The 57,671-nt window shown below is 30.6% G+C and carries 50 protein-coding genes and 1 pseudogene; 31 read left to right on the forward strand and 20 right to left on the reverse strand.

Annotated elements, in window-relative coordinates; all coding sequences use genetic code 11:
• Positions 1–177 precede the first annotated feature (177 nt).
• The gene (locus UXY25_RS00810) at positions 178–885 is read right to left on the reverse strand and encodes a DUF4294 domain-containing protein (RefSeq protein WP_320814095.1); all 708 of its coding nucleotides are present in this window, start codon (positions 883–885) and stop codon (positions 178–180) included.
• Positions 886–978: 93 nt separating this feature from the next.
• Here UXY25_RS00810 and UXY25_RS00815 point away from each other — a divergent pair, with 93 nt between their 5' ends.
• A complete protein-coding gene (locus UXY25_RS00815) occupies positions 979–2,067 on the forward strand; it encodes a M42 family metallopeptidase (RefSeq protein WP_320814096.1) in 1,089 nt (362 codons plus the stop codon).
• A gap of 58 nt (positions 2,068–2,125) precedes the next feature.
• Here UXY25_RS00815 and UXY25_RS00820 read toward each other — a convergent pair whose 3' ends face one another.
• On the reverse strand, positions 2,126–4,144 hold the full coding sequence (locus tag UXY25_RS00820; RefSeq protein WP_320814097.1) for an endonuclease: 2,019 nt from the start codon (positions 4,142–4,144) through the stop codon (positions 2,126–2,128).
• Positions 4,145–4,314: 170 nt separating this feature from the next.
• On the opposite strand from UXY25_RS00820, the gene UXY25_RS00825 reads away from it, so the two are divergent.
• Positions 4,315–7,137, forward strand: a complete 2,823-nt coding sequence (locus UXY25_RS00825; RefSeq protein ID WP_320814098.1) for an aminopeptidase — start codon at positions 4,315–4,317, stop codon at positions 7,135–7,137.
• Positions 7,138–7,316: 179 nt separating this feature from the next.
• Positions 7,317–9,722: a thiamine pyrophosphate-dependent enzyme gene (locus UXY25_RS00830; RefSeq protein WP_320814099.1), complete on the forward strand. Its 2,406-nt coding sequence runs from the start codon at positions 7,317–7,319 to the stop codon at positions 9,720–9,722.
• 57 nt (positions 9,723–9,779) lie between these two features.
• Here the strand turns inward: UXY25_RS00830 and UXY25_RS00835 are convergent, their stop codons facing one another.
• Complete coding sequence (locus UXY25_RS00835; protein ID WP_320814100.1) at positions 9,780–10,901, reverse strand: cysteine desulfurase family protein; 1,122 nt, start codon at positions 10,899–10,901, stop codon at positions 9,780–9,782.
• Between the two features lie 189 nt (positions 10,902–11,090).
• On the opposite strand from UXY25_RS00835, the gene UXY25_RS00840 reads away from it, so the two are divergent.
• The gene (locus UXY25_RS00840; protein ID WP_320814101.1) at positions 11,091–11,594 is read left to right on the forward strand and encodes a hypothetical protein; all 504 of its coding nucleotides are present in this window, start codon (positions 11,091–11,093) and stop codon (positions 11,592–11,594) included.
• 49 nt (positions 11,595–11,643) lie between these two features.
• Here UXY25_RS00840 and UXY25_RS00845 read toward each other — a convergent pair whose 3' ends face one another.
• Positions 11,644–13,434: an MFS transporter gene (locus UXY25_RS00845; protein WP_414601354.1), complete on the reverse strand. Its 1,791-nt coding sequence runs from the start codon at positions 13,432–13,434 to the stop codon at positions 11,644–11,646.
• A 106-nt stretch (positions 13,435–13,540) separates the two neighbouring features.
• Between UXY25_RS00845 and UXY25_RS00850 the strand changes: the two genes are divergently transcribed.
• Positions 13,541–14,044, forward strand: a complete 504-nt coding sequence (locus UXY25_RS00850) for a hypothetical protein (RefSeq protein ID WP_320814102.1) — start codon at positions 13,541–13,543, stop codon at positions 14,042–14,044.
• A 49-nt stretch (positions 14,045–14,093) separates the two neighbouring features.
• Here the strand turns inward: UXY25_RS00850 and UXY25_RS00855 are convergent, their stop codons facing one another.
• Positions 14,094–14,654: a Smr/MutS family protein gene (locus tag UXY25_RS00855; RefSeq protein WP_320814103.1), complete on the reverse strand. Its 561-nt coding sequence runs from the start codon at positions 14,652–14,654 to the stop codon at positions 14,094–14,096.
• Positions 14,655–14,928: 274 nt separating this feature from the next.
• Between UXY25_RS00855 and UXY25_RS00860 the strand changes: the two genes are divergently transcribed.
• Positions 14,929–15,615, forward strand: a complete 687-nt coding sequence (locus UXY25_RS00860; protein ID WP_320814104.1) for a hypothetical protein — start codon at positions 14,929–14,931, stop codon at positions 15,613–15,615.
• Between the two features lie 73 nt (positions 15,616–15,688).
• On the opposite strand, the gene UXY25_RS00865 is transcribed toward UXY25_RS00860, so the two are convergent.
• From UXY25_RS00865 to UXY25_RS00875, 3 genes are all read right to left on the reverse strand, one after another.
• Positions 15,689–16,984 (reverse strand): glycosyltransferase family 4 protein, encoded by a 1,296-nt coding sequence (locus UXY25_RS00865; RefSeq protein ID WP_320814218.1) that lies wholly within the window; start codon positions 16,982–16,984, stop codon positions 15,689–15,691.
• Between the two features lie 2 nt (positions 16,985–16,986).
• Positions 16,987–19,395: a YfhO family protein gene (locus UXY25_RS00870; RefSeq protein ID WP_320814105.1), complete on the reverse strand. Its 2,409-nt coding sequence runs from the start codon at positions 19,393–19,395 to the stop codon at positions 16,987–16,989.
• An 86-nt stretch (positions 19,396–19,481) separates the two neighbouring features.
• Positions 19,482–19,736 carry a DUF4834 domain-containing protein gene (locus tag UXY25_RS00875; protein WP_320814106.1) on the reverse strand — a complete coding sequence of 85 codons (255 nt, stop codon included), beginning with the start codon at positions 19,734–19,736 and terminating at the stop codon, positions 19,482–19,484.
• Positions 19,737–19,845: 109 nt separating this feature from the next.
• Here UXY25_RS00875 and UXY25_RS00880 point away from each other — a divergent pair, with 109 nt between their 5' ends.
• A complete protein-coding gene (locus UXY25_RS00880) occupies positions 19,846–20,814 on the forward strand; it encodes a transporter (RefSeq protein WP_320814107.1) in 969 nt (322 codons plus the stop codon).
• A gap of 1 nt (position 20,815) precedes the next feature.
• On the forward strand, positions 20,816–21,934 hold the full coding sequence (locus tag UXY25_RS00885; protein WP_320814108.1) for a GNAT family N-acetyltransferase: 1,119 nt from the start codon (positions 20,816–20,818) through the stop codon (positions 21,932–21,934).
• Positions 21,935–22,024: 90 nt separating this feature from the next.
• Here the strand turns inward: UXY25_RS00885 and UXY25_RS00890 are convergent, their stop codons facing one another.
• Complete coding sequence (locus tag UXY25_RS00890; RefSeq protein WP_320814109.1) at positions 22,025–23,290, reverse strand: aminotransferase class I/II-fold pyridoxal phosphate-dependent enzyme; 1,266 nt, start codon at positions 23,288–23,290, stop codon at positions 22,025–22,027.
• Positions 23,291–23,617: 327 nt separating this feature from the next.
• On the opposite strand from UXY25_RS00890, the gene UXY25_RS00895 reads away from it, so the two are divergent.
• A complete protein-coding gene (locus tag UXY25_RS00895) occupies positions 23,618–24,193 on the forward strand; it encodes a non-canonical purine NTP diphosphatase (RefSeq protein ID WP_320814110.1) in 576 nt (191 codons plus the stop codon).
• Here UXY25_RS00895 and UXY25_RS00900 read toward each other — a convergent pair.
• Positions 24,194–24,796: pseudogene (locus tag UXY25_RS00900) on the reverse strand (trimeric intracellular cation channel family protein). It lies immediately after the preceding gene.
• A gap of 167 nt (positions 24,797–24,963) precedes the next feature.
• Between UXY25_RS00900 and UXY25_RS00905 the strand changes: the two are divergent.
• The 3 genes from UXY25_RS00905 (at position 24,964) to UXY25_RS00915 (ending at position 28,166) form a co-directional block, all read left to right on the forward strand.
• Positions 24,964–26,943, forward strand: coding sequence for a DEAD/DEAH box helicase (locus UXY25_RS00905; protein ID WP_320814111.1), 1,980 nt, complete (start codon positions 24,964–24,966; stop codon positions 26,941–26,943).
• Between the two features lie 86 nt (positions 26,944–27,029).
• On the forward strand, positions 27,030–27,803 hold the full coding sequence (locus tag UXY25_RS00910; protein WP_320814112.1) for a carboxypeptidase-like regulatory domain-containing protein: 774 nt from the start codon (positions 27,030–27,032) through the stop codon (positions 27,801–27,803).
• 42 nt (positions 27,804–27,845) lie between these two features.
• Positions 27,846–28,166 carry a hypothetical protein gene (locus UXY25_RS00915; protein WP_320814113.1) on the forward strand — a complete coding sequence of 107 codons (321 nt, stop codon included), beginning with the start codon at positions 27,846–27,848 and terminating at the stop codon, positions 28,164–28,166.
• A 60-nt stretch (positions 28,167–28,226) separates the two neighbouring features.
• On the opposite strand, the gene UXY25_RS00920 is transcribed toward UXY25_RS00915, so the two are convergent.
• From UXY25_RS00920 to UXY25_RS00940, 5 genes are all read right to left on the reverse strand, one after another.
• Positions 28,227–28,886 (reverse strand): RNA methyltransferase, encoded by a 660-nt coding sequence (locus UXY25_RS00920; protein WP_320814114.1) that lies wholly within the window; start codon positions 28,884–28,886, stop codon positions 28,227–28,229.
• Between the two features lie 30 nt (positions 28,887–28,916).
• Positions 28,917–31,136: a TonB-dependent receptor gene (locus tag UXY25_RS00925; RefSeq protein ID WP_320814115.1), complete on the reverse strand. Its 2,220-nt coding sequence runs from the start codon at positions 31,134–31,136 to the stop codon at positions 28,917–28,919.
• Between the two features lie 4 nt (positions 31,137–31,140).
• On the reverse strand, positions 31,141–32,442 hold the full coding sequence (locus tag UXY25_RS00930) for a hypothetical protein (protein ID WP_320814116.1): 1,302 nt from the start codon (positions 32,440–32,442) through the stop codon (positions 31,141–31,143).
• A 75-nt stretch (positions 32,443–32,517) separates the two neighbouring features.
• Positions 32,518–33,066 (reverse strand): DUF4331 family protein, encoded by a 549-nt coding sequence (locus UXY25_RS00935; protein ID WP_320814117.1) that lies wholly within the window; start codon positions 33,064–33,066, stop codon positions 32,518–32,520.
• A 23-nt stretch (positions 33,067–33,089) separates the two neighbouring features.
• On the reverse strand, positions 33,090–33,737 hold the full coding sequence (locus UXY25_RS00940) for a DUF4331 family protein (RefSeq protein ID WP_320814118.1): 648 nt from the start codon (positions 33,735–33,737) through the stop codon (positions 33,090–33,092).
• 113 nt (positions 33,738–33,850) lie between these two features.
• Between UXY25_RS00940 and UXY25_RS00945 the strand changes: the two genes are divergently transcribed.
• Together UXY25_RS00945 and UXY25_RS00950 are read left to right on the forward strand one after the other, a co-directional pair.
• Entirely contained in the window at positions 33,851–34,381 is a 531-nt protein-coding gene (locus UXY25_RS00945) for an RNA polymerase sigma factor (protein ID WP_320814119.1), read from the forward strand.
• On the forward strand, positions 34,374–35,156 hold the full coding sequence (locus UXY25_RS00950; RefSeq protein WP_320814120.1) for an anti-sigma factor: 783 nt from the start codon (positions 34,374–34,376) through the stop codon (positions 35,154–35,156). Before UXY25_RS00945 ends, UXY25_RS00950 begins: the two co-directional genes overlap by 8 nt.
• Positions 35,157–35,572: 416 nt before the next feature.
• On the opposite strand, the gene UXY25_RS00955 is transcribed toward UXY25_RS00950, so the two are convergent.
• The gene (locus UXY25_RS00955) at positions 35,573–37,048 is read right to left on the reverse strand and encodes a hypothetical protein (protein ID WP_320814121.1); all 1,476 of its coding nucleotides are present in this window, start codon (positions 37,046–37,048) and stop codon (positions 35,573–35,575) included.
• Positions 37,049–37,110: 62 nt separating this feature from the next.
• Between UXY25_RS00955 and UXY25_RS00960 the strand changes: the two genes are divergently transcribed.
• The 6 genes from UXY25_RS00960 (at position 37,111) to UXY25_RS00985 (ending at position 44,324) form a co-directional block, all read left to right on the forward strand.
• The gene (locus UXY25_RS00960) at positions 37,111–37,803 is read left to right on the forward strand and encodes an NAD-dependent deacylase (protein ID WP_320814122.1); all 693 of its coding nucleotides are present in this window, start codon (positions 37,111–37,113) and stop codon (positions 37,801–37,803) included.
• Between the two features lie 53 nt (positions 37,804–37,856).
• Entirely contained in the window at positions 37,857–39,203 is a 1,347-nt protein-coding gene (gene purB / locus UXY25_RS00965; RefSeq protein ID WP_320814123.1) for an adenylosuccinate lyase, read from the forward strand.
• 9 nt (positions 39,204–39,212) lie between these two features.
• Positions 39,213–40,820: a tetratricopeptide repeat protein gene (locus UXY25_RS00970; RefSeq protein WP_320814124.1), complete on the forward strand. Its 1,608-nt coding sequence runs from the start codon at positions 39,213–39,215 to the stop codon at positions 40,818–40,820.
• Positions 40,821–40,941: 121 nt separating this feature from the next.
• Positions 40,942–42,366: a T9SS type A sorting domain-containing protein gene (locus tag UXY25_RS00975; RefSeq protein ID WP_320814125.1), complete on the forward strand. Its 1,425-nt coding sequence runs from the start codon at positions 40,942–40,944 to the stop codon at positions 42,364–42,366.
• 110 nt (positions 42,367–42,476) lie between these two features.
• Positions 42,477–43,598: a hypothetical protein gene (locus UXY25_RS00980; RefSeq protein WP_320814126.1), complete on the forward strand. Its 1,122-nt coding sequence runs from the start codon at positions 42,477–42,479 to the stop codon at positions 43,596–43,598.
• A gap of 48 nt (positions 43,599–43,646) precedes the next feature.
• Positions 43,647–44,324, forward strand: coding sequence for a M24 family metallopeptidase (locus UXY25_RS00985; RefSeq protein ID WP_320814127.1), 678 nt, complete (start codon positions 43,647–43,649; stop codon positions 44,322–44,324).
• 10 nt (positions 44,325–44,334) lie between these two features.
• On the opposite strand, the gene UXY25_RS00990 is transcribed toward UXY25_RS00985, so the two are convergent.
• Positions 44,335–44,817: a MarR family winged helix-turn-helix transcriptional regulator gene (locus tag UXY25_RS00990; protein ID WP_320814128.1), complete on the reverse strand. Its 483-nt coding sequence runs from the start codon at positions 44,815–44,817 to the stop codon at positions 44,335–44,337.
• Between the two features lie 135 nt (positions 44,818–44,952).
• Complete coding sequence (locus tag UXY25_RS00995) at positions 44,953–46,833, reverse strand: hypothetical protein (protein ID WP_320814129.1); 1,881 nt, start codon at positions 46,831–46,833, stop codon at positions 44,953–44,955.
• A gap of 254 nt (positions 46,834–47,087) precedes the next feature.
• On the opposite strand from UXY25_RS00995, the gene UXY25_RS01000 reads away from it, so the two are divergent.
• From UXY25_RS01000 to UXY25_RS01050, 11 genes are all read left to right on the forward strand, one after another.
• On the forward strand, positions 47,088–47,741 hold the full coding sequence (locus UXY25_RS01000; RefSeq protein WP_320814130.1) for a TetR family transcriptional regulator C-terminal domain-containing protein: 654 nt from the start codon (positions 47,088–47,090) through the stop codon (positions 47,739–47,741).
• Positions 47,742–47,743: 2 nt separating this feature from the next.
• Complete coding sequence (locus UXY25_RS01005) at positions 47,744–49,054, forward strand: ABC1 kinase family protein (protein ID WP_320814131.1); 1,311 nt, start codon at positions 47,744–47,746, stop codon at positions 49,052–49,054.
• Positions 49,054–49,473, forward strand: a complete 420-nt coding sequence (locus UXY25_RS01010) for a hypothetical protein (RefSeq protein WP_320814132.1) — start codon at positions 49,054–49,056, stop codon at positions 49,471–49,473. Before UXY25_RS01005 ends, UXY25_RS01010 begins: the two co-directional genes overlap by 1 nt.
• Positions 49,460–49,744, forward strand: coding sequence for a TIGR03643 family protein (locus UXY25_RS01015; RefSeq protein ID WP_320814133.1), 285 nt, complete (start codon positions 49,460–49,462; stop codon positions 49,742–49,744). The genes UXY25_RS01010 and UXY25_RS01015 overlap by 14 nt, the downstream gene beginning before the upstream one ends.
• A 116-nt stretch (positions 49,745–49,860) precedes the next feature.
• Complete coding sequence (locus UXY25_RS01020; RefSeq protein WP_320814134.1) at positions 49,861–50,637, forward strand: NYN domain-containing protein; 777 nt, start codon at positions 49,861–49,863, stop codon at positions 50,635–50,637.
• 106 nt (positions 50,638–50,743) lie between these two features.
• Positions 50,744–52,192: an FAD-dependent monooxygenase gene (locus UXY25_RS01025; protein WP_320814135.1), complete on the forward strand. Its 1,449-nt coding sequence runs from the start codon at positions 50,744–50,746 to the stop codon at positions 52,190–52,192.
• A gap of 64 nt (positions 52,193–52,256) precedes the next feature.
• Positions 52,257–53,306, forward strand: a complete 1,050-nt coding sequence (gene xerA / locus UXY25_RS01030; protein WP_320814136.1) for a site-specific tyrosine recombinase/integron integrase — start codon at positions 52,257–52,259, stop codon at positions 53,304–53,306.
• Between the two features lie 118 nt (positions 53,307–53,424).
• Positions 53,425–53,703 (forward strand): hypothetical protein, encoded by a 279-nt coding sequence (locus UXY25_RS01035; protein WP_320814137.1) that lies wholly within the window; start codon positions 53,425–53,427, stop codon positions 53,701–53,703.
• 9 nt (positions 53,704–53,712) lie between these two features.
• Positions 53,713–54,006: a CPCC family cysteine-rich protein gene (locus tag UXY25_RS01040; RefSeq protein ID WP_320814138.1), complete on the forward strand. Its 294-nt coding sequence runs from the start codon at positions 53,713–53,715 to the stop codon at positions 54,004–54,006.
• Positions 54,007–54,168: 162 nt separating this feature from the next.
• Positions 54,169–54,744: a hypothetical protein gene (locus UXY25_RS01045; RefSeq protein ID WP_320814139.1), complete on the forward strand. Its 576-nt coding sequence runs from the start codon at positions 54,169–54,171 to the stop codon at positions 54,742–54,744.
• Between the two features lie 168 nt (positions 54,745–54,912).
• Positions 54,913–55,728 carry a hypothetical protein gene (locus UXY25_RS01050; RefSeq protein WP_320814140.1) on the forward strand — a complete coding sequence of 272 codons (816 nt, stop codon included), beginning with the start codon at positions 54,913–54,915 and terminating at the stop codon, positions 55,726–55,728.
• Positions 55,729–55,953: 225 nt separating this feature from the next.
• On the opposite strand, the gene UXY25_RS01055 is transcribed toward UXY25_RS01050, so the two are convergent.
• A complete protein-coding gene (locus UXY25_RS01055) occupies positions 55,954–57,072 on the reverse strand; it encodes a hypothetical protein (RefSeq protein ID WP_320814141.1) in 1,119 nt (372 codons plus the stop codon).
• Positions 57,073–57,076: 4 nt separating this feature from the next.
• Positions 57,077–57,550, reverse strand: coding sequence for a T9SS type A sorting domain-containing protein (locus UXY25_RS01060; protein ID WP_320814142.1), 474 nt, complete (start codon positions 57,548–57,550; stop codon positions 57,077–57,079).
• Between the last annotated feature and the right edge of the window lie 121 nt (positions 57,551–57,671).

Genomic DNA, 57,671 nt, shown 5'->3' on the forward strand with positions numbered 1-57,671 from the left:
AAGTAACTTACACGTGAAAAAAAATACTCATTTGTTTAAACCTTGTATCGAGTATTTGTGAATTTAACCACTTACTCTTCAAATACAGGACTCATAGCCCGGAGTGAAGCGGCATCCTTTTATTGTTTTTTATAAAAAAAAACAATAAAAGATATAGCGGAAAGTGGGAATAAGCTGCTAGTTGTTATTTTTCACTTCTTCTAATTCTTCTTTTTCAAGACGTGCTTCTTTCATTTTTTGGATTTTCTCTCTCCAATTGGCAGCTAATTTTTTTAAGTCGATATCTTTTGCCGAAGGTTGTTGAACAAGATACCTCTCTTTGAAAGCGGTTACCAATATAGATTCTATATGAAAATCTTCTAAAACATCGAAAGGTTCGTATTTTGTTTTTAAATCAATACTGAACAGTTTTGCAGTATTACTTGACCAAAATGCTTTCCAACCACTTTTGTAATCTTTAATTAAGTCAAATGTTGTTGAACCAGTTTGTCTATAAATTAGTTTAACTAAAATTTGTCCATCTTTTCGTGACAATTTCTTCAGCTTAGGCTCAAATTCTTCTTGTAGATATTTTTCTACTAATTTAAAGTATTTCTTTTTTTCCTTGTTTGTTTTAAGCTTAGCCATTGTTTCATTAATCTGCAATAATTTTTCTGCAGTTAATTTTGCATATGGATACACCTTATATACACGCCTTTTTAAAATTAATATTTTTTTTCTTTGTTCATCTAATCCTTTTACACCATTTCTAGTAACAACTATCTCTTCAAGTTCTATTGAATACAAAACAGAAGAATCTTGAACAGTAACTTTTAAAGTGTCCTGAACCTGAGCATTTATTGTCAATGAAAAAAATAATACTATATATAAAATGTAATTTCTCATTTAAATCTGTATTCAATTAATTATTACTCAAAAATACTTAATTATTACATAAGTATAAATGCATTTTCATAATTTAGCAAAAATTTAAATTTTATGAGTTCAAAATCAATACTAAAGAAAAGTTCATTAACTTTTTTAGAAAAATACCTAAACAATGCTTCTCCAACTGGATATGAAGCTGAAGGACAAAAGCTATGGATGGATTATTTAAAACCATATGTTGACACATTTATAACAGATACTTATGGAACTGCTGTTGGTATTATTAATCCTGACGCTCCTTTTAAAGTAGTTATTGAAGGTCATGCTGATGAAATTGCTTGGTATGTAAACTATATTTCTGATGAGGGCTTTATATATGTCATTAGAAATGGAGGAAGCGATCATATGATTGCTCCATCTAAAAGAGTGCATATACATACCAAAAAAGGAATTGTAAAAGGAGTTTTTGGCTGGCCAGCCATTCATACAAGAAATAAATCTAAAGAAGAGCCTGCAAGAATTGATAATATTTTTATTGATTGTGGTTGTGACACAAAAGAAGAAGTTGAAAAAATGGGTATTCATGTGGGTTGTGTAATTACTTACCCTGATACTTTTGAGATATTAAACGAAAATAAATTTGTTTGCCGTGCTATCGATAATAGAATGGGTGGATTTATGATTGCTGAAGTTGCGCGTATGTTAAAGGAGAACAAAAAAGAACTTCCTTTTGGGCTGTATATTGTAAATTCAGTACAAGAAGAAATTGGTTTAAGAGGAGCAGAAATGATTACTCATACTATTAAACCTAATGTTGCAATAGTTACAGATGTTTGCCATGACACCTCTACTCCAATGATTGAGAAAAAGATTGAAGGCGATTTGAAAATGGGACGTGGACCCGTTATTGCTTACGCACCTGCAACTCAGAACAATCTTCGTGAAATGATTGTAAGTACTGCCGAAGAAAATAAAATTCCTTTTCAACGTAATGCTTCTTCAAGAGCTACTGGAACTGACACTGATGCTTTTGCTTATAGTAATGGTGGTGTTGCTTCAGCATTAATTTCTTTACCGCTTCGCTACATGCACACAACTGTTGAGATGGTTCATAGAGAAGATGTTGAAAATGTAATTAAATTGATATATGAATCTTTATTGAAAATAAAAAATAACGAAACATTTACTTATTTTAAATAAAAATAAAAAAAAGCCGAGAAATTTAATTCTCGGCTTTTTTGATTCAATACTATTTAAATTATCGTACTATAATTTTCTTAGTTGTTCTACTTATATCATTTGAAATTTCAATTAGATAGATTCCTGACTGAAGGTCTAATGGAATTCTTATTTCGTTTTCAAAGATAACTTCCTTTATTTTTTGACCTGTAATTGTATAAATTTCTGCTTTAGCATTTCCGTCAATACCTGATAGAATAACATAATCTACTGTTGGGTTTGGATAAACCAGAACAGATGCTTCAAAATAATCTTGATTTGATAAAGTACTACAAGGAAAAGTTTGTCCGAAGTTTGCACCAAAAACAACATCGACTAGACATGGATTATCTATAAAAGGATTTCTATTATTTTGCCATGTGTAAATATAATTATTTCTATTCATTTCAAAATCATCTGGTGGATCTTGTTGGTGCCATAATAATAAAGTTGCCAAATCACCAATATTCCCAGAAGAAGTCGTTGTGCTTGGTAAATATTCACTTGGATCGCCGTTTAATACATTTAAACCATTAAATCGAACAGCCATATAAAACAAAGCTCTTGCAACATCACCTTTCCAAGAACCTTGTGTACCAGAAGGTCCATTATAAACAGTACTAGATGCAACGTTCCCGAAATTTTTATTGTTACGAGATGAATTTTCTTGACCATTTGCAACACGAATATGATGAGCATCTGAAACACCATCAACTACAGTTGCAGCACTAGTATTTGTGTAAACACTAATTCCATCGGCTGTATCTCCATTTGCTGTTTCAAAACCTCCACGAGATTGAGCGAAAATATGTTCGCGATTCCATTTACCTACAATACTACTCGAAACTTGTTGATCCAGCTTCGCCATAGGCTCTTCTCTATACAAAGCCCAAACTTGGTTATTGTTTTCAGGATTACGGTCAGCTGTACTTAATATTTCCCATATGTCAGCATAACTATGTAGTCTAACAACACCAAATTCAGCAATAATATCCTGAACAGCTTGCTTTAAACTATTTCCAGATAATCCATTTAAAGAAGAATAATAACCTACAGGAGCAGTACTAGAAACAACACCATAAGTAGGTGTAGTAGGTTTTCCGAAATTTTGAAATCCAAAATCGTTATCGTAAATTCTAATGATAATATTATCATTATTAATAACATAACCAGAAGGAACTGACTGTAAATCAATTAACATTTCCTCGTCACCTTCATCTGAACTATCGTCTGCAAGAACAATTAAAGCCTGAGCCGAAGATTGCCCTACTGGTATAACAGCAGTTAAATCAGTTGCTGATGTATAATCACTAACCATAAAGTTCCCATTAACTATACTAAAATTAATTACCAAATTTGAAGTAGCTACGGGTTGACTTGTTGAAAAAGTTATATAAAAACTTTGCCCTTCGACATAAGAAGTTTGAGGAACCGTTGTTGTTATGTAATTAAAAATCACACCAGAACCGTCATTATTAGCTCTAGGAGTTGGTGATTTTACTTCCCAAGTACCATCGTTCTTACGTTGACATGATTGTGTTTCTTTTGCAGAGTTTATATTTTCATTAATAAACTGTGTTATTCCAAGAATTGACATCATATTAGAAGGTTGTCCCGATGTTGTAGAGTAAGCAACCGCATCAATTAAATTTGAGCTTGTAGCTGAAGTATTCGTAGGAAAATCAGTAGCGTTTCCTAAATATAATGCAATTACATCTGGTCCATTTTGAATTGTACTATTAGGAAATATGGCTGAAGCTGATGGAGGAGGTGAAACTAGAGAATTACCAAAATGGATAATTCCATTAACATCTGTAGTAAAACCATCTAAATCTATAGCATAATAACTTAAAGTACCCGAATATGGTGAAGTACTACCAGCATTGAAAAAAACCAGAACATATCCATCTAAAGAAAAATTTGCCGCAGAAGATTTTAATTCTACAAATTCCGCAGTATCAAAACCTGGCGTGTCGCAATCTATTTCATTTATAAAAACTTGTGAAAATGAAATGTTGAATAAAAGAAACGTTAATATTGAAAGTAATTTTTGGGGCATAACAATCTATTTTAATCAAATGTACATAAAACCTATACAAAACCTTAATAATTAACGTTTTTTAGGTCGAAAGCAATACTATTATTGGAATCTTTAAAATTTAACTTACAATTATGAATGGATTGACGCAACTTTTTCATAAAATTGTACTCTTATTTAAAATACCCTTTTTGAAACTAAATCTATACACTTTATTACTTATATTTTTGCCCGCATTTTGTATGGCACAACATACTTCTGAATTTAAAATAAGAGTAGATATTGAAGAAACTAAAATTGATGTTCAACAAAATTTAATTTACTTCAATTCTTCTAAAGACACTCTATATACTATTGTCATAAATGACTGGAACCACTCGTTTTCTTCTAAAAATACGCATTTAGCAGATAGGTTTTCGGATGAATTTATACGTTCATTTCATTTAGCGAAAGATGAAGACAGAGGATTTACCGAAATTAAAAATATAATTGATTATAATTTTCAAACTCTTAATTGGAAAAGAAATGAAAGTCAAATTGATATTATTGAAATCGAATTAGAAACCCCTATTCTACCTAATTCTAGTCAAAAATTAAATTTACTTTATAGTATAAAATTACCTAATGACAAGTTTTCAAGATACGGATTTAATAACGACGGTAAGTTATATTTTAAAAATTGCCTCTTATTTCCTGCAATTTATGAAAATGGGAAGTTCATTAAGCAAAGTAATGTTAATTTAGATGACTTATTTAATGCTCCTACAAGTATAAAAGCAGTTGTAGACATTCCTTTAAATTATTCTCTAGCTTCAAATTTAAACTCACTAGATGAATCAAACACAGATAAATTCACAACTTATAATTTATTTGGTAACCATAAGAAAGATCTAGTTCTTATTATTACTTCAAAAAAAGAATTTACCATTTATAAAAATGAATTTGTAGAAGTGAGTTCAAGCATAAATAAAACTAGATTAAACGATATTCAAAAAACTTTAATAATTGATAAAATTACTCGATTTATTCATGAAAAAATAGGGCCTACAAACTCATCTAAAATATTAGTTTCTCAGGAGGATTATAACAAACAGCCATTTTATGGTTTAAGTCAGCTGCCCGCTTTTTTAAGTCCTTTTTCAGATGAAACATTATTTGAATTAATGTTCCTTAAAACCTATATTAATGCATATTTAGATGAAAATTTAAATTTAAATCATAGAAAAGAAAACTGGATTTACGATGGAATCCAAATGTTTATAATGATGCAATATATTGAAGAGAACAACCCAGATTTAAAAATGATGGGAAGTTTATCTAGATTTAAACTTTTGAAATCATATAATTTAATAAACTTAGATTTTAATCAGCAGTATAACTATTTATACATGTTAATGGCAAGAAAAAATTTAGACCAACCTTTAACAGAAAAAAAAGATCGATTAATTAAATTTAATGAACAAATTTCAAGTAAATATAAAGCAGGTTTATCTTTTAAGTATTTAGATAGTTATTTAGAAAATGATATTGTTTTAAATTCTTTAAAGGAATTTGTTGCCTTAAACAAAGAAGTTCAAACAAATAAATATGATTTAGAATATATTTTAAATCAAAATTCACCAAAAAAAATAGATTGGTTTTTTGAAAGTTTAATTAATTCAAGAGAACTTGTGGATTATACCTTTGGGAAAGTTTCAAAAACTGACGAGAAGCTAACTGTAAACATTATCAACAAAACCAAAACAAATGTCCCTATTTCATTATATCAATTAAAAAACGATAGCATTGTAAATAAAGTTTGGTTAGATGATATAAAGACCGACTCTACTTTTGTTTTTGATAGGCATGGAGCAGATAAGATTGTTTTAAATTACTTAAATGAAGTTCCAGAATATAATTTAAGAAACAATTGGAAGTCTTTAAAAGGTTTTTTTTACAACAACAGACCTATAAAGTTTAATTTTTATAAAGATTTAGAAGAACCTTATTACAATCAACTTTTTTATGTTCCTGAATTTGAGTTCAACATCTATGATGGCTTAGCATTTGGTATGAGATTGAATAATAAGTCAATGCTAAACAAGCCTTTTACTTTTAGCGTGGCACCTTTTTATTCTCCAAAAACAGGTTCATTAGTTGGAAAATTTAACGGTGTAGTTGAACAAAACATTAGAGACGAAGGAAAGCTTTATAGAATTAGATACATTTTATCAGGAAGTCAATTTCATTATGCTGAAAATGCAGCTTATACTAATTTAAGCCCAACAGTTCAGTTGCTTTTTAGAGATAAAAACTTTAGGGAAAACAAAAATGAGTTTGTTCAGTTAAAGCAATTATACATTAACAGGGAAAAAACAGATTTTTTACTAGATAACAATACTGAAAACTATAATGTTTTTGACTTTAAGTATGGTAATTATCAATCTGAGATAACTAAACATTATAGCCTAACTACTAATGTTCAGGTTGCAAATTCATTTGGTAAAATTTCAACAGAAATACATTACCGAAAATTATTTGATAATAACAGAAGATTAAGTTTAAGGTTTTATGTAGGAACTTTTTTATACAGAAGTACAACTTCAGAATTCTTTAGCTTTGGATTAGACAGACCTACTGACTATATGTTTGAACATAGTTATCTAGGAAGAAGTGAATCTACAGGGATTTTCAGTCAAGAATATGTTTATGCCGAAGGTGGATTCAAATCTAAACTAGATAGTCGATATGCTAATAAATGGTTAACTACTTTCAATGCTTCTTTTAATCTTTGGAATTGGGTACAAGTTTATGGAGATGTAGGTTTATTAAAAAACAATTTCGCTCCTACAAAGTTTGTTTATGATTCTGGAATTCACCTTAATTTAGTACCTGATTATTTTGAATTATTTTTACCTGTTTATTCTTCAAATGGATATGAATTAGATAGTAATAATTATGGTGAAAAAGTTAGATTTATAGTAACTCTAACTCCAAAAACATTAGTTTCTTTATTCACAAGACGCTGGTTTTAAACAACTAAACACTTAAATAATTGTATTTTTCTCAACAAAACAGTCAAATCAAATGATTTAATTGTCATATTCTTAATGTTTTTAATAAACAATTAATAATTTTCAATATAGTCTTCCGTTTCATATTGCATAATATCTTCTAATTAATTACATTTGTAAAATATCAAATATTGCAAACTATGAGCAAAACTGCGACTAAAGAAGTTTTATCTTTTGAAGATTTCAAAAAAGAAGTACTGAACGATTACAAAATTGCTACTATAAGTAGGGAGTGTAGTCTTTTAGGACGTAGAGAAGTTTTAACAGGAAAGGCAAAATTTGGAATCTTTGGTGACGGAAAAGAAGTTCCTCAACTTGCTTTAGCTAAAGCTTTCCAAAACGGAGATTTCCGTTCTGGATATTATCGTGACCAAACATTTATGATGGCTATTGGAGCCATGAATATAGAGCAATTTTTCGCAGGATTGTATGGTCATACTGATATTAATTTTGATCCAATGAGTGCTGGGAGACAAATGGGAGGACATTTTGCAACCCATAGTTTAGATGAAAAAGGAAATTGGAACAACTTAACAGCGCAAAAAAATTCAAGTGCAGATATTTCTCCTACTGCAGGACAAATGCCTCGATTATTAGGCTTAGCACAAGCTTCAAAAATATTTAGAAATGTAAAAGGTTTAGAAAAGCATACCCATTTTTCAAATGAAGGAAATGAAGTGGCTTGGGGAACTATTGGTAATGCTTCTACATCTGAAGGTTTGTTTTTTGAAACCATTAATGCCGCTGGAGTTTTACAAGTCCCTATGGTAATGAGTGTTTGGGATGACGAATATGGAATTTCGGTTCATGCTCGTTATCAAACTACAAAAGAAAATATTTCTGAAGTATTAAAAGGCTTTCAACGTGAAGAAGGTACAAATGGTTATGAAATTTTACGTGTTAAAGGTTGGGATTATCCAGCTTTAGTAGAAACATATCAAAAAGCTTCTAAAATTGCACGTACAGAACATGTTCCGGTATTAATTCATGTTAACGAATTAACACAACCCCAAGGGCATTCAACTTCTGGAAGTCATGAAAGATATAAAGACGCTGACCGTTTAGCATGGGAAGCAGAATACGATTGTTTGGCTCAAATGCGTTTATGGATGCTTGCAAACAATATGGCTAATGAAGAAGAATTAAGTGAAATCGACAATGCTTCTAAAAAAGAAGTTTTAGAAGGTAAAAAAGCTGCTTGGTTAGCTTTTACAGCACCTTTTAAAGCAGAACAACTAGAACTAGTTAGTCTTTTAAACACAATTGCAGCATCAAGTCCAAATAAAGTGTTTGTTGAAAAATTTGCAAATGATTTAGCGGCTATCAAAGAACCTATTAGAAAAGACATTATTACAACTGCACGTAAAGTATTGCGTTTAATTGTAAAAGAAAGTGAAAAAGTTCAATTAGCTGCTTGGATTACGGCGTATACTAATAAAATTCAACCAAAATTCAGTTCGCATTTATTTTCTCAATCTGATAAAAATATTGCTTCTGTAAAAGAAGTAAAACCAACTTATGACGAAACTGCAGAAGATGTTGATGCTCGTTTAGTTTTACGTGATAATTTTGATGCTATTTTTGCAAAACATCCTGAAACTTTAATTTTTGGAGAAGATGCAGGAACTATTGGTGATGTTAACCAAGGTTTAGAAGGAATGCAAGAAAAATACGGAGAATTTCGTGTTTCTGATGCAGGAATTCGTGAAGCTACAATTTTAGGACAAGGAATAGGAATGGCAATGAGAGGTTTGCGTCCAATTGCTGAAATTCAATATTTAGATTACTTATTGTACGCTATTCAAATCATGAGTGATGATTTAGCTACATTACAATATAGAACAAACGGAAGACAAAAAGCACCATTAATAATTAGAACACGTGGACACCGTTTAGAAGGTGTTTGGCATTCTGGTTCTCCAATGGGAATGATAATAAATGCAATTCGCGGAATTCATGTTTTAGTTCCAAGAAATATGACGAAAGCTGCAGGTTTTTATAATACATTATTGGAAACAGATGAACCTGCTTTAGTTATTGAATGTTTAAATGGTTATCGTTTAAAAGAAAAAATGCCAACTAATCTTGGTACATTCAAAACACCAATTGGAATTGTAGAAACAATTAAAGAAGGAGCAGATATTACTTTAGTCTCTTATGGTTCAACTCTTCGTTTAGTTGAACAAGCTGCAAATGAATTAGAAGCTGCTGGAATAAGCGCTGAAATCATTGATATTCAAACATTATTACCTTTTGACATTAATCATGATATTGTAAAAAGTGTAGCTAAAACGAATCGTTTATTAGTAATTGACGAAGATGTTCCCGGTGGAGCAAGTGCTTACATTTTACAAGAAATTATTGAAAACCAAAAAGCATACAAACATTTAGATAGCGAACCACAAACATTAGCTTCTCAAGCACACAGACCTGCTTATGGAACGGATGGTGATTATTTCTCTAAACCAAGTGTAGAAGATATTTACGAGAAGGTTTATGCTATTATGAATGAAGCAAATCCTGAGAAATTTCCAAGTTTGTATTAATACAAACTTTATAAAATAAAAAAAGAGGCTGTACAGCCTCTTTTTTGTTATCTATATTTAAATTTCTTTTAAAACTTCGACCAAATAATCAATCTCTTCTTTAGTATTAAATTGACTGAATGAAATACGTAAATTTGGATACTTTTGTTCTTCTTCACTTAAAAACTCTGCTAATACATGAGAAGGTTTTATACTTCCACTTTGACAAGCACTTCCTCTAGAAACTGCTATTCCTTTCATATCTAAAGCAAAAAGCAACATTGTGGCTTTAGATGCATCAATTGGTAACATTATATTTAAAATATTGTATAAGGTATTAGTTCCATTTACTTTTAAATTTGGAAAAACAGACAATAAACCTGAAAGACAATACGATTGTAAACCTCTTATTTCCTTCTTATTAGCTTCTAAATTATCTATAGAAAGTTCCAAAGCCTTTGCCATTCCAACAACTTGATGAACAGCTTCTGTTCCAGCGCGAAGACCTTTTTCTTGCTCTCCTCCAAAAAGCATTGGTTGAATAGCCAGACCTTTTTTAATATATGCAAAACCAATTCCTTTTGGTCCGTGGAACTTATGCGCCGTTGCAACTGCAAAATCGACAGGTAATTCATGTAGGTTCAACTCTATTTTCCCAATAGACTGAACAGTATCACAATGAAACAGAGCCTTAGCAGCAACACATAACTTCCCTACTCTTTCAACATCTAAAATTGTTCCTATTTCATTATTTACATGCATTAAAGTCACTAAAGTTGGTTTAACCTCATGAAGCAATTTTGCCAAATGCAAATAATCAATCAGCCCTGTAGGAAGTATATCTATGTATACGACTTCAATACCATTCGTTTTTTCTAAGTGTTGTATCGTGTGTAAAGTAGCATGATGTTCAATTTTTGAAGTAATAATACGTTGAACACCTAAATCATGAACTGCACTTTGTAGAATTAAATTGGTAGCTTCAGTAGCGTGAGCTGTAAAAATAAGTTCTGCTGCTTGTATATGTAGTCTTTTAGCAATGCTTTTGCGAGCAGTTTCAAGTAAGTTTTTAGCACTACGACCAAAACTGTGTGTTGATGAAGGGTTACCAAAGTTGTTTTGTAAAACAGCTACCATAGCATCAATAACCTCAGGATATAAAGGTGTAGTTGCTGCATTGTCTAAATATATTTTTTTCATATTTTCATTTTCGAAAAGCAAAGATAAGGAAGTGTAGGTTATTATAACTAAAACCTAAATTTAACAAAAAGTATAGATTTTCAGTATCAACACTTAAAACTTAAGGATTTGGTCAACAAAACTAAATACAATGCCGATGTTTTGTAATAATTTTATATAAATTAGCAGAGAACAAAAAATAAATTAATTTTGAATTTAACAAAAGTAAAAAGATACTTAATACTATTAAATATTGGGTTTTGTGTTAATACTTTTAGTCAAGAAAACAGCTCGATTACAGTATCAAGTTTAAATATTAATGGTTTTTTATTTAATCAAACTGAAACTTCAATTAAAGAAAACTTTGGAAGTCCAACTATGATTAAAAACTATTATAACGAACTGAATAATGAGAATTGGAAAGAATATAAGTATTCAGAAAACTCATTTTATTTTGATAAAAATATTTTAATAGAATTTAGTCTTAAAGACAATTTATTTTACTTTCAAAACAAAAGCATTCGTGTCGGAGAACATATAAAAAAAGTAAAAGAGTTATTTTTAAATTCATTCAATAACAAAGAATTTAAAGGCGGAATTGGATTCATCAGAATTGAACTAAAACTCAATAATGGTAATGAAACTGATATGTTTATAATAATTAACTTTAATGAAAAGAATATTATAACTTCAATCCATAGTGCATCTAATTAAAAAAAGCGAGAAACTAAATTTCTCGCTTTTTTCTTTTTTTTTAATTCTATTAGTGAGAAGCTTCCAATTCAATAGTATCTACATCAATACCTTGTTTTTTAAGGATTCCTTTAACTAAAAAGGCAAATAAAGTAAGGTATCCAAAACAAATTACTGTAATAACATACGATTGGTGTATTCCAATAATATCAGCTAATTTTCCTTGTATTGGTGGAATAATTCCTCCTCCTAAAATCATCATGATTAAAAACGCAGAGCCTTGCGAAGTATATTTTCCTAATCCTAAAATAGATAAACTAAAAATAGATGGCCACATAATGCTACACGCTAACCCACCAGCTAAGAACGCATAAATTGCAACTGTTCCTGTTGAGAACAAACCTATTGTCATAGCAGCAATACCAAATAATCCAAAAATGATTAATGTACGAGCTGGTTTATCTTTCGTTAAAAAGAAAGCCAATATTTGTAAAATAACACAAACAACATAGTAATACAATGGTTTCATGTCTTTACCTGAAATAATATTTACTAGTAAAATTACTGCGAAAGCTATAAGCGGAACAACAATTAAAGCTAAAGTTTTTTTCATTCCTGTTAAGTTGAAAGCACTAATTGCTCCTGCCCAACGACCAATCATTAAACTTCCCCAATACATTGATATATATGGAGCAATTTCAGAAGACTGAAGTCCTCCAAAACTTTCTAGTTTTAATAATTCTCCTAAGTTACTTCCTATAGCAACTTCTACACCTACATAAGTGAATATTGCTAACATTCCTAAAACCAATTGAGGGTATTGCATTGCCCCCCAACCTTCTGATTTTTTACTTGCTGCGAAATATGAAAAGAATATTCCTCCAAGAACAACTAAAAGCGCCCCAGAAAGCCAATACATTCTCTCGCTTTCCATTTTTGGCTTCAAATCAGCTAGCTTTGCTTCTTTAGATTTTAAATCGCTTAAATAGACTGAAAGTTGATCGCCTGACAGATCTTTTATTTTTTCATGCTTTATAGGTGTTTTTGCAATCTTTAAATCATATTCAATAGTTTGAATAACTTTTGCTTCATCACTTTTGTAACTTTGGAAAACAGGAACAAACATAACGCCAAGTAAAACAGTCATTACAACTAATGTTTTTAAAGCTTTATCTGCTTTTTCCATTGGTTCTTTAGAGATTCCAGCAGGTACTTTTTTAGAGAAATAAAACAATGCTGCCGAAGCTAAAAACAATAATCCTACACCAACGTATAAATAGATAACTTTATTTAATTCTAAACTTGCTATTTGATCATCAGTTACTGAAACCGCAGAACCAAATAAAGCAAAACCAACTAAAATAGGTCCAATCATTGTACCAAAAGAATTAATTCCTCCTCCAAGGTTTACTCTACTTGCACCAGTTTTGGGACTACCTAGTAAAATCGCAAAAGGATTTGCCGCTGTTTGTTGCAATGAAAAACCTAAAGCAACTATAAATAAACCAGCCAACATTCCAACATATAAATTGGCTTCAACAGCAATAATCATTGCTCCTGCACCAAGTGCAGAAAATAACAATCCATACACAATACTTTTTTTGTAACCCCATGAACTAACAATATCACTATTTTTGGCAGTTCCCAAAATAAATAAAATCAAAGCACCTAAGTAATAAGCCGTATAAAAAGCAAAATCAATTAATTGTGACTGAAACTGGTCTAAGCTAAAGTAATGCTTACAAAATGGAATAAAAATACTGTTACCTGCAGCAATAAAACCCCAGAAAAAGAAAACCGTAACAAGAGTATATAATGCTGGGTAATTGGTTTGTGTTGAATTAGTATTAATTGAATTCATATGTTTATTTTTTAAAAGCCTAAAGATAGTATTTTTCGCATTTAACAAACATTTTAGTTTAAATAAAATTATTCGTTTAAATTTGTAATAAATTTAGAATAAATATATGAAAAAGGCTTTCGCTTTATTACTAACAGTTTTCATGTTTTCGTGCGATGATGGAGACGTTACTTTACAATCTTTTGCTTTCGAATCTCAAAGTATCCAGAAGTGTTCAGATAACAATTTAATTTTTAAAATTAAAAATGACGAGTTATTATTGGTAGATATTCCAGAAAGTAATTTTACAAACACAGTTACTCCAGATGGTACACCACGAGAAGTGCTTATAAACTCTACAAATAGGATTATTTATAGAAAATACTCTGGAAATCTTAGCTCAACTACTATTTGTTCTATACTTCCTCCTGCAAGTCCTGTTGTGAATAAAGAATGGAATGCTACTGGAGGAAAAATATTAATTGAAACAGATGAAGTTTTTGATACTGATGGAATAACTATAATTGGATATACACATAATATCACTTTTGAAAATGTAAGTTTTTCAGGTCCTGATAACACTTTTAGTTTTACAACTTATATTTTCGGCGATTACGAAACTGACCTATAATTCACATAAGATAGATAAAAAAAAGCTCCGATTATCTCGGAGCTTTTTTTTATCTATCTACATTTTGTTTGATATACACTTCAGTTGCGCCAACTCCATATTTTTGATAATTGGCTTCTTTAAAAGTTATTCCATCGTACTTAGAAAGCAAAAATTCCAACTCTGATTTTAAAACTCCTTCACCAACTCCGTGTATAAAAACAAGTTTAGGCATTCGCTTTCTAATTGCAAAATCTAACTGTCCTTTTGCATTATCCATTTGGATATTTAATATTTCAAAATTAGACAAACCGCGAAAATTTTTCACTAACTTTTCAATATGTAAATCTACTTCTAAAACAAATTCTTCCTTCTTGCTTTTCTTCTCTTTGACAAATGATCGCTTTTTTTCTTCGGCTTTATCTTGTAAAACAGATGTTAAACTTTTAGAAGAGAAAACGTTACCTAATTCATTGATATTGTTTGTTTTAACTAATTCGTTGACAAAATATGTCATCGTAAATCCGTCGCTTGTTTCAATGATAACCGATGTATTTTCAATCTTTACAACTACACCGTCAAAATCATCATCTAATACCGAAACCTTATCTCCTATTTCTAAATTTTGCATACTTCAAATTATTACTCAAATTCTCATTTAAGATATCTTTCTCAAAGATAAAAAAGTTAAAATAAGAACATCCTATTTACCTGTTTATTTTAAAAATACAGTTTTAAATCACCTGTTCTACTCTTGCCTATTTTATTAATCTTACAACTCATTTTTTTAATCAATTGAAAAATATGTTTTTTCACGAATATAATTTTTGGCACGCATATTGAATATCCATAACCAAAGAACTCTTAAAAATAGAGTTGATGTTTAACCTTTAAATTATTGTATCATGAAAAAAATTACATTTTTAGTTGCAGGAATATTATTCTTAGGAATCAATATTGCAAAAGCATCAGATAGAAAGGTTTTAACTGATGACGAAAGAAGAAGTAGATACCATGTAGACTACAGAGATGCAGAACCAATTGTGTTCTTAGAAAGAGGAGTTGAGTTTTATGTTTTTCCAAACGGTGAGTTTGATTTTAATACGGTTTCAAATCATTACAGCGCAAACCCTAGACCAAGAAGCGGCGGAATAAACACTACACATGGTGCACCTGGAGTTCGTTCTAACTACGGCCCTAGAGATAGAGGAATTAGAATTGAACACGATCACATGGGCAGAGTAAGAAGAGTTGGAAATGCATTTGTCAACTATGACGCTTACGGAAGAGTTAAAAGAATTGGAAATGTTTATATGAGATATAACAGTTTTGCCTTAACTCAAGTAGGTGGATTAAGAATCATTTACAACAGAAGAGGCCATATCATTGATATTATTGGACATGTGAACTATAGTAGTACTCACTATAACCATAACCCCAGAGAAAACGGAGGACATGGAAATGGAAACAACTATGGAGATGATGACTACGGAGATAATAACGACAATGATGATGATTACTACTACTATAAAAAAGACGGTACAAAAGCTAAAATGTCTAAAGACGATATAGTAGAGATTAAAAAGAAATAAAAATTAACACATAATGTTAGTAAAGTTGGTTGGTTTAAAAATCCTGTGGAGCCGAATGGTAAAGCAGGATTTTTTATGAAATAGAATTAAGTAAATAAGCCAAATCGCCAGTAAGAGATTTTCTGCTGTATTTTTGCAAACCTACAGCATGAACACTTAGGTTTTTCTTTAAAAAAGAATCAAAATAAATCAAAATTTGACTTTTTAAGGCTTCTTTTTGATCATAAGTAAAGAAAAAACCCGTATTTGTAGATTTAATAATTTGCTCAAAATCGGCGCCATGAGGACCTAAAGCTAAAATTGGTCGGTCTGAAACCATATATTCAAACAACTTACCAGGAATAATACATTTAGTCTCTGGAGCATTTATTTCAATAAGCAATAAAACCTGTGATGCTTTTTGCTCTTGCAAGGCTTTTTCATGAGAAACATAACCTAATAGATTCATGTATTGCTCCAAACCATTGTCTTTTATTGTCAAAACAACTTCATTACTAACTGCTCCAATCAATTTAAGTTCAAAATGAGAAGCGAATAAAGCGTCTTCAGAGACTAACTCACTTAAAACCTCCCATAACACCATTGGATTTCTTTCTGAAAGCAATGAGCCAATATGAGCTAATGTAAATTTCTCGTCTTTAGCTTTTGGAATTATTTTCTCAACATCATAACCATTTGTAATAACTGAAATAGGTTTTGATGTAATCTCCTCAAACTCTTTTTTTGTAGTTGGAGAAGTCACAATGATTGAATCACATGAGTTTAAGACTTCTTTTTCTAAATCTTTATGTGTTTTAGCTGCCCAATTACTTAACTTTAATTCTTTATGATAACCAATAGTTGTCCAAGGATCTCTAAAATCGGTTATCCAATTGATTTGCATTTCTTTTTTCAGCTGCAAACCTATCAAATGCAAACTGTGTGGCGGACCAGTTGTAATTATTGTATCTATATTATTTTCTACTAAATACTTTCGCAAGAAAAGAATTGAAGGTTTTACCCAAAATATTCTTGCATCTGGAATAAAAATATTTCCACGAATCCAAATCATTGCTTTTTCAACAAACGACTGTTTCTTTTTATTTGGAATAATTCCTGAACTGATATCTTTTGTTTTCTTTTTCGAAAAAAATGAAGCAAAACCATAAGGTTCGAAGATTTTGTTCTTTAAAATAATTACATTTTTAGAAACTTCACTCAATAATTTTTCATCTATTAACGGATACATTGGATTTTCCGGAATATAAACATGAGGTTCATATCCAAAGTCAGGTAAATATTTTACGAATTTCAACCAACGTTGCACTCCTGGACCACCTGCTGGCGGCCAATAATAAGAAATAATGAGTATTTTTTTTTGAGTATTAATAACTACTTGCTTTTCTTATTTTCAAAATACAATCCACCAATTACCAATAAAATCATTCCTATTGAACTCATCAAAGCAATTGTACTTCCAGTTTTTACCACTTGAGGTTCAAACTTAAATTCAATAGTATGCTTACCTGCAGGAACATTTAAAGCTCTTAAAACGTAATTTACATTTAGAATTTCAGTTTTATCGCCATCAACAGTAGCTACCCAACCATTTTTATAATACATTTCTGAAAAAACCGCTAAACCTTCATTTGAGTTATTTGAAGTATATTTTAAGTGATTTGGTTTATATAAATCTAATTTTATAGTTACTAAAGAATCTTTTATAAAAGAAGTCTTCTTTATTTTAAGTTCAGTATTGTTTACAACAGCTACTTTCTTAGTATCTAAACTATCCAAAGCTTTCATTTCTTCATCAGCTGAATTTACCACTTTTACATTTTCAATAAACCAAGCGTTTCCATTAGCGAAAGCATTGTTCATAGCAAATTGCTGTCCTTGCTCGTTACTTTGAATAATATATTTTACATTCAACATATTTAAAATACCAACATTGTTATTAGCAATTTGATAATCAAATAGTTGCTGCATTCTTCTTGGCTTTGCCGCATGATAACCACCTATAGAATTATGAAAGTAAGAAGTTCTTGCATTACTCATATTTCCTGCAACTTCAAAAACCCTATAATGTGTTGTGTCTTGTAGAATTTGCATATCGGCAGCAGTTGGCTGAAAAGGAACTTCCATTTCGTTTGCACTCACAAAACTTTCTTTATTTACGTAATTTTTCGCAATGAAAAACAAATCTCCACACATTAAAACTCCAACTAAAACGACAGAAACAACTGGTTTTAAAGTTTTTTTTATGTATAAATATAAAATTCCAAATGTTGCTAAAACAAGTATTATTGAACGAAATACATCAGAAGAATATAATGAAGACCTGTCTTCCTTAAGCGCTTGCATGAACTCTGGTCCATATGATTGAAGGTAATAATCATCGTTAGCTCCTGAAAAATTAAATAAAGCTTTGCAAAATAACATTAAAACTAAAACTCCTAAAGTAACAGTTCCTGTTTTCCAAAGCGCATTCCACTTCTTATCATCGTCCATTTTAAAGAAGTTATAAAAACCTAAAACAGCTAAGACAGGCAAGCACAATTCCAATAAAACTTGAATCGAAGAAACTGCTCTAAACTTATTATACATTGGTATAAAATCAATAAAAAAGTCAGTCATAATACTGAAGTTTTTACCCCAAGATAAAAACAGAGAAAAAAGAACGCCTGATAATAATATATAATTGATTTTCTTTTTTTCATCAAAGAAAGAAAGCACTGCAAAGAAGAAAACAACAATTCCAATATAAGCTGGAGCTGCAACAATAGGCTGATCACCCCAATAAGTTGGCATCTGCTTTACTAAATTTACAGCTTCATAAGGCGGAACACCTTGAGCGGTAATGTATTTGTACATTTCAGAATCTACACCTAAGTCTTCATGATTAGAACCTCCAAAAATTCTTGGAGCTAAAAGATTTAAACTTTCTGCTTTACCATAACTGTATTCAGTTATGTATTCATAACTCATTGCATTATCAGATTCTTTCTTTTTCCCGTCAGCCTCAAAGCTCAATTCACTACTGCTTCGAGTTGAAATTTTAGCATATTCGGAAGTTGCTAATAAATTTGTAGCATTTGCGCCTATAGCAAGAACACCTGCGATTATAAATACTAAAACAGATTTCCCTAACTCTTTATATGATTTTTCTTTAATAAACTGGAAGGTATAAAAACCTCCTACAATTAGTAATAAAAGTAATAAGTAATACGTCATTTGAAAGTGATTCGCCTGAATTTCTAAAGCAGCAGCAATCATGGTTAGAATTCCACCAACGATATACCTTCTTTGAAACACTAAGAAGACACCTGCTAAAACCATTGGCATATAAGCAATAGCATGTGCTTTTGCATTATGTCCTACACCAAGAATAATAATTAAATAGGTTGAAAAACCAAAAGCTACAGCGCCAAAAAAGGCTTTCAGCGGATCGATTTTCAAAACCATTAATAAAATGTAAAACCCTAAAAAGTATAAAAACAAATAATCAGCTGGTCTAGGTAAAAAACGCAAAACCGAATCTAATTTTTTAATGTAATTATGAGGATAGTTTGCTCCTAATTGATAAGTTGGCATTCCACCAAACGCACTATTGGTCCAATATGGCTCTGAATTGGTTTCTTTTCTAAAATCATTTTGCTCTTTTGCCATTCCTGTATATTGAGCAATATCAGATTGATAGATTTTATCTCCTTTCAAAACAGGATGGAAATAAATAATTGAAACTAAAACAAATCCTATAATTGCTGCTAAATGCGGCAATAACGCTTGGAATTTTTTCATTTAAAAAAGGTGTTTTTATTAAAGCGCTAAGGTAAATAAAAAAAGGATATTGAAACAATATCCTTTTTTTATGATAATTAACCTTTTTACTCTACTTCTACATAATCTACATACTCTCCAACTTTTTTCTTTTCTCTAGGCATTTCTGCTTTTGAAGTTTGCTGTTGAGTATTATTATTTTGCTGCTGCTGAGTTTGCTCTTGCATTTTCTGTTGTACTTTACTCATAGCTTTTCGCATTAAAATGGGTGCAAAAATTCGAGCTAAGAATTTAAACAGATAATAAAACAATACTATGTAACCTAAGGTTCTAAAAAAACCAGTCCATGAAGCCATTTCCATTATTAATATATTTTAAAATTCAAATTTATAGATATATGTCGAGATTTACATAGTATTGTTTCTTAAAATTATTATAAAAATGTATTTTTGGAAGATAAATTAAACACTTATGAAATATTCTAAATTAATAGCTTTACTATTTTTATTAAGCTACCAAGTGCAATTTGCTCAATTTACCGATGAAATTAATTCAAACAGACCCGGAAAATCGATGATGGCCTTTGCTGTTGGTAAAAAAATTATTCAAGTTGAATCAGGTTTAACTTATGTTTCTGAAAATCATAATAATTTAAATTATACGGCAAAAGGATTTATAGGAGAATTAGGACTTAGATATGGTGTTTGGAAAGAAGAGTTAGAAGCTATTTTAGAAGTTCAGTACCAAAGAGATAATTTCAAATCATCTTATTTAAATGAAGGGAGAAGTGGAATTAAGCAATTAACTCTTGGAGCAAAATATTTAGTTTATGATCCTTTTAAAAATTATGAAGAAAAACCAAATTTATACAGTTGGAAAGCAAACCATAGTTTTAAATGGAGACAATTATATCCTGCAGTTGCAGTTTATGCTGGAGCTAACTTTAGCTTAGGTGATAATCCTTTTAATTACGCACCTTCAAATATTGAAGAATCGCCATTTAGCCCTAAAGTAAGTGTTATAGCTCAAAATCATTTTGGAAGCAGATGGGTTTTGGTGACAAATATAACTTATGATAAAATTACTTCAGACTTTAAAAGTTTAAACTATGTACTAACTTTAACTAGAGGGTTTAATGCAGAATGGTCTGGATTTATTGAAAATCAAGGCTATAGTGGAGATTATTATTCAGATGGAATTATGAGAGTTGGAGCTGCTTACTTAATTGGTAAAGACATGCAAGTTGACGCTTCATTAGGTAAGAACTTCAAAAACACTCCAGAACTTTTAACTGTTGGTGTTGGCTTTTCATGGAGGTTTTCAGCTACTTATGAAGAGGTTAAATTAGAAAAAGACAATGGCAGCAAAATGGACAAGAAAATGAAGAAAAAAGGAGAAAAAGAATCTAAGAAAAGAAAAGACGGGGTAGACCTAGAATAAGATGATCACAATTAAAGAAGCAAAAACAAAAAAAGAATTAAAAGAATTCATAATGTTTTCTTTTGATTTGTACAAAGGAAATCCATATTGGGTTCCACCTATAATTTCAGAAGAATTAGACACTTTTGACAAAGATAAAAACCCAGCATTCAACAGTGCGGAAGTTCATTTTTATTTAGCTTATAAAGAAAACAAGATAGTTGGTAAATTAGCGGCAATTGTTAATTGGGACGAAATAAACATACTTAAGAAGAGTAAAGTGCGTTTTGGTTGGTTTGATGTTATCGACGATATTGAAGTTACTAAAGCGCTATTAGAAAAAGTATATGAATTAGGAAACAAACATCAACTTGAAATGGTAGAAGGTCCAATAGGATTTTCAAATTTAGATAAAGTTGGAATACTTACTGAAGGTTTTGACCAGATAGGCAACATGATTACTTGGTACAGCATGCCTTATTATGTTGAACATTTTGAAAAATTAGGACTAACTAAAGAAAAAGAATATATAGAAAGTACTTTCCCTTTTTCAAATATAAACCCTGATTTTTTTCAAAAAGCAAGTGGATTAATCAAACAACGTTATGGAATAAAGTCTTTGAGTTTTACCAAAACAAAAGACGTAATGCCTTATGTAGATAAAATGTTTGATTTATTTAATGATACTTATTCTGTTTTACAATCATTTGTACCTATAAATACAATTCAAAAAGAATATTTTAAGAAAAAATACATCAGTTTTATAAATCCAGAATACATTAAGTTTGTTCTCGATAAAGATGATAAAATGGTCGCTTTTGCCATTATGATGCCAGGCTATGCAGAGGCGTTACAAAAAGCAAAAGGAAAACTATTTCCATTGGGGTTTTATCATTTATTAAAAGCAAGAAATAATTCTAAAGAAGTTGTTTTTTATTTAATTGGAGTTACCCCAGAATATCAAAGTAAAGGAGTTACGGCTCTAATTTTTGAAGAGTGTTATACTACTTGCAAAGCTAAAGGAATTGAAATGTGTATTAGAACACCTGAGCTTGAAGAAAACATTGCAGTACAAAAACTATGGAAAAATTTTAATCCAACAATTAATAAAAGAAGGCGAACATATAGTAAAAAGTTATAACTATTATAGCCTTTACATACTCAAACTTTCTAAAACAAAAAAAGCCTTCTTTTTAAAGAAGGCTTTTTGTATTTATATAAATTTGTGCATTTAAGAAACGTCTAAGTCAACTTTAGTTTCATCTGCAATTTTCTTATAAGTTCCATTTACTAATCTTTCTCTAATTGTTTCAAAAGCTACTAGAGTCTCGTCAATATCAGACAATGTATGAGAAGCAGTAGGAATCACACGCAATAAAATCATTCCTTTTGGAATAACTGGGTAAATTACAATAGACAAGAAAATTCCGTAATCTTCTCTCAATTCGTTTACCATTACCATTGCTTCAGGTACACTTCCTTCAAGATATACTGGAGTAACACAAGTATTTGTATCACCAATATTAAATCCTTTACTTCTTAAACCACTTTGTAAAGCATTAACGTTTTCCCAAAGTTTGTCTTTCAATTCTGGGTGATTACGCAATAACTCTAAACGTTTCAATGAACCTACAGTTTGAATCATAGGCAATGATTTTGCAAACATTTGAGAACGTAAATTATATTTTAAATAATCAATAATATCTTTATCAGCTGCTACAAATGCTCCAATGTTAGCCATTGATTTTGCAAAAGTAGAAAAATAAACATCAATACCATCTTGACAGTCTTGCTCCTCACCTGCTCCAGCACCTGTTTTACCAAGAGTACCAAAACCATGTGCATCATCAACTAATAAACGGAAATTATATTTTTGCTTCATAGCAACAATCTCTTTCAATTTACCTTGTTGCCCACGCATTCCAAAAACACCTTCAGTAATAAAAAGGATTCCTCCTCCAGTAACTTCAGCCATTTTAGTTGCACGTTGCAGGTTTTTCTCCATACTCTCAATATCGTTATGCTTATATGTATAACGTTTTCCACTATGTAAACGAACTCCGTCAATAATACAAGCATGACCATCAACGTCATATACAATTACATCGTTTCTAGTAACCAAAGCGTCAATAATAGACACCATTCCTTGGTAACCAAAATTCAATAAATAAGCTGATTCTTTCATTACAAAAGCAGCTAATTCATTCTCTAATTGTTCATGATATTTTGTGTGACCACTCATCATACGAGCTCCCATTGGGGCTGCTGCACCATATTTTAACGCTGCATCTGCATCTGCTTTTCTTACTTCAGGATGATTTGCCAAACCTAAATAGTCATTCAAACTCCAGTTCAAAACGTCTTTTCCTTGAAATTTCATTCTAGGTCCTAACTCACCTTCTAGTTTTGGAAAAACAAAATATCCTTCAGCTTGTGAAGCCCATTTACCTAAAGGGCCCTTATTTTGTTGAATTCTTTCAAATAAATCTTTTACCATAATATAAAATATGTTTTAAAAAACAGGGCAAAAATAAGAATAAAAAAGCATTTTTAATAATTTATTTTTACATGAAATAGTCTAATTAATTGAACTTTAAGAATTAAGCTCCTCTTTTTTATAAAACTTTTAAAAACTGAGTAAATAAAAAAGGAAAAACAGCCTGAATTTAAATAGTTTAATTACATTTGCACCGAACGACACAGAAATGTGGTTACACGTTCATCATGAAAGTCGACCGCTCCAGGTCGGCTTTTGTACTTTTATAGCATTTCTATTTCTAAATAAAACGGTGTACTTTTGAGTTTTATTTCTAAAAAACATAAAATGCAACTCGTTTTCGCTTCAAACAATAAAAATAAAATTCAAGAAATTCAGCAATTACTGCCCAACTCGATAGAAATATTAAGTCTGGAGGAAATTGGCTGCCTTGAAGACATTCCAGAAACTTCAAATACTATTGAAGGAAATGCAATATTAAAAGCAAATTATATTACCGAAAAATATGGCTATAATTGTTTTGCTGATGATACAGGGCTAGAAGTTGAAGCTTTAAATGGAGAACCTGGAGTATATTCTGCACGATATGCTGGAGAACAAAAGAGTTCAGAAGACAACATGACAAAACTTTTATTTGAACTTAAAGACAAATCAAATAGAAATGCACATTTTAAAACTGTAATTGCTTTAAATTTAAACGGAAAACAACAATTATTTGAGGGTATAGCAAAAGGAACCATAACTTTAGAAAAAAAAGGAGTTAAAGGATTTGGGTATGATCCTATTTTTCAAGCTATCGGCTACACTTCAACATTCGCCGAAATATCAATGGAAGAAAAAGCAAGAATAAGCCATAGAGGAATTGCCACAAGAGCCTTAATTGATTTTTTAATAAAAAAATAATCACTCTTTATATGGTGAAGGCAAATACCATTTATTCTTCACTGCTAATAACCTAAAAGCAATCATAAATAATGAGGTTACAATATATAAAACATCCGTATTTAAACGAAACTCATTCAGTATAAAGAATAAAACGCCACCACTTATACTTATAGTTGCGTAGATTTATTTTCGAAAGATAACTGGTATTTCATTACACAAAATATCACGAATAACACCTCCAAAACTTGCCGTAATTGTTCCTAAAGCAATACATATAATTGGATGTAGCCCAACGTCTACGCCTTTCTCAATTCCTATAATTGTAAAAATTCCCAATCCTATTGTATCGAATAAAAATAATGAAATTCGTAATTTTTCTAATCGAGCCTTGAAAATAATCGTAGCGATAAAGCCAAAAATTATTACATAAACATAAGTCAAATCTAGCATCCAGCCTACAGGAGTCTTACCTATTAGCATATCTCGCAAGGTTCCACCGCCAAGAGCTGTTACAAAAGCAATTATAAAAACCCCAAATGAATCTAACTTTTTATTCCAACCAGTTAGTGCTCCAGAAATTGCAAAAGCTAGCGTACCAATAATGTCTAAAAATTGAAACATTTTTTAATAAAATTTAAATTCAAAGACAAAAATAGCCATAATTACAAAATATAAAACCGATTTTTAAGATACTTTTTAGTATTAAAGAGTCTGAAAGTGAACATTTTACAAATAATTAGTATATCTAACTAATAATCAGTACATTTGCACCCAATTTAAAATTACACATGAATAAATTTGAACAATTAGGATTAAACGAATCGCTACTGCTGGCGATTAAGGATCTAGGATTTGAAAGTCCGTCGGAAGTACAGGAAAAAGCGATTCCCCTATTATTGGAAAAAGACACAGACATTGTAGCGTTAGCACAGACCGGAACAGGTAAGACAGCAGCGTTTGGTTTTCCAGTTATCCAGTTAGTTGATGCAGAAAACAGAGACACACAAGCATTAATTTTATCGCCTACAAGAGAGTTATGTCTTCAAATAACTAACGAAATTAAGTTGTACTCAAAATACGTAAAGGGACTAAATGTAGTTGCTGTTTACGGTGGAGCAAGTATTACTGATCAAGCAAAAGACATACGTAGAGGAGCACAAATTATCGTTGCTACACCTGGAAGAATGCAAGATATGATTAACCGTGGGATGGTTAACATTAAAAACATCAACTATTGTATCTTAGATGAGGCTGATGAAATGTTGAACATGGGCTTCTATGAAGACATTACAGCAATTTTATCTGACACACCTAAAGAAAAGAACACTTGGTTATTCTCTGCAACAATGCCTCAAGAGGTAGCAAGAATTGCTAAAGAGTTTATGAACAATCCGCAAGAAATTACGGTTGGTCATAAAAACGCAGGAAATCAAAATGTATCACATGAATACTATTTAGTTAGTGCTCGTGATAGATATCCTGCTCTTAAAAGGTTAGCTGATGCAAACCCAGACATTTTCTCAGTAATCTTTTGTAGAACTAAACGTGATACACAAGCTGTTGCTGAAAAATTAGTTGAGGATGGTTATAACGCAGCTGCATTGCATGGAGATTTATCTCAATCGCAACGTGATGGAGTTATGAAATCTTTTAGAGGAAGACAAATTCAAATGCTTGTTGCAACTGATGTTGCTGCTCGTGGAATTGATGTTGACGATATTACACACGTAATTAACTATCAATTACCTGATGAAGTTGAAATTTACACACACCGTTCTGGTAGAACTGGTCGTGCTGGAAAATCGGGTACTTCATTAGTAATTATTACAAAAAGTGAATTACGTAAAATTTCTACTATTGAGAGAATCATTAAAATGAAATTTGAAGAAAAACCAATTCCTTCTGGAATGGAAATTTGTCAAATTCAATTATTCCATTTAGCAAATAGAATTAAAGATGTTGAAATCGATCACGAAATCGACGCTTATTTACCTGCTATTGAAGAAGTTTTAAAAGATCTTCCAAAAGATGAATTGATTAAAAGAATGGTATCTGTTGAATTTAACAGATTTATCGCTTACTACAAGAAGTCTAAAGATTTAAGTTCTCAAGGTTCTAACGAACGTCGTGAGCCTGGAGTTATTCCTTCTAACGGAGCGGTACGTTTCTTTATAAACATTGGATCAAGAGATAATTTTGATTGGATGACTTTAAAAGATTATTTAAGAGATACTCTTGGTTTAGGTCAAGACGACTTATTTAAAGTAGACGTTAAAGAAGGATTCTCTTTCTTTAATACTGATGCAGAATTTGCACCTAAAGTAATGGAAACATTAAATGCTGTTAATATTGACGGTAGAAAAATTAATGTAGAAATTTCTAATAACGACGGTGGTGGAAATAGCGGAAGAAGAGATCATGGCGGAAGAAGCTCTGGCGGAAGAAATTCTGGTGGAGGAAGAAGCTCTGGAGGTGGAAGAAGTTCTGGTGGTTTTAGAGAACGTAGTTCTAGCCCTAGAGGTGAAAGAAGCGACAGAGGAGAAAGAAGTTCTAGCCCTAGAAGTGGTAGCGACAGAAATTTTGCTCCAAGAGAAAGAAGTTCTAGCTCTAGAGACGATAGAGGAGGTTCATCTTCAAGAAGCGAAAGACCAGCAAGAAGAGAAGGAAGCTCTAGCAGTGAAAGACCTGCAAGAAGAAGTTCTTCAAGTTCTTCAAGCGAATCTAACGGTGGATTCTTTGACAAAGCAAAAAGATCAAGAAGAGATTAATACATTTTCGTTAATTTTCTGATAAATATTTAAGAAACTATAAAATATCTCTAATTGATTTGTATTTTTGAATCAATAATTAAAAGATGAGATATTTTATAGTTTTTTTATTTTCCTTATTTACAGTTAGTGCCTTTAGTCAAAAGGACACAATAGTAAGTAAACTTTCTGGTACTGTTTACCACAGTGAAACAAGACTTCCCATGTCTAATGTTCACGTAATTAATACTACAAGAGTCAAAGGAACCACGACTGATGGTGATGGTGCTTTTGAACTTAATGCAACAGTAAACGACACTTTACTTATTTCTTATTTAGGTTTTGAAACTATTAAAATTAAAGTTTCAAATGACTGGGTAAAAAATAAAACTTCAAAAATTTATCTTACCGAAAAAGCATACGCTCTTGAAGAGGTTGTTGTTAGACAATATAATTTAACGGGCTACGTACAAGTAGATACTGAATTAATATACGTTAATGAAAACAACTATAGATATAGCATTTCTGGACTTAATGAAGGCTATGAAGTAGGAGATAAATCTCCTGGAGCAGTGTCAAGAGTATTAGGTGCGATTTTTAATCCGGCTGATTTTTTATATAGTGCTTTTGGAAAACGTCCAAAAGAAATGAAAAAATTGAAGGAAATGAAGAAAGACGATACTATTCGTAATCTTCTTGCTTCAAAATACGATAGAGAAACGCTTGCTGCTTTATTAGAAATTGATAAAGACGATATCCCTTTAATTCTTCAAAACTGTAATTATTCTGAATATTTTATCAAAACCGCAAATGACCTTCAAATTATGGATGCCATAAGTGCTTGTTACGAAGAGTTTAAAATTTTGAATAAGAATAAGTAGATTTGAAACTTATATTACTTAAAACTTATAAATAATCTAAATATGATATTATTTTATTCTTTAGGCTTTATTTTTCTGATTTTGACAGTAATTTATAATTTCGTTTGGAAAGATAGGTTTCGAGATAAAAATAATTTAAAAAAAGATTGGCAAAAATTCTTAAATTCTGAATCATTGAATGATATAAAAGGAATTACCGAAAATGGAGATAAATTAATTTGGAATAAATATCTTTTAAACGAACAACTCGATAAAATAATAGATGTTGTAAATCTAAGAATTACCGAATTTCCAGAATTAAAAAAATTGGAGAACAATGCATTTAATAAGAAACTACATTACAAAAGAACATTGCCTTATTAAATTTAAGCTTAAAAACAAATCAACGATTTAACAAATTACTAAATCCCCAAATAAACAAAATCACACTTTCTTCTCATAAAACTTACTTTCCACAAAAGCAGCGTCTTTTATTGTTTTTCGTGTCCAATCTAAACGTTTTTCGAGTATTTCCTCTTCAGATAATTGCCAATCAATAGTAGAATTACGAAGTCTGTTTGTAATGTCCTGTATAATGATTGCTGCAGAAACAGAAATATTTAAACTTTCGGTAAAACCAACCATTGGAATTTTTAAATAACCGTCGGCATTATTCATTATTTCTTCTGAAAGTCCTTCGTTTTCGGTTCCAAAAAACAATGCAGATGGTTTTGTAATATCAAATTCGTGAATAAGACACGATTCGTTATGTGGCGTTGTTGCAATAATTTGGTACCCTTGAGCACGTAAGTTTTTCACACAAGAAGCAGCGTTTTCATGTTCTTTAATATCTACCCATTTTTGAGCGCCCATGGCAATTTGCTTATCAATAGATTTGCCATACTTTTGTTCAATAACATTTAATTCTTGAATCCCAAAAACCTCACAACTGCGCATTACAGCGCTTGTATTGTGCATTTGAAACACATCTTCCATTGCAATGGTAAAATGTTTGGTTCTATTTTTTAAAACGTCTAAAAAGCGTTGTTTGCGGTTGTCTGAAATAAACCCTTCTAAATATTCTAATAAAGCTTCATTTTTCATAGGTTTCAAAAGTATAAAACCTTTTTGAAGTTAAAAACTATAGGTTACTTTTATTTTAGCAAAAAATGGTGTTCCTGGCGTAAAATGAATTTCTTCAACACTTTGTGATTCATTTTGCAATTGAGATTCGGTTAAAAATTGTGTTTCATTCCATTCTGTATTGAAAAGATTGTTTACTACTACTCCAACTTCAAAATCTTTACTTAATTTATAATTCAACGATAAATCAGATACTAAATAACCTTCTGCAATAACCGAATTATCTTCATTTGCAGCGCGATCACCTATAAAGCGGTAATTTAAATTACCTGAAAAACGTTTGAAATTTTTAAAACTAATTCCACCTGTCGAAGTAAATTCTGGCGCTAAAGGAATATAACCTTGTCCGCTTGGCTCATCAACACTTCTTGCAAAAGCATAATTAGCATCAAAATCTAAAAATAAATACTCATTAAGTTGATATCTCATTCCTAAATCGATTCCTAATCGTCTTGATTTTCCAGAAGGCTCAACAATTCCCGCATCTCCAACATACACAAACTCTTGGTCTGAAAACAAACTCCAAAGTGCAGCGTTTACAATTAAATTAGTATTTGGTTTCCAAACTGTTCCTAAATCAGCTCCAAAAACAGTTGGTAAAATTTCTTTATCTTCTTGTAAAACAACTCTAGTATCGTTTGAATGAAATCCAAAACCAGACTTTAAGAAATACACCACTTTATCGTTTTGAACGTAACTAAAATTTAATTTGGGTAATACTGTAAATTTGGTATTTGAAAGTGTTTCATAACTCATTGCCAATTTATCTTGGTAATTGAATTTAAAATAATCCATTCGTAAAGAAGGATTTATAGTTAATTTATTGAACTGAAATTCAACATTTGTATAACCTGAAAAGTTAGATTCATCAATATCGCCAAGTTGAATATAATTTAAAACCGTATTTCTATTTAAAGTATGAGAAAGTTCAGAATCTTTAGTAGCATTGACTTTTAAACCAATTCCTGTTTGCCATTTTAATTTAAAAGAATCGTAAATTCTTTTTGTAGTATATTCTGAATTAAAACCATACAACGTTCTGTTTTCAAATTGCTTAATCTGATCTCCATTTATTGGATCTTCTAAGAAAAATGTAAAGTTTGAAAACAACGTAAAATCGTATTTTGAGAAATACACGTTTGTTTTCAAATAACTGTTTTCGTCAATTATTTTATCGATTGCAACAGCAAGGTTTGTTCTAGAGGTAAAACCGCCTTCGGTGTCGTCTACAGCGCCAAAACGAGAAATACTTCCATTATTAACCAATCGCATTGGAATTTGTCCAGAAGCATCCCATTTACTTGTAAAATGCGATCCTACGAAACTTAACTTGGTTTGATTTTCCAAAATGGTAGAAAATTTTCCAAAAAGATTAAATCTATTAAAGTTTTGAGGAGAATCAAAAGGACCATCAGTTTCTATGTATTCGGTTGCTATATAAGCATTTGATTTTGTTTTATTTCCCAATAAATCAAAAAGGCCAACTGTTCGCACCGTATTGAATTGGCCAACCTCAACACTTAATTTACTTTCTTCTAACTTATCTTTTGTTTTAAAATCTACATAACCTGCAGTCGCAAAATTTCCTTTTGCTGCATTATATGGACCTTTTCCAAAATCGATGTTATCTACAGTTTCTGGTATAATAAAATGTAAATCGGCATAACCTTGACCATGTGCATGAGAAACCATATTTACTGGAATTCCATCGGCAGTTATAGCAACATCTGTTCCGTGATCGATATCAAAACCCCTTAAAAAAAGTTGCTCTGCTTTACCTCCACCAGCATGTTGGCCAATAAACAAACCTGGGACTTTTCGAAGAATTTCTTGAGAAGAATTTACTGGATTTGTAACCAAATCCATCTTCATTAAAGTTGAGTTTATATTTACATTTGATGAAATCGTAATTTCAGAAAGTTTGAATACTTCTTCTTCTAAAATAATTTTCACTTTTCCATTCAATTCTTCAAACTTAAATTGGGTAGGTTTATAACCTAATTTTGAAATTTTCAAATTTTCATTTAATGCAACCTTTGAAAGTACAAAATTTCCAAACTCATTAGTATGCGTGTGTACATCGCTATTTTCATTGTAGATGTATGCATCGACAATTGGATTACCAAAAACATCTTCTACTTTTCCATTTAAATTTTGGGCATAGGAAGTAACAGACAGTAATAAAACCATCAAAAAATAATAAAGTTTCATTGTATTATAGTCTTTTAATTGAAGTTTCCAAATTTGGACCTAATTCATAAATACTTGCCAATAAATCGGCTTTATTAGAATTTTCTTTGGTCAACTTATTATTTGCTTTTAAAATGGTTTCATTATGAAAAACAATTAACGGCTCGTGCGATTTTCCAATAGTATGTTTTTCAATAATACCTAAGGCTTTGTCAAAATCACCATTATTATAGTAGGCCCAAGCTAATAAATCATATGATTCTGGTGTTGGTCTGTTTTCAATTTCTTTATTAGCAATAATGATTGCTTTATTTGTTTCACCAACTATTTCAGCATAAAGTAAAGCGTTGTACTTATTGTACATATCACCGTAATTATTTTTTTCTAATGAAGCATGATATTCATTAACAGCGTTTCTTTTTTTAGATAAATTTCCTGAAAAATCATAAATATCAGCTTTAAGAAGATATAAATCGGGAACTGAATGTTGTGTTGAAATATAATCTACAATTTGTAATGCTTCTTCAGCATTTCTTTCATGTGAAAAAACAATCCATGCAATACCTTTTAATGCATACATATTACTTCCATCAATTTCTAATGTTTTTAAATAGTAATTATATGAATCTTCAATTCTTCCGGCATGACCGTAAAAATCAGCAATGTTTGAATAAACCCAAACTTTTAAAACTTTACTGTTTGATTGTTCAGCAATTGTTTTAGCAACTTCCATTAATTGAATTGCTTTGTCTAAGTCGCCAATATGATCATTCCATTTTGCAGCTCTAATTAAATAATCAAAGTCTTTAAAATCAAAAATAGCTGTTAGTTTCGTTTTAGCTTCTTCATAATTACCTAATTCCATTTGTACATCAAATAGCATTTTTTCAGTAGCTATTTTGTTTTCGCCTAAATCATAAGCTTTATTTAAGTGCATTAATGCTTCTTTAAAACGATGCTGAGAAATATAATTTTTAGCTATTGCTCTATGAATTCCAACCTTCTCACCTTTTACTCTTTGATTACAATCGACTAATAGTTTTTCTGTTAAATACAATTCCTGAATATTTCCAGTAATTTCAAATTTCTGACTATATAATGATGCCAATGAAATTAAGTATGTATATTGATTAGGGGCTGCATCGTATTTCTTTTGCCAAAAATCAATTTCATTATTTATATTTTTTAAAGATTGATTATCTTTTTCAATAAGATACGATTGATAATCTTCTTTGTTCGTTACTTGTTTTTCAGATTTTGAAGAACAACTAATCACAACAAAGGAAATCAACAAAAGTAAAATCGGTTTTATAAAATAGTTTTTCATGATTTGTTTGTTTAGTTAAAAGAAATTAAAATAATGAGCATCATTTTGATGCTCATTATTTTTAAAGCTAACATCCTACCAAGGAGAAGCTAAATATGGGAAAAATGATAAGAATGGTTTGTCATTTGAGCTTACATTATCTGAAGTTAAACCTGGATTTGAAGTTCCACTTGGTCCACCAAAGATTAAAAGTAACTCCACGTCAATTACATCATCAGCAAGAGCTCTACCTGTTAATACATTTGTTCCGTCAAAAAATGTTGTAGTTCCGCTTGTTGAAACATTTAAAACATCAGTAGCTAAAACTGTAGTAAAAGTTGTTGCATCTAAACCTAATGCATTTGTTGTATATCCTGGGTTTAATGCTAATAATTTTGTTTCGAAAGCCGATTGAAAATTAGCTCCCATTGTTGAAGGTGTTGTAGTATTAAAACTATCTTTATTTCCTGAACTTACAAACACAGTATTAATAGCTGGCCTACCCATTTGATCTTGTTGAGTATAAGTTCCACTAAAATCTACCATTTCTTCTTGTACGGTATTGGTGTCGTCATTATTACATCCTACTGCAAACAAGGCAATAACTAATGATGCAAATAAATTTTTATATTGAGTTGATTTCATAATATTTCTTTTTAAAAATTAAATTATTTTCTTTTTGTTTCTACCCATGTATTCAATGTTCCTGAACCACCAAGCATCGATTTTGGTAACTCTACAACAACCGACATTACATTTGAACCTGCAAAAGTATCAGTACCTGGATTGTTAAAACTTCCAGCATTTCCTGCAATAATTTCTGAATATTGACCAAAGTCAAAAAAGAATGGATCATCTCTTGGTCCTGCAAATAAGTTTGCGCCGTTTTCAACTGAAATTACAGCTGGAGTTCCATATTGACTAATAGTAACGCTTCCTAAAGGATTTGAAGTCATCACTGCACTCGAAGTTCCTGAAGCACTTGGAGCAACTGGTCCAAAGAAATACATTTTACCGTTTCTTGGTATTGCTTGAATTACTAAATCTTCAATGTTGTCTCCATTGTTATCAATATTAAATTCAACCATAACATTTTCGTCAAATGCTGCATCAGCTGTTGCTGTTGGAGAAAGTAAACCTTTAACATTAGCTACAAAAACTAAATTGTTAGTATTTGAACCTTGAAAAGAATAGAAATCTGTAATATCAGAAGTTCCACCTTGAACTGCTGGAGCATCAATATGATCTGCAGCGACTAAAACTAGACCTAACACTCCAAAGAATGATAACCCTAAAAGTAATTTTGATTTTTTCATTTTGTTAGTTTTTAAATGATTTATAACTACAGTTACGAGAATTTTTATTGTTTGGTTTTAAAAAAAGTAAAAAAAGTTTTTTTTTATTATTTTAGTCCTAACTTTACAATCATATGGAACAAGAACTATTAGTAAAAGAATTACTTAAGAAAGACAATAACTCGTTTACCTTATTATATGACAACTATTCAAAAAGTTTATATGGTGTCATTTATAATCTTATAAGAAATAAGGAAGAAGCAGAAGATGTACTACAAGAAGTATTCGTGAAAATTTGGAGCAATATCGATTCATATAATGAATCAAAAGGACGTTTATATACTTGGATGCTTAACATCGCTCGTAATACAACTATTGATAAGTTACGGTCTAAAGGCTATAATAACAGTCAAAAAAACCTTACGGTAGATAATTTCGTATATATGTTAGAAGACAATTCAAAAACTATGAATCGAATTGATGCTATTGGTATTAAAAGATTCATTAATAAATTGAAACCAAAATGTATTCAAATTATTGAATTGTTGTTTTTTCAAGGTTACACACAACAAGAGACTTCTGAGGAATTAGAAATCCCTTTAGGAACCGTGAAAACAAACAATAGAAATTGTATGAATGAATTAAGACTGATGATCAATGAATAGTAGAGAATACATAGAGTCTGGGATACTAGAACTGTTTGTTTTTGGTAAACTTACCAAAGCAGAAAATAATGAAGTGCTTGAAATGGCTAAGCATAATCCTGAAGTTCAGGAAGAAATTAATGCTATTGAAAGTGCAATTATGAACCTTTCACAAAGTGTTGCGCCACATTTATCTGCAACAAATTATGAAAAAATTAGAGCTAAGCTTTTAGAAAAAAATAAAGTAATACAATTACAACCGCGTAAAAACTATTCACAATACATGGGATGGGCAGCAGCAGCAGTATTTGTATTAGGCTTTGGAATGCAGTTTTATAAACTGAATCAATCTAATGAAACAATAAATAAACTAGCTACTGAAAAAACAATAATGCAAGAGTCTATTGTTGATTTAGAGTTGAAAAAACAGGACGCTGAATCTGTTTTAGCAATTGTAAGAGATAATAACAACATTCAAGTAGCTCTTGGCGGACAAGAAGTAGCTCCAAATGCTTTTGCAAAAGCATATTATAATAAAGAAACGAAAGAAGTTTATATAGATGCATCTGGTTTACCTGCTCCACCTGAAGGAAAAGTATACCAAGTTTGGGGTTTAAAACTAGACCCATTAACACCAAAAAGCATTGGTTTACTTAATAATTTTACCGCAAGTAACTCAAAACTATTTAAAGTTGATAAGGCTGAAGATGCTGAAGCTTTTGGAATTACTTTGGAGCCAGCAGGTGGAAGTATTTCTCCAACATTAGAACAACTTTATACATTAGGAAAAGTATAAAAACACTTATAAACATTAAAACAAAAAAAACCGCTTATGAAGCGGTTTTTTTTGTTTTATAATGGTCATGTAACTTTTAAAGGAAAACAGGAAAATTAAATATTCTATTATTTACTTCTTCACGTTTTCAAAAATTGACAAAACGGTATAAGTATATTAGTTTTTTTTTAAAGTTTTAAGAGTTTTAAATACAGAAACCTAAAAGAATAATATAAAACGATTTAAAAGACCTTTAATTGGTTATTTAACACAATAAGAAGGTTATTTAACTATAATTCATTTAGTAAGTTATACCTGTCTCTAAAGTAAAGTTTTAATTGTTACAATAATAAATAATACAACTGCAAAATTTAAAAACAAAAAAAAGCCCAAATGACATTAATCATTTGGGCTTTTTAAATATAAATAACTAACCATTATTCGTTAACTTCTTGTTTTACTTCATATTTCACTTCTCTTCCTGAAATAGGCTTTAATCTATTAGGACCAATAGGAAAACGAACACCTACGTGTTTAGAATCTATAGTTCCGTCTTCTTTTAAAGTATCTTTTCTATTTGCAACAACATTCCATGAAAAAGAAACGTTAGAAGTTCCACTTTGTAATTCTTTTACTAAAAACCCTTTTGCTGTTTTTTCAGTTACATATACACCTTTACAATCGCCTTCTAATTGAATAAAAACTTTCATTGGATGTTTTTCACTGACAAAAATGTTTTTTGATAAAACAGCATCTAATTCAATATAAGCAACTCCGTTTATAAGTTTTCCAGTTCCAAAATCTTCAAACAAAATTTCTGGCGTTTCTGTAGCATGAAGAATTCTGTTATTTCCTTCATCATCTTTTACCATTGTAGATACACTTCCACCTCCTAAAACTTTATAAGAAGTACCATTATTACGCGCTCCAACAAAAACATAATCAGAAGTAGAAGTATTTGCATCAAAATACCCTCCATAAGTTACATCTCTTCTTGCAGCTGCACCTGTAAAATAATCAAAATCTTTCCCTGCTATTCTTGCTTGTGGACCATTACTAGTTGTTAGGTTATCATCTTGGTCGTATTCAAAATACGCAGAAAAATAATCGTTACTTCCTGATTTTCCAACACCTCTTACATGTAAACCTGTTGTTCCTTGTCCTGAAAGTCCTACCGATTCTCCTGGAAGTTCAGTAAATGTTGTTCTACCAGCAACTCCTAAAACTCCCATAACAGTATTTGTAGAACTTGAAGCCAAATTAGCACTAATTCCAATAACACCTCTACCTCCATCTGGATCAAGATTTCCACCATCAATAACAAATTGAGTATTATCTACATTTAATGCTCTAATCGTTCTTGGTGAATTATCACTGTAAGCAAATAATCCAATCTGAGTTCCACTTGGAATAATTGTAGTTAGTGTATTTCCTAAAGGGTTAGTTGTATTTCCAATAATAACTTCACCTGTATTTTTAGTAGTCATTCTTAACTGATTGTTGGTCTTAATCTGTAAGTCTCTATTATCTGATGTCCCCAAATAATTAGTTCCAGGGGTTGTTCCTCCGTTACCAATTAAAGACCAATTTTGTAAACTTGGTGTTCCACCAGCAGACTTTAAAGCAGTCCATTCAGTTCCTGACCAATAATAAAACCCCGGAGTAACAGCTGTTGCACCAGCCCCATTCGTATTTGTATTATACACCAATACACCTGTAGCAATAGGTGCTGGACCTACAGGAGCTTGAATAATTGTTGAAGTTAATGCAATACGAGGAATTAATAACCCTCTCGAATTACTTTCAATTTGTAATTCTACTCCGTTTTGAATATTAGTAGTTCCAATTCCTACTTGAGCAAAAAGTGCAATAGAAAAGAAAAGAGTAAATAAAACAGGTAATAGCTTTTTCATAAGTTTAATTTTTAGTTATATTTAATATCTACGAAAAAGAGTAACCTTTGGTTTTAATAAGTATGAAAAAAATTACAGTTTTAAGCGGTGCAGGAATAAGTGCCGAAAGTGGCATTAAAACATTTAGAGATGCCGACGGACTTTGGGAAGGTCATGATATCATGGAAGTAGCCTCTCCTATTGGTTTCGTTAAAAATCCTGAACTGGTTTTAGATTTCTATAACAAACGAAGAGCACAACTTTTAGAAGTGCAACCTAATTTAGCACATGAAATTTTAGCCGAATTGGAACAAAATTTTGAAGTACATATTATCACGCAAAATGTAGATGATTTACACGAAAGAGCTGGCAGTACAAATGTTATTCACTTGCATGGCGAATTATTAAAAGTAAAAAGCGTTTATAACGAACAAATTATTTTAGATTGGAAAAAAGATTTGTTTTTAGGCGATGTTGATAAATTTGGTAATCAATTACGACCTCATATTGTTTGGTTTGGCGAAGAAGTTCCGGCTATGGACAAAGCATTAGAAATAGTAGAGCAGACTGATATTTTAATCGTAATTGGAACTTCTTTACAAGTATATCCTGCTGCAGGATTAATCAATTATGTAAACCAAAATATTCCTGTTTTTTATATTGACCCAAAACCTGCAACAATTTACGATTTACCAAATCCGCTTGAAATTATGCCATTTTCTGCAACGGAAGGAATGAAAATTTTAAAGGAAAAACTTCTAAATTCTAACTTCTAAATTCTAACTTCTGTGTATATTTGCACTTCGTTAAAAAACAACAACACAACAAAATGCAACACTTATCCGAATTAAATGCCATTTCGCCTATTGACGGTCGATACAGAAACAAAACTCAAAATTTAGCGCCTTATTTTTCAGAAGAAGCTCTTATAAAATATAGAGTTTTAATTGAAGTAGAATACTTTATTGCTTTATGCGAATTGCCTTTACCACAACTTTCTGGTGTAGATAAAGCTGTATTTCCTGCTTTAAGAGCGATGTACGAGAACTTTTCTACAGAAGATGCACTTTGGATTAAAGAAACAGAAAAAACGACTAATCACGATGTTAAAGCGGTGGAATACTTCATTAAGAGTAAATTTGACGCATTAGGATTAGAACCATATAAAGAATTTATCCATTTTGGATTAACTTCTCAAGATATTAACAATACAGCAATTCCGCTTTCTACAAAAGAAGCGTTTGAAAATGTATACATGCCTTCTTTAATTTCGGTTATTCAGAAATTAAAAGAATTAAGCGTAGAATGGAAAGATATTCCATTATTAGCAAGAACGCATGGACAACCGGCCTCTCCTACTCGTTTAGGAAAAGAAATTTTAGTTTTTGTAGAACGTTTAGAAGAGCAAATGCGTTTGTTATTCAATGTTCCGTTTGCAGCTAAATTTGGTGGTGCAACCGGAAATTACAACGCACACAAAGTAGCGTATCCAAATAACGATTGGAAAGCATTTGGTTCTAAATTTGTTGAAGATATTTTAGGATTACACCATTCGTTTCCAACGACACAAATTGAACATTACGATCATTTTGCAGCATTTTTTGATGCTTTAAAACGCATTAATACCATTTTAATTGATTTAGATAGAGATGTTTGGACGTATGTTTCAATGGAATATTTCAAGCAAAAAATTAAAGCAGGAGAAATTGGTTCTTCGGCAATGCCACATAAAGTAAACCCAATTGATTTTGAAAATAGTGAAGGAAATTTAGGAATTGCGAATGCTATTTTCGAGCACCTTTCTGCTAAATTGCCTATTTCTCGTTTACAGCGTGATTTAACGGATAGTACGGTTTTACGTAATATTGGAGTTCCTTTCGGACATACTATTATTGCTTTTGAAGCAACGCTTAAAGGTTTGAATAAATTAGTATTAAACGAACCAAAATTTGCGGAAGATTTAGAGAAAAACTGGGCGGTTGTTGCCGAAGCTATTCAAACAATTTTACGTCGTGAAGGTTATCCAAACCCTTACGAAGCATTGAAGGATTTAACGAGAACCAACACGGTTATCAACAAAGAATCTATTCATGCTTTTATTGGTACTTTAGATGTTTCTGACGAAATTAAAAATGAATTAAAACAAATTACTCCTAGCAATTATTTAGGGATATAATTAAGTCTTATGAATTCAAATAGTTTTTTCAAGTGCCTAATTCTTTTTATTTTATTTACAACAAATTTTGTTGCACAGACTAATACAAAAGAATTAAAGACCATTTGGGAAAATACTAAAAATGCTGATTCAATACGATTTAATGCGCTCGCACAATATTATAAAATAAATAACCAAGCACAACCAGACTCTACTTTGGTTGTGCTTGATTATTATTACAAATTAGCTAAAGATAAAAATTCTATCAAAGAATTATTTAATGTTGCTAATGATCGAGGTGGAATTTATAGATTCAAAGGTGAATCTGATTTAGCTATGAAATTTTATAAAGAGGCTGAAAAACTTACAATTAAACTAAACGATTTTGATTTAAAAGCTACTATTTTAGGTAACATAGGTAATGTTTATATCAATAAAAAAGATTATCAACAAGCCACAGAATATTTCTCAAAATCCTTGAAAATTTATCAAAAAACTAATAATAAAAAGGGAGAATCTCATATGTTAACGAGTTTAGGAAGTGTTTTCCTAATTATTCAAAATTATGATGTAGCATTAGATTATTATAAAAAGGCACTTTCTATTGTAAAAAACACTAATGTTGAAGAAAGAAGAATTGCTGTTATTTATGTAAATATTGGTTGGACAAATTTCGAAAAAAAACAATTTGAACAAGCTAAGTTATATTATGAAAAGGCATTAAAAATACTTGAAGTAACCAATGATAAATTTTTCCTAGTTAATTGTTATGCTACTTTAGCAAATATTAACCTTGAACTAAACGAATTAGAAAAAGCAAATAAATATGCTTTAAAAAACTTGACTTTAAGTAAAGAACTTAATATGGACAGTTATGTTATTAATGGTGAAATTATATTAGCAAAATTAGCTTTTAAAAAGAATGAATTTAAAGAAGCTACTGAAAAAGCTGAAAAAATATTAGAAAATTTAGATTCAAATGCAAGTGTTGAACTAAAAAAGGAACTTTACGATTTACTTTATAAATGCTACAAAGAAAATAAAAATTCCAAAAAATCCTTGGAAATGTTTGAGCAATTCACTATTTATAGAGATAGTATTCAATTAGAAAAAAATAACTTTGCTGTTATTAGAGCAGCAGTTAAAAATGAATATGATGTAAAACTTTATGAAAATAAATTAAATAATGAAAAGGCACAAGCTAATCTAAAACTAAAACAATTAAAAAATACCTTTTATATTATTTTTGGTTCAGTTATTTTAATTTTTTGTACAATATTCTATTTTAGAAGAAAGATCAAAAAAGACCGACTAAAAAGAGAAGAATTACTTCATGAAATCAATCGTCTAAAAACTATTGAAACTTCTTCAATAGTTTCAAATTCAAATCCATTCGAATTAAATAAATCGAAGATTGAAAGTGCTATTTCTCAAAAACTTAATGAAACAGATTGGAATGTTTTAACTATTTTATTAGCTGATCCAGTAATTTCTAACAAAGATATTGCCGAAAAAGCTTTTATGAGTATAGACGGAATTGGTTCAAGCCTAAGAAGAATGTATCAATACTTTGATATTAAAGAATCTAAATACAAAAAAATTTCGCTTCTAATGGAAGCTATAAAACTTTCTAAATAATTTATTTTTAGACTTTTAATCATATTTAATATCAATTTCACGTTTGTACGTGAAGCATATAATAATGTAATTTGTGAAATTTGTTCTAGAAAATTAAATTTAATTACTTAAAATTTTAGCTATGAAAAAATTATACTTTTTACTTCTAGTAATATTTACATTGGCAAGCAGTAATGCACAAACTATAAACATGGAATTAGTATCACCTACAGTTCCATTTTATGAAGCAGATTTAGGTTCTGTTGCCTTTGGAGATTATGACAACGATGGCGACCAAGATTTGATTACCATTGGAAAAGGTGGACCAGTTAAAACAGTTTTATACTCCAATAATGGTTCGGGTGTTTTTACAGAAGTATTAGGAATGCCTTTTACCAATGTATTTTATGGAAAAGTCGCTTTTGAAGATGTAAATAATGATGGCTTCAAAGACTTATTTATAACGGGCAGTACCAGTTCGCCAACTAGAACTGCAAAACTATACTTTAATAATGGAATAGGTGGTTTTACTGAAGCAACCGGAACTCCATTTGAACCAAACAGTACCGGAGATTTTGAATTTGCAGATATCGATAATGATGGAGATAAAGACCTTTTAATGACAGGCACAAACACAAGTGATTTATCTTTTACAAAATTATATACTAACAATGGATTAGGAATATTTTCTCTAGTTTCTGGAACAACTTTTGAACCCGTAAGAGAAAGTTCAATTGCTTTTTTTGACATGGATAATGATGGAGATAAAGATGTTATCATTTCTGGAAAAAACAACAGTAATGCCCGCTTAACCAAATTATACTCTAACAATGGTAGTGGATTATTTACTTTGGTTGCAAACACAACTTTTGATGCAGTTTCATTAAGTGGTATTTCTGCTGGAGATTCTGACAACGATGGTGATATAGATATACTGATAACTGGTCAATCTGATAGTGGTTATATTTCAAAACTGTATCTAAATAATGGCGCAGGAATGTTTTCAGTTCTATCAGGAACTCCTTTTGAAGGTGTTTTCATTAGTACTGCTAATTTTGCCGATTTTGATAATGATGGTGACAAAGATATTTTTATTGCTGGAGCAAGAATTGGAAATCCTTCTGCGATGGCTGGCATTTATCAAAATCAGGGTAACAATACGTTTGTTCTATCCAATTCTTTAATTGCAACCTATCAAGCAAGAGTAGGAATTGCAGATATAGATAATGATGGAGATTTAGATTTATTTTTATCAGGAACTCATTTTGAAGGTGGTGTTAGAGTACCTAAACTTTATAGAAATACAACTATTTTGAGTACAACAAATTTTGATACCAATAATTTGACTACTTTTTATCCAAATCCTACAAACGATATTGTAAATTTTTCTTCAACTAATACTATCGAAAATATAACTGTTTACAATTTATTAGGACAAGTAGTATTATCTAAAGAAATCAATTCTAATGAATTCATTTTAGATATTACCAACAAACCTTCAGGAACTTATATTGCTAAAGTTAGTTCTAATGGAAAAACGGAGTCTTTAAAATTGGTTAAAATATAGAAAATAAGTTTTTTTAATATATTTGAAAATCCATTAATTAATAATGGATTTTTTTTTAACATCTCATTAACAACTGGCACAAAATTTGATTCCATACAAAAAACATCTTTATGAAAAATTATATCTTTCTTATTCTTAGTTTAGTATTACTTACATCATGTGAAAAAGAAACAACTTCAAATCTAAAACAAATTGAAGCCAATCTTAAAACAGACAATTCTTCTACAAGTGAGTTTATTCTAAAAAATGATACAATTTTAAAAGGAAAATTAGGAACCGAAATTTTCATTCCAAAAGATTTATTTGACAATTATACCAATGGTAAAATAACCTTCGAATTAAAAGAATTTTATAGCAAAGAAGACATCATTCTAAATGGTTTATCTACTATTACAGATAAAGATGAATTGTTAGAATCATCTGGAATGTTGTATATCAATTTTACTGAAAATGGTAAACAATTAATCATTGCAGAAGGTAAAAAATACAGAGCTCAACTACCAAACAAGATTCTTGATAAAAGTAATATCTATACAAATGATAATGATTCTATTTTTAAATGGAAGTCAAGTAATAATAAGATTTATACTGAAATTCCAGATTATCCAAGAAATTTAAAGTTTTTAATTTATACCAAAGCTGAAGGTATTGGTGGTTTTTTTAAAGAAGTACATTTAGATAGTGTAGATATTGTAAAAAGAAAAGACTCACTCGATTTTGTAAAGATTCAAGATAAATATAATCAAGATGTTATAGAACAAAATGAAGTTTTTTTAAATGAACTAGGATGGGATAGTGAAATCAATAATGGAAAATTATCAAATGATGAAAAAACTAAAAAAAGAAAAAAGTTAAATAACTTATATAGTATCGAAAATGAAGTATATTCATTTTCTTCAGATACATTAGGTTGGATAAATATTGATAAGTTGTTGGAATATGAAATAGAGAAAAATATTCAATTTAAAAATAAAGTAAATCATGATTTCTATTGTGTAAATTTAGTTTATTTAAATAATAATTCAATATTAGCATATTATCCAAATGAATTTAAAATTCTAAACCAAAAAGTAAAAATAAAAGGAGAAATGAAAATTATTATATATTCATATCATAATGATAAACTATTTTATGATACTTTTTATTTAGATAAAAATTCTAAAACAAATTTTGAAATTAATCTAAAAGAAACTACACTAGAAAAATTAAAAACTATTTTAATTACACCATAATTTTATTTAAATTTCTAATTAAATTAAAAATTTATAGTTACTAAACACATGACATCAGCCCTTACCCACTTAATTGAAGCCGAGAAAAAAGCAGAAATTCTATTTCAAGAAATTGAAAACAGAAATCTTGTAATCGCTAGAAAAACAGAAAGTCAATTAAATAAGGAAGTTTTTAACTTGGCATTTGAATTGTTTGGCATTCGTAAGTTTTGGCACAAACGCATTGTTCGTTCTGGCAAGAATACTTTATTGCCTTATAAAGAGAATCCGCCTAACTTAACCATTCAAGAAGATGACATTATGTTTTTTGATTTTGGTCCTGTATTTGAAGATTGGGAAGCAGATATTGGTAAAACCTATGTGCTTGGGAACAATTCCCAAAAACTAAAGTTAAAACAAGATGTAGAGCTTGCTTGGAAAGAAGGAAAAGCCTATTTCGATCTAAATAAAGACAAGCTTACTGGTTCGGATTTTTTTAATTATACTAAAGAATTGGCTGAGAAATACGGTTGGGAATATGGAAACCATCATTGCGGACATTTAGTTGGTAATTTTCCGCATGAAAAACTTCTAGGCGAGGATGAAATTAATTATATTCATCCAAATAACGATGTATTAATGTCTGCAAAAGATATTAATGGAGAAGAACGATTTTGGATTTATGAAATTCACTTTGTAAACAAAGAGCTAGAAATTGGTGGCTTTTTTGAACAATTGGTATCTTAAACCCGTAATTTTATAATTCTACTTTGTTTATTAAATCAATATAGTGTTCTTTATTATTTTGATTCAATTCAGCATACATTGCCATTGAAGAATCGCTAATTGCTAAAAGTTGTTCCATAAGAACTGCTTTTTGCTCTTCGGTTAGTTTTTTAAGAAATATGCCGATACCAAATTTTTCTTCTTTATCTAAAAACACACATGTTTTTTTACCTTTTTCAGTAAGATATAAGTTAAAATTACGTTTGTCAATTACATCAACTTCTTTATCTATATAACCTTTAATTACTAATTTATTTACCGCTTTTGCAGTAGTAGTTTTATCTACTAAAAGTAATGAGGATAGCGTTTTTTGATTGATTCCAGGATTTTCTTTTATTCGAACTAAAAATTGGTATTGCCCTTTCTCTAAATTAATAGATTTCATTACATAATCACTAAACGAGTTTACCGATCTATAAATTTGCCCAATTTCTCTTAAAATTTCTTTATCCATTTCTATTGTACTAGGGAACTTTTTTATAACGACTAAAGCATCTAAGCCTTGTGTTTTATAAGGCTAAATATACTTAATTAAACGAAAAAACACCCAAATAAATGAGTGTTTTTTAATTAATACCTTATAAAAGGTTTATTCTTTATTTAATAATTGCATTAATATTTTATTCTGCTCTTTTAATTCTTCTACGGCAGTTTTTAGAAGTTCAATTTGATCTTGTTGCTCTTGAATAGCTTTAACCGCTACAGGAATTATTTGATTGTACATAATTCCGTTAGGGTTTTCAATTTGCATTTTAACCAAATCTTCACCTTCTTTTACAGTGTACCAATCAGAAGTTTTAACAGCTTCTGGTATTACTTCTAGTAATTCTGTTGCATTAAAACCAATAGCTAAATCATTTTCTTCAGTAGTAGTCATTCTACTTCCAATGTTTTTGGATTCTTCTCTAAATTCAAATGGTTTTAATTGCATAATTTCGGCTAAACCTTTCATTTTTTTTGCAGATTTACCACTTGTTCTACTGTATGTAGTTCCGCCACTTGTAACCAAATTATTTGCAAAAACATTATTCCAATATCTATTAGGCCCAGCAAAACCAGCATTACCTAAATTTAGTATGTTTGTAGTGATAGGACTTACACTGTTACTAAAAAAGAATTCAGAATTTCCATCCACAATATATTCAATTGAACCCATTTCTATAGCAGTTCCACCAGCATTTCCAGTCCAAAAACCTGCAACAAAATCCATTGTATATAAATTATTTCCGGTATCACGAAATGTTGTATTATCTTGTGGTAAGATTGTAGGAGCTCCGCCACCAAAACTAATATAATCGGCTGGAGCATTTGTTCTCAATATTCGTCTATTGTTCCCTTGTAATTCGAAATACCCTGTCGAGCTACCATTAAATGCTAAGTTATAAGTACCAAGACCTATGGCAGTATTTTCAGTAAGTGCACCACCTAATTTTACAACACCACTTTTTGTTAATCCATTTATAAAAACATCACTTCCACCACCACTTCCACTAGAAGGATTTTTCCAAGTTGCATTTCCGTTTGCATCAGAAGTTAATACATAACCATTTTGTTGTTGGCCATCTTCTAATCTTAACACATAAGAACCTGCTACAGCCACTTGGTTTTCTGTAACCAAAATATCATCTAAAGAAGCATCATAAGAATTAGATCCTTTGTATCTAAATCTTAAAGAATAATTATTTCCTGCAACAACAGTTAGCGCACCAGAATATGTTGCATTTATTGATGTAGATGTTAATGATAAAGGTGTAGAAGTTGTAGTTCCTGTAGTTTCATTGTACAATGTTACTACAAAACTATCTCCATTATTATAATGTTTGTACCCATAGTTGAAAGATACATTTATAGACGTTGTTGTTGGAGTAAAATTTCCAACTTTAAGTGTTTGATCTTGTACACAAGCACCCCATTTTATATAGGCTCTTTCAGCTGTACAAGTTGTACAAGAAGCTTGAGTGGAATTAACTGTAGTAACATGCCATATGTTAGGAGATGTTGTACATGTATTACCGGCATTAAGTGTATTACTTAACGCACCAGTTGAAAAATTATTAGAGTACAATATTGTCATACCTCCAGCACTTCCGGGCACTGTAGTTCCCGTAACATGAAATTGTGTAGAAGGTGCGGTATTACCAACACCCACGTTTCCACCGTTAGCGTTATACATATTTGTACCGTTAATAGTCCAATCGTTATCAGCTCCTCCAAAAGTAGTCCAAATAGTTCCATCAAAATACCAAAAACCAGAAACACCATTTGTTTGATATATTAAAAGTCCTGTTGCTGGAGATGCAATTGCAGTTTTTTGTGCTAAAGTCATTCTCGGAATTAATACACCAGAATTTGTTGATGTAATATCAAGCATTGAAGATGCATTAGGAGAAGTTGTTCCAATACCAACTTGTGCATAACTAGTTGAAATTGAAAATAGGATTAAGACAAAAAAATAATTTAATTTTTTCATGTTGCACTTGATTTTTTTATTGTTTGTTGATTTTTTGGTTCTGAAATTTTAATTCGAGCGCAATTTAAAAATAATAGTTGAACTTTCAACTATTATTTTATTTAGTAATAAAAATATTTTTTTAAAAAATTTAAATTTATCACGTTCAAATAGTTTGTTCCAAATAATTAAAAACACAATATTTATGTTTTGTTTAACTTTTTATAGTATTATTTAAACAAAAAATCTTTATCTTTGATGTAAATAAAAATGTCATGGCGAAAGAAATAAAAATAAGTAAAGAAAAAATTACAAGCGCTTATGCTAAAATGGTTTTAGAAGATGGTAAAAAACCAAATTCAATTTACCATTTCTGTCAAGCTTTAAAAATTGAAGAAACTCAATTTTATCAGTTTTTCTCTAGTTTTGAACATATTGAGGAAAATGTATTTGAAAATTTATTTGAAAGCACCCTACAATTATTAACTAAAAGTAAAGATTATAAAAGCTATGACGCTAAAACAAAAGTGTTGAGTTTTTATTTTACTTTTTTTGAACAGTTAACAGCTAACAGAAGTTTAGTTCTCTACCTTCTAACTCAAGAAAAAAGTAAGTTAGAAAATCTAAAAAAACTTGAAAGTCTTAGAAAACATTTCAAGAATTATATTGATGGTTTAGGCATTGAAACAATTAACATTCCCCAAGAACAAATTCAAAAAATACAACAAAAAAGCATTTCTGAAATGGCTTGGATTCAAATGTTAATGACTTTAAAATTCTGGATGGATGACAAATCGCCGTCTTTTGAAAAAACTGATATTTTTATTGAGAAAGCTGTACATGCTAGCTTTGACATGTTAGACGTTACGCCTTTTAAAAATATTATCGATTTTGGTAAATTTCTTTGGAAAGAGAAAATGAACAATTAATTATGAAAACATTAGACAGTATTCCTACGTCAAAAATTCAACGTGCTTCAAAACTTATTCAAACAGGTGCTAAAGTAGGTGTGAATTATTTAAAATATTATGGCGACAAATTGGTTAAAACCGAAGAAGAAGCCAAAGAAAGTCTTAATCAATCTAATGCAGAAGATATTTACGACGGGTTGAAGCAAATGAAAGGAAGTGCTTTAAAAGTAGCTCAAATGCTAAGTATGGAAAAAAGTATTTTACCTCGTGCTTATGTAGAGAAATTTTCACTTTCACAATTTTCAGTTCCGCCATTGTCTGCGCCATTAGTTATGAAAACCTTCAAAAGTTATTTTGGAAAAAGTCCAAATGAAATTTTTGATACGTTTAACCCAAATTCTATTAACGCAGCAAGTATTGGTCAGGTTCATCAGGCTGAATTAGAAGGCAAAAAATTAGCTATAAAAATTCAATATCCTGGTGTAGCACAAAGTATTTCGTCTGATTTGGCTTTGGTAAAACCTATTGCTATTAAAATGTTTAATATAAAAGGGAAAGATTCTGATAAATATTTCCAAGAAGTTGAAAGTAAGTTAATTGAAGAAACCGATTATATTAACGAAGTAAAACAAAGTAAAGAAATTGCTAAAGCTTGTAAGCATTTACCAAATTTAGAATTTCCAGAATACTATGAAAAATGGTCTTCTGACAGAATCATTACAATGGATTGGATGACAGGTAAACATCTTTCCGAATTTACTGCAATAAACACTAGTCAAGAAGTTTCAAATACAATTGGACAAGCTTTATGGGATTTTTACATGTATCAAATGCACGTAATTAAAAAAGTACATGCCGATCCGCATCCAGGTAACTTTTTAGTTTCGGAAGAAGGAAAGCTAATTGTCCTTGATTTTGGTTGTATGAAAGAAGTTCCAGAAGATTTTTATGTTCCTTATTTTGAATTAGCAAAGAAAGAAATCATCAACAATCCAATACTTTTTGAAGAAAAATTATACGAATTAGAAATACTAAAGCCAGAGGATACAACAGAAGAAAAAGTATTTTTCTCTAAATTGTTTCATGAATTATTGAGTTTATTTACACAACCTTTTCATGAAGAAACATTTGATTTTTCAGATGATGTTTTTTTTAATAAAATGGCTGAATTAGGAGAACGTTATTCAAAAAGCACCGAAATTCGTAATATGAATGGAAATAGAGGTTCTAAGCATTTTATTTACATCAACAGAACTTTCTTTGGTTTGTATAATTTAATGCACGACATAAAGGCAAACAACGTAATTATCAATAATTTTAAACAGTATTAATGCTTTACGATATTACTTATAGAAATGATAAAGTGACTAAAGAAATAAATGATTTCATTGGTAATCCCTATTCTTTTTTAAAAGCAATACAAATGGGCGGAACTGGTTCTCATAGAATGATGATTGATGAAGTAAGTGCTCATTTTAAAAATATAGTTAACACTGTTTCAGACATTAATTATGGCTCAATAGAAATACGCCCAAATGGAATTATTTTTCATGTTTCAAAAGGTTTGCAGCGTTTTGCTTGGTTAATACCTTACTACAAATTGGTTATTTTTAAATCAATCACATTAAGCATTCATGCAGACGGTAAGTTTATTAAATTTAAAGACAATCAATTTACAAGAAAAAACAGTGCATTCATATCAAAATTAATCGATTTAAAATCAAAAAAAACTTCAGATGCTTGTTATTGAAAATTTAAATGAAATTCAAATAGACAGAGTTATTGAAATGGCTTGGGAAGACCGAACGCCTTTTGAAGCTATTGAATTTCAATTTGGTTTAAAAGAAATGGACGTAAAAGCGCTAATGCGAAATCAATTAAAACGCAAAAGTTATGAATTATGGCGCAAACGAGTAACCAACAGGAAAACCAAACATGAAAAACTACGTACCTTTTCTGAAGGACGTTTTAAATGCAAACTGCAAAGACAAATTACCAACAATAAAATATCTAAACGATAAACAAAGTCCATTAGCAAACACTAATGGATTTTTTAATATATTTGAATAACAAAAAAGCATGACGTTTTCATACATCTAAGCACGTTAGCTATAATTATAAAAAGCACTAACAAATTATGAGTGAAAAAAAATTTAATATAGCCATTTTAATAGATGGAGATAATGCACAACCAAAATTACTAAAAGAAACAATCGAAGAAGTTTCAAAATATGGTAAAGCAACAATTAGAAGAATTTACGGAGATTGGACATCTCAAGCAATGAATTCTTGGAAAGCTTTAATTAATCAATATTCAATAAATCCAATTCAAAAGTTTTCATACACTACTGGAAAAAACTCAACAGATGGAGCCCTAATTATTGATGCTATGGATATTTTACATAGTAAAAATACTGAAGGCTTTTGTATCGTTTCAAGTGATAGCGATTATACAGGTTTAGCAAAGCGAATTCGAGAAGAAGGACTGTTTGTAATGGGAATTGGTGAGAAAAAAACACCAGAATCTTTTGTTCAATCTTGTGATATTTTTACCTATACAGAAAATATTACTCCAAAAAATATCGAAGTAAGCGAAACGAAGCCTAAAACCGATAAGAAAAAGGCTTCTCAAATAAAAGTTAAAAACACTAGTAAAAAAGTGGGCAAAAAAATAAGCATCTTATCAGAAAAGGATAGTAAAACAATTTCTAAAGCTTTCGACATTTCAACTGATGAAAATGAAATTGCATATATTTCTAAAGTTGGAGGAAATATTAGGAAAATTGATCCAAGTTTTGACACTAGAACATATAATTTTGCGTCACTATCAAAATTATTTGAAAATTTAGATGAATATGAAGTTATTAGAAATGAAGTAGGCGCTTTAAATCATCCATTAGTAAAAAGAAAATAAGTACTACTAACAGCAGTTATATACAAAGTTTAGTTCTGTATGGTCTCGGTTACTTTTTTCATAGAGGGAATCAAAATCAGATGAAATAAAAAAGAAGGAAAAAAAGGTGGAAAATGAAGAAGCTAGCTGGACTATTTGTCAGCAATGTAAGGGACAAGGCAAAAAAAGCAAGAGGTCAAGCAAGAAAACGCTGCTCCGCTACAAGATAGCATTAGAACAATTTGAAAAATCTAATAGTGAAGTTACAGCTCCAGTTCGTCCTAATGGAAGCCTATACTCCTGCTTAAACTGTTCTGGATCAGGTTTAGTTCCTTCTGTTAATCCTGCTGAAGCAGATACAAAAAACTATCCACATGTTGCCATTATTGGCGGTGGTATAGGCGGCGTTGCATTAGCAGTAGGCTGTTTGCACCGAGGAATTCCTTTTACCCTTTATGAACGCGATAATAGCTTTAATGATCGATCTCAAGGTTACGGACTTACTTTACAACAAGCGAGTAAAGCAATTGAAGGATTAGGTATTTTCTCTTTAAAAGAAGGGATAATTTCAACAAGACATGTGGTTCATACTACAGATGGAAAAGTGATTGGCGAATGGGGATTCAGAAATAGAACACAATCAGCTGCGCAAAAATCTTCGAAGCGTAGAAATATACATATAGCACGACAATCTTTACGTTTAGAGCTGCTTGAGCAACTCGGCGGACATGATAAAATTCAATGGGGACACCAATTAGTAGATTTTAATCAAGTTGAAGGTAAAGACATTGAATTGAACTTTCAAGTGAACGGTGAGATGAAAAGCGCAAAGGCCGATCTTTTGGTTGGAGCCGATGGTATTCGTAGTGCAGTGCGAAAGTTATTGATTGGTGAAGACAATAGCCCTTTACGTTACCTAGGTTGTATTGTGATATTAGGCATTTGTCCTTTGAGTGCTCTCGAAGGTGTTAAAAGTCCATTATTGGATTCAGAAACGGTATTTCAAACTGCAAATGGAAATGAACGCATTTACATAATGCCTTATGATTCAAACTCGGTAATGTGGCAACTTAGCTTTCCTATGACAGAAAAAGAAGCTAAAGCTTTGAGTGCGAAAGGAACTAAAGCACTTAAAGAAGAAGCATGTAGTAGAATAAAGTGGCACAATCCTATTCCACAAATTTTAGCAGCGACACTAGAAACTCAAATTTCTGGCTATCCTGTGTATGACCGAGCACTACTTCAACCCGAATTATTGGAAAAAGCGGGTCAAGTTACACTTATTGGAGATGCGGCTCACCCAATGAGTCCGTTTAAAGGGCAAGGTGCAAATCAAGCATTATTAGATTCATTGGCACTTGCCAGAGGAATTACTAAAGGATGTAGACCTTTATCTCAATGGAGAGAAGACGGAATAAGAAAAAGTGTGTTGACTGAATTTGAATTAGAAATGTTAGAGCGCAGTGCTACAAAAGTAAAAGATTCAGCTGAGGCAGCCCAGTTTCTACATTCTGAAATTATACTTCAAGAAGGTGATGAAACGAGAGGGCATATAATAAAGAAAAAAGAAGCATAACAATTACAAAACATATTGTTCTATTTTGTAATTTTGATATTATAAACGCCAAAATATCAAGTATATGCCAAACCCTTTTACTATAAAACCGGGAAAACACAATAATGAAAAAGTACTTTTTATACTTTTTGAAAAGGATTATGAATTAATTCAAAGGGTAAAAAAGATACCCGGAAGCACTTGGAGTTCCTCAAAAAAAGTGTGGTATGTTTTAGATACTGATTACCATCGTGCACTTTTTAAACTTGAGCCACTAGCCTACTCACAACCTTCAGAAGATGGAATAAAGCATTTACAAAAATTCACCTATTGGTTAAAGTCAAAAAGATATAGTGAAAACACCATAAAAACCTATACCGATGCTTTAAAGTCCTTTTTGATTTTTTATAATACCAAAGAAATTTCGGCGATTACAAATGAAGATGTTGTTTACTTTAATAACGAACATATTTTAAAAAACAACTTTTCTCATTCCTATCAAAACCAGGTAGTAAATGCAATAAAATTATATTTTAAAACCATTCAAAACACCAGTTTAGAGCTAGACAAAATTCACCGTCCAAAACGAGAGAAACTGTTACCCAATGTATTGAGCAAAGAAGAAGTAAAAGCTATTTTAAACGCACATTCAAATGTAAAACACAAAATGATGCTTTCGTTAATATATAGCTGCGGATTAAGATGTGGCGAATTAATAGCTTTAAAACCAGTACATATAGATTCCAAAAGGAATATAATTATGCTGAAAAATTCCAAAGGAAAAAAAGATAGAATTGTGCCCTTGAGTCCTAAAATTTTAGAAATGCTACGAGAATACTATTTAGCATTTAAACCAAAAAACTACCTTTTTGAAGGACAAACTGCAGGAAATCCATATGATAGCAGAAGCTTACAGCAAGTGCTAAAACAAGCACTTAAAAAAGCAGGAATAACAAAACCAGTAACCTTGCATTGGTTACGACACAGTTATGCAACACATTTACTAGAAAGCGGAACCGATTTGCGCTACATACAAGAATTACTAGGTCATAATAGCAGTAAAACAACTGAAATTTACACCCATGTAAGTACAAAAAGCATCCAACAAATAAAAAGCCCATTTGATGATTTATAATTATATCTTTTTATTTACATTTGTAAATAATGCGCTACGCAATAGCGACAAAACACCTAATTATGGTTGTATAGTCGCTACTTTATAGCGGGTATAAACTAGTTACCAGCAATATTTTATGAACGAAATCCAGACAAAAGGCTTTATCGATTCTAATAATGTAAAGGAAATATTATCCAATTCCTTCAAATTAATTGTTGAAAATAATACTTGTGAGGATTTAAATTTGAGTAATAAAAATGTTTCAATTGACTTGAATCATATCCAAAGTGATTTAAAAATTCCATTTATTACTTTTAAATGTATAATTATTAATCAAGACAAAACAATAGGTTTTTATTCTGTTGTCTTTGAACAAACTGGAAAAATAATTGATGATTTTTTTGTAATTTTTTAATCCTGTAAAATGAGCTTAAGAAAACTTAACGAAGATTATAAACATGGCGCGAATGGAAAATATTTTTGCAAATGTTGCGGTTACAATACTTTATCAGAATTTCCAAATGGAACTTATGAAATTTGTGAAATTTGTTTTTGGGAAGACGACCTCTACCAAACAGAAAATCCAAATGAAAAAGGAAGTCCAAATCGAGTTTCTTTAATTGAAGCAAGAAAAAATTTTGAAGAATTTGGAGTTTGCGAACTTGAAATGAAAACGAATGTTAGAAAGCCGAACGAAAGCTATATACGTAAAATATAAATTAATACTGCTGGTAACAGCAGTTAAAAGTAATGGCTTTGGCTTGGGTTTAATCAGCCGAAAATAATGCGCTTATTGAAAGGTTTTTTCTATATTTGTGTCAGCCGTAGCTTAATTATCGCCACAGAAATTTAGCTGCAAAACGTTACCAGCTATATTTTAATGAAACAACTAACATTCATATTTTTTATCTCGATGCTTTTACTTTGCAGTTGCGAAAAAAAGAAAGATGCAATAGTAATAGAAAAAAAAGTGCTTAATTCAATATTTGTAGATGTTATTGATTCAATTTATTTTAAGTTAGATTCTGCAAAAATAATTACTAGAAATCAATCAAAATTTATTGTAGTTAACGATTCCGTTAATAAATTAGGTATGCCAAATTCTGCAAAAATATTTAGGCATTTTAAAGGTGTTAATCAAGTCTATTTAGACACTATCTTTGAAAATGCTGAATACAAAATCAATTTTAAAACTCTTCCCAAAAGTCATTATACTTTTATATATAGTTCAACACTTCCACATTCGTTAGATAGAATTAATTGGCAGAATTATTCTCTTCCCGGTGTATTGACATTTACAAAAATGCATTTCGATATAGAATTTAAGGTTGCTATGTTGGGAGTTACTTATGGAAATGGAAGCGTTTGGACTTCGAAAGAATTCTACATTTACGCAAAAAAAAGAAATGAAAACTGGATTATTGACCAAGTGCTTTTACGTGATTTAATTTATTAATACAGCTGGTAACAGCCGTTTGTAGCAATTGCTAGGCTTGGTTTGTGTTCGGAATTTTCTCCGAAAATTCCACGAGGAGTTTTGTACTTGTAATCTTTTGTCTTAAATTTACGCAACTGCCACAAGCGGCAACACGTTAACAGCAATTATAACCAGACGAAACTTACCATGATTGAAAATGACATGAACAGAACTTCATTGACCGAAAAAGATATAAAAATCGGTGTTTGGACTTATGGTGAAGTTAATACTGAGAAAAATGTTCCGTCTATTTCATATAGCGAAATTCCCGAAAACGTAGACCAATTAGACAGATTGTGGATTAATATAGGTGCTTGGACAGGTTTGCCTGAAAAAGAATTTAGTGTTCATAAAAAGGAATGGATTAAAATACTTCCAACACTTAAAAACATAAAATTCCTTTGGGTAAAAGGTTCAATTAATCAAGATTTTTTCGATACAATATGTAAAATGAATTGGTTAGAGGCGTTGAATATTCAAGGATTGACGTCATTTAAAAATCTGAATAATATTAATTCATTACAAAAACTACTTCATTTAAAAATTGGAAGATCAAGTAAACTTGAAAATATTGACAGCATTTCTAATTTAAATAATCTTATAACACTTCAGGTTGAAGGTTTTAAATTAATCTCTGATATTTCGCCAATTACAAAAATAAAGTCGCTAAAAGGTTTACACATTAAAGGCGATATGTGGAAAAAACAATATATTGATTCAGTTAATGGTTTAGAAAATCTAACGGAATTAGAATATTTTTCATTGAGCGGAACAGAAGTCAAAATAAAAGACATTACACCTATTACGAAACTTAAAAAATTAAAAAACCTAGAAATCGGATATTGGTGGACTAAAAGTGATTTACAGGTTTTATATAATTCACTTCCAAGTTTGTTGTATGGAAGCATCAAAGAAGCAGGTGAAACTGGTGAATATGAAAAGTACTTAAAGCCGATAAAATAACTGTTGTTAACAGCCGTTTGTTGCAATTGCTAGGCTTGGCTTGTGTTCGGAATTTTCTCCGAAAATTCTACGAGGAGTTTTGTACTTGTAAACTTTTGTCTTAAATTTACGCAACTGCCACAAGCGGCAACACGTTACCATTAATTATGACTAAAAAGTATATACAAAAGCCCTCTTTTTGGAGGGCTTTTACTTATTATTAAGGATATATAGTTTGTTATATTATTAAAAATCAAACCAACCAAAAGTTGTAATCGAAGGACCATGTAATTGAAAATAGAAATCTGCTCCTGTTGCAGGTGATACCCCATTCCAAGCATGTCCATTAGCGTATGTTCCCAAACCCAAACCTTGAACTGCATAATTCACATTTCCACCCGACCCTTGAATAACAAAAGTATAGATATTACCTGCTACCAAAGGAACATTAGTTGTAAACACGTAAGTATCAACTTGTCCTGATGCTGCACCTGAAGTTGTAAAGTTTTCCGAATAAAGTATTGTTCCAGAAACTCCATTTCCATCGCGTATTGTCAATATAAAAGGTACGGTACCATTTGCATCAACTTTTAGTGACAAAGCCCCAATATTAACATTTGAACTCACTTGAAAACTCTGTCCAATAGGACTTCCAGGTCCGGAAGAACTAAAAACTGTATTAACTGAAGGTGTATGTTCTTCAACCACTGTTCCCGCAGCCAATCCAATAGATGAATATCCTTGTATCTTTCCGCTTGTGGTGTTATATAGCATCATTCCAGCTTCAGGAGTTAGTGCGTCTCTTTGAGCTTCTGTCATTCTTGGAAGTAAAAGTGCACCAGTTGTTGAATTTACTTCTAGAGCAGCACTTGGATTTGGCGTACTTGTTCCAATTGCAACATTACCAGTATTCGAATTATAAATATCCGAACCGCTTGTAGACCAAGAAGAGTTTAATACATTTTCTGCTGTTTTAGCATACAAAGCATATGGCACACTCATTAACTGGCTTGTACCTGTAATAGTATAAGTTGTACTTCCTGTTGGGTCCGTTTCTGTTTTTATAAAATAAGGTCCTGCTGCCCAGTCTATTCCTGCAAAGGTTCCAGTTACAGGTGTTCCTGTACCAATTTCTAAACTTACCAATCCGTTTATATTAGTTGTAGGGGTTTGCGTTTCAACATAAACAGCTGTTCCTGAAGCGCTACCTTGTAAAATACTAATTCGCATACCTACTGCTTGGTTGGCTACTAAAGCATCGCTACTGTTTCTTATAACAGCTTGGTAACTCATTTTTTCTGGTGCTTGGGCAAATATGCTTGTAGTAAGCAATATTGCTGCTAAAAATGTGTAAAATTTATTCATACTATTATTTTTTAATGATTTTAAAAGATTTTAATTTTTGGTTGTTTTGGTTAACATTAAGTAAATATGTTCCTGAAGACAAACTATGCATGTCTATTTGCGTATCTTTTGAAGATATAGTTGCGCTTACAATTGGTTTTCCTTGAATATCATAAAGTGCGTAACTTAAATCGGTAAGATTGATATCACTTATTGCTAGTACTACATAATCTGAAGTAGGATTAGGATAAGTAGCAGCAGTAAGGTTCACTGAAGAAAGAGATGCATTACTTAAAGTAAAAATCTCATAACTTTGTTGCACACCTTGAGAAATAGCACCATTAGAACCAGTATGGGTTGTATAAACCATTTGTCCAACAGAATAACTTGCCGAACCTCCACTTCCTGTGGCATCACCGCCTGAAGCGTCAATAGTTTGTTGTGCATAAAATAATTGCGTAGCAAATAATAAACAGGCTACAAGTGTAGTGTTTCGCATAAGGGTTTTCTAAAAAGATGTTGCTTTTTTTCGACCCAAATAAAGAGGGAGGAAAATTAACTAGTCTAGGTTAATATTCTCGCAAGATAGACTAAATCAAATAAAGGTTGTTTTTACTATT

Origin of the sequence: Flavobacterium sp., from assembly GCF_034111225.1 — a bacterium.
Classification (GTDB): Bacteria; Bacteroidota; Bacteroidia; order Flavobacteriales; family Flavobacteriaceae; genus Flavobacterium.

What these genes read in the sequence shown, in the direction of transcription:
- UXY25_RS01050 (WP_320814140.1), top strand. Translation starts at nt 54,913, where the DNA reads ATGATTGAAAATGACATGAACAGAACTTCATTGACCGAAAAAGATATA.
- UXY25_RS00945 (WP_320814119.1), top strand. Translation starts at nt 33,851, where the DNA reads ATGGAACAAGAACTATTAGTAAAAGAATTACTTAAGAAAGACAATAAC.
- UXY25_RS00820 (WP_320814097.1), bottom strand. Translation starts at nt 4,144, where the DNA reads ATGCCCCAAAAATTACTTTCAATATTAACGTTTCTTTTATTCAACATT.
- UXY25_RS00990 (WP_320814128.1), bottom strand. Translation starts at nt 44,817, where the DNA reads ATGGATAAAGAAATTTTAAGAGAAATTGGGCAAATTTATAGATCGGTA.
- UXY25_RS00845 (WP_414601354.1), bottom strand. Translation starts at nt 13,434, where the DNA reads ATGAATTCAATTAATACTAATTCAACACAAACCAATTACCCAGCATTA.
- UXY25_RS00940 (WP_320814118.1), bottom strand. Translation starts at nt 33,737, where the DNA reads ATGAAAAAATCAAAATTACTTTTAGGGTTATCATTCTTTGGAGTGTTA.
- UXY25_RS00975 (WP_320814125.1), top strand. Translation starts at nt 40,942, where the DNA reads ATGAAAAAATTATACTTTTTACTTCTAGTAATATTTACATTGGCAAGC.
- UXY25_RS00830 (WP_320814099.1), top strand. Translation starts at nt 7,317, where the DNA reads ATGAGCAAAACTGCGACTAAAGAAGTTTTATCTTTTGAAGATTTCAAA.
- UXY25_RS00935 (WP_320814117.1), bottom strand. Translation starts at nt 33,066, where the DNA reads ATGAAATCAACTCAATATAAAAATTTATTTGCATCATTAGTTATTGCC.
- UXY25_RS00930 (WP_320814116.1), bottom strand. Translation starts at nt 32,442, where the DNA reads ATGAAAAACTATTTTATAAAACCGATTTTACTTTTGTTGATTTCCTTT.
- UXY25_RS01020 (WP_320814134.1), top strand. Translation starts at nt 49,861, where the DNA reads ATGAGTGAAAAAAAATTTAATATAGCCATTTTAATAGATGGAGATAAT.
- UXY25_RS01040 (WP_320814138.1), top strand. Translation starts at nt 53,713, where the DNA reads ATGAGCTTAAGAAAACTTAACGAAGATTATAAACATGGCGCGAATGGA.
- UXY25_RS00970 (WP_320814124.1), top strand. Translation starts at nt 39,213, where the DNA reads ATGAATTCAAATAGTTTTTTCAAGTGCCTAATTCTTTTTATTTTATTT.
- UXY25_RS01015 (WP_320814133.1), top strand. Translation starts at nt 49,460, where the DNA reads ATGCTTGTTATTGAAAATTTAAATGAAATTCAAATAGACAGAGTTATT.
- UXY25_RS00910 (WP_320814112.1), top strand. Translation starts at nt 27,030, where the DNA reads ATGAGATATTTTATAGTTTTTTTATTTTCCTTATTTACAGTTAGTGCC.
- UXY25_RS01060 (WP_320814142.1), bottom strand. Translation starts at nt 57,550, where the DNA reads ATGCGAAACACTACACTTGTAGCCTGTTTATTATTTGCTACGCAATTA.
- xerA (WP_320814136.1), top strand. Translation starts at nt 52,257, where the DNA reads ATGCCAAACCCTTTTACTATAAAACCGGGAAAACACAATAATGAAAAA.
- UXY25_RS00855 (WP_320814103.1), bottom strand. Translation starts at nt 14,654, where the DNA reads ATGCAAAATTTAGAAATAGGAGATAAGGTTTCGGTATTAGATGATGAT.
- UXY25_RS01010 (WP_320814132.1), top strand. Translation starts at nt 49,054, where the DNA reads ATGCTTTACGATATTACTTATAGAAATGATAAAGTGACTAAAGAAATA.
- UXY25_RS00995 (WP_320814129.1), bottom strand. Translation starts at nt 46,833, where the DNA reads ATGAAAAAATTAAATTATTTTTTTGTCTTAATCCTATTTTCAATTTCA.
- UXY25_RS00810 (WP_320814095.1), bottom strand. Translation starts at nt 885, where the DNA reads ATGAGAAATTACATTTTATATATAGTATTATTTTTTTCATTGACAATA.
- UXY25_RS00925 (WP_320814115.1), bottom strand. Translation starts at nt 31,136, where the DNA reads ATGAAACTTTATTATTTTTTGATGGTTTTATTACTGTCTGTTACTTCC.
- UXY25_RS00950 (WP_320814120.1), top strand. Translation starts at nt 34,374, where the DNA reads ATGAATAGTAGAGAATACATAGAGTCTGGGATACTAGAACTGTTTGTT.
- UXY25_RS00870 (WP_320814105.1), bottom strand. Translation starts at nt 19,395, where the DNA reads ATGAAAAAATTCCAAGCGTTATTGCCGCATTTAGCAGCAATTATAGGA.
- UXY25_RS00860 (WP_320814104.1), top strand. Translation starts at nt 14,929, where the DNA reads ATGAAAAAAATTACATTTTTAGTTGCAGGAATATTATTCTTAGGAATC.
- UXY25_RS00850 (WP_320814102.1), top strand. Translation starts at nt 13,541, where the DNA reads ATGAAAAAGGCTTTCGCTTTATTACTAACAGTTTTCATGTTTTCGTGC.
- UXY25_RS00835 (WP_320814100.1), bottom strand. Translation starts at nt 10,901, where the DNA reads ATGAAAAAAATATATTTAGACAATGCAGCAACTACACCTTTATATCCT.
- UXY25_RS01000 (WP_320814130.1), top strand. Translation starts at nt 47,088, where the DNA reads ATGGCGAAAGAAATAAAAATAAGTAAAGAAAAAATTACAAGCGCTTAT.
- UXY25_RS01005 (WP_320814131.1), top strand. Translation starts at nt 47,744, where the DNA reads ATGAAAACATTAGACAGTATTCCTACGTCAAAAATTCAACGTGCTTCA.
- UXY25_RS01045 (WP_320814139.1), top strand. Translation starts at nt 54,169, where the DNA reads ATGAAACAACTAACATTCATATTTTTTATCTCGATGCTTTTACTTTGC.
- UXY25_RS00985 (WP_320814127.1), top strand. Translation starts at nt 43,647, where the DNA reads ATGACATCAGCCCTTACCCACTTAATTGAAGCCGAGAAAAAAGCAGAA.
- UXY25_RS00980 (WP_320814126.1), top strand. Translation starts at nt 42,477, where the DNA reads ATGAAAAATTATATCTTTCTTATTCTTAGTTTAGTATTACTTACATCA.
- UXY25_RS00915 (WP_320814113.1), top strand. Translation starts at nt 27,846, where the DNA reads ATGATATTATTTTATTCTTTAGGCTTTATTTTTCTGATTTTGACAGTA.
- UXY25_RS00905 (WP_320814111.1), top strand. Translation starts at nt 24,964, where the DNA reads ATGAATAAATTTGAACAATTAGGATTAAACGAATCGCTACTGCTGGCG.
- UXY25_RS00960 (WP_320814122.1), top strand. Translation starts at nt 37,111, where the DNA reads ATGAAAAAAATTACAGTTTTAAGCGGTGCAGGAATAAGTGCCGAAAGT.
- UXY25_RS01035 (WP_320814137.1), top strand. Translation starts at nt 53,425, where the DNA reads ATGAACGAAATCCAGACAAAAGGCTTTATCGATTCTAATAATGTAAAG.
- purB (WP_320814123.1), top strand. Translation starts at nt 37,857, where the DNA reads ATGCAACACTTATCCGAATTAAATGCCATTTCGCCTATTGACGGTCGA.
- UXY25_RS01055 (WP_320814141.1), bottom strand. Translation starts at nt 57,072, where the DNA reads ATGAATAAATTTTACACATTTTTAGCAGCAATATTGCTTACTACAAGC.
- UXY25_RS00890 (WP_320814109.1), bottom strand. Translation starts at nt 23,290, where the DNA reads ATGGTAAAAGATTTATTTGAAAGAATTCAACAAAATAAGGGCCCTTTA.
- UXY25_RS00895 (WP_320814110.1), top strand. Translation starts at nt 23,618, where the DNA reads ATGCAACTCGTTTTCGCTTCAAACAATAAAAATAAAATTCAAGAAATT.
- UXY25_RS00875 (WP_320814106.1), bottom strand. Translation starts at nt 19,736, where the DNA reads ATGGAAATGGCTTCATGGACTGGTTTTTTTAGAACCTTAGGTTACATA.
- UXY25_RS00880 (WP_320814107.1), top strand. Translation starts at nt 19,846, where the DNA reads ATGAAATATTCTAAATTAATAGCTTTACTATTTTTATTAAGCTACCAA.
- UXY25_RS00885 (WP_320814108.1), top strand. Translation starts at nt 20,816, where the DNA reads ATGATCACAATTAAAGAAGCAAAAACAAAAAAAGAATTAAAAGAATTC.
- UXY25_RS00815 (WP_320814096.1), top strand. Translation starts at nt 979, where the DNA reads ATGAGTTCAAAATCAATACTAAAGAAAAGTTCATTAACTTTTTTAGAA.
- UXY25_RS00955 (WP_320814121.1), bottom strand. Translation starts at nt 37,048, where the DNA reads ATGAAAAAGCTATTACCTGTTTTATTTACTCTTTTCTTTTCTATTGCA.
- UXY25_RS00920 (WP_320814114.1), bottom strand. Translation starts at nt 28,886, where the DNA reads ATGAAAAATGAAGCTTTATTAGAATATTTAGAAGGGTTTATTTCAGAC.